At 67.5% G+C, this 57,264-nt stretch carries 52 protein-coding genes (2 of these 52 running past the window's edge); 34 read left to right on the top strand and 18 right to left on the bottom strand.

All coding sequences use genetic code 11. From position 1 onward, the window contains the following. Both ACPYN9_RS06720 and ACPYN9_RS06715 read right to left on the bottom strand, forming a co-directional pair. Positions 1–1,099, bottom strand: the 5' portion of a protein-coding gene (locus tag ACPYN9_RS06720; protein WP_424465059.1) for a DNA recombination protein RmuC. The gene continues 134 nt to the left of window position 1, outside the view; only the first 1,099 of its 1,233 coding nucleotides appear in the window; its start codon is at positions 1,097–1,099; its stop codon lies beyond the left edge, outside the window. Between the two features lie 30 nt (positions 1,100–1,129). Then, entirely contained in the window at positions 1,130–1,759 is a 630-nt protein-coding gene (locus ACPYN9_RS06715) for a 3'-5' exonuclease (RefSeq protein ID WP_424465058.1), read from the bottom strand. 46 nt (positions 1,760–1,805) lie between these two features. On the opposite strand from ACPYN9_RS06715, the gene ychF reads away from it, so the two are divergent. Together ychF and ACPYN9_RS06705 are read left to right on the top strand one after the other, a co-directional pair. After that, entirely contained in the window at positions 1,806–2,879 is a 1,074-nt protein-coding gene (ychF, locus tag ACPYN9_RS06710; protein ID WP_424465056.1) for a redox-regulated ATPase YchF, read from the top strand. Positions 2,880–3,023: 144 nt separating this feature from the next. Beyond that, positions 3,024–3,611, top strand: a complete 588-nt coding sequence (locus ACPYN9_RS06705) for a mismatch-specific DNA-glycosylase (protein WP_424465054.1) — start codon at positions 3,024–3,026, stop codon at positions 3,609–3,611. Between the two features lie 10 nt (positions 3,612–3,621). Here ACPYN9_RS06705 and ACPYN9_RS06700 read toward each other — a convergent pair whose 3' ends face one another. After that, positions 3,622–4,185, bottom strand: a complete 564-nt coding sequence (locus tag ACPYN9_RS06700) for a hypothetical protein (RefSeq protein WP_424465052.1) — start codon at positions 4,183–4,185, stop codon at positions 3,622–3,624. Positions 4,186–4,515: 330 nt separating this feature from the next. On the opposite strand from ACPYN9_RS06700, the gene ACPYN9_RS06695 reads away from it, so the two are divergent. The 6 genes from ACPYN9_RS06695 to ACPYN9_RS06670 are packed head-to-tail and all read left to right on the top strand — an operon-like array spanning position 4,516 to position 11,410. Beyond that, on the top strand, positions 4,516–6,741 hold the full coding sequence (locus ACPYN9_RS06695) for a hypothetical protein (protein ID WP_424465050.1): 2,226 nt from the start codon (positions 4,516–4,518) through the stop codon (positions 6,739–6,741). Further along, positions 6,738–8,513 (top strand): HSP90 family protein, encoded by a 1,776-nt coding sequence (locus ACPYN9_RS06690; protein ID WP_424465048.1) that lies wholly within the window; start codon positions 6,738–6,740, stop codon positions 8,511–8,513. Before ACPYN9_RS06695 ends, ACPYN9_RS06690 begins: the two co-directional genes overlap by 4 nt. A gap of 51 nt (positions 8,514–8,564) precedes the next feature. Then, the gene (locus tag ACPYN9_RS06685) at positions 8,565–9,488 is read left to right on the top strand and encodes a PrsW family intramembrane metalloprotease (protein WP_424465047.1); all 924 of its coding nucleotides are present in this window, start codon (positions 8,565–8,567) and stop codon (positions 9,486–9,488) included. Beyond that, positions 9,485–10,108, top strand: coding sequence for a hypothetical protein (locus tag ACPYN9_RS06680; RefSeq protein ID WP_424465045.1), 624 nt, complete (start codon positions 9,485–9,487; stop codon positions 10,106–10,108). The genes ACPYN9_RS06685 and ACPYN9_RS06680 overlap by 4 nt, the downstream gene beginning before the upstream one ends. A 19-nt stretch (positions 10,109–10,127) precedes the next feature. After that, positions 10,128–10,757: a TetR/AcrR family transcriptional regulator gene (locus ACPYN9_RS06675; protein ID WP_424465043.1), complete on the top strand. Its 630-nt coding sequence runs from the start codon at positions 10,128–10,130 to the stop codon at positions 10,755–10,757. 41 nt (positions 10,758–10,798) lie between these two features. Next, the gene (locus ACPYN9_RS06670; protein ID WP_424465041.1) at positions 10,799–11,410 is read left to right on the top strand and encodes a dihydrofolate reductase family protein; all 612 of its coding nucleotides are present in this window, start codon (positions 10,799–10,801) and stop codon (positions 11,408–11,410) included. A gap of 58 nt (positions 11,411–11,468) precedes the next feature. Here the strand turns inward: ACPYN9_RS06670 and ACPYN9_RS06665 are convergent, their stop codons facing one another. Beyond that, positions 11,469–11,903: a hypothetical protein gene (locus tag ACPYN9_RS06665; protein WP_424465040.1), complete on the bottom strand. Its 435-nt coding sequence runs from the start codon at positions 11,901–11,903 to the stop codon at positions 11,469–11,471. Positions 11,904–12,095: 192 nt separating this feature from the next. Here ACPYN9_RS06665 and ACPYN9_RS06660 point away from each other — a divergent pair, with 192 nt between their 5' ends. Then, positions 12,096–12,455, top strand: coding sequence for a DUF2695 domain-containing protein (locus ACPYN9_RS06660; RefSeq protein ID WP_424465038.1), 360 nt, complete (start codon positions 12,096–12,098; stop codon positions 12,453–12,455). Here ACPYN9_RS06660 and ACPYN9_RS06655 read toward each other — a convergent pair. Beyond that, positions 12,449–12,907: a TraR/DksA family transcriptional regulator gene (locus ACPYN9_RS06655; protein ID WP_424465036.1), complete on the bottom strand. Its 459-nt coding sequence runs from the start codon at positions 12,905–12,907 to the stop codon at positions 12,449–12,451. The genes ACPYN9_RS06660 and ACPYN9_RS06655 overlap by 7 nt on opposite strands. A gap of 144 nt (positions 12,908–13,051) precedes the next feature. On the opposite strand from ACPYN9_RS06655, the gene ACPYN9_RS06650 reads away from it, so the two are divergent. From ACPYN9_RS06650 to ACPYN9_RS06620, 7 genes are all read left to right on the top strand, one after another. Beyond that, entirely contained in the window at positions 13,052–14,302 is a 1,251-nt protein-coding gene (locus ACPYN9_RS06650; protein ID WP_424465035.1) for an FAD-dependent oxidoreductase, read from the top strand. Beyond that, entirely contained in the window at positions 14,295–15,893 is a 1,599-nt protein-coding gene (locus ACPYN9_RS06645; protein WP_424465034.1) for a cryptochrome/photolyase family protein, read from the top strand. Before ACPYN9_RS06650 ends, ACPYN9_RS06645 begins: the two co-directional genes overlap by 8 nt. Before the next feature lie 106 nt (positions 15,894–15,999). Then, positions 16,000–16,410, top strand: coding sequence for a VOC family protein (locus tag ACPYN9_RS06640; protein WP_424465032.1), 411 nt, complete (start codon positions 16,000–16,002; stop codon positions 16,408–16,410). 169 nt (positions 16,411–16,579) lie between these two features. After that, on the top strand, positions 16,580–17,977 hold the full coding sequence (locus ACPYN9_RS06635) for an MFS transporter (protein ID WP_424465030.1): 1,398 nt from the start codon (positions 16,580–16,582) through the stop codon (positions 17,975–17,977). A 53-nt stretch (positions 17,978–18,030) separates the two neighbouring features. After that, complete coding sequence (locus ACPYN9_RS06630; RefSeq protein WP_424465029.1) at positions 18,031–18,456, top strand: Rieske (2Fe-2S) protein; 426 nt, start codon at positions 18,031–18,033, stop codon at positions 18,454–18,456. Further along, the gene (gene malQ / locus ACPYN9_RS06625; RefSeq protein ID WP_424465027.1) at positions 18,453–20,588 is read left to right on the top strand and encodes a 4-alpha-glucanotransferase; all 2,136 of its coding nucleotides are present in this window, start codon (positions 18,453–18,455) and stop codon (positions 20,586–20,588) included. The genes ACPYN9_RS06630 and malQ overlap by 4 nt, the downstream gene beginning before the upstream one ends. Before the next feature lie 34 nt (positions 20,589–20,622). Continuing rightward, positions 20,623–21,282, top strand: a complete 660-nt coding sequence (locus ACPYN9_RS06620) for a hypothetical protein (protein ID WP_424465025.1) — start codon at positions 20,623–20,625, stop codon at positions 21,280–21,282. Between the two features lie 59 nt (positions 21,283–21,341). Here ACPYN9_RS06620 and ACPYN9_RS06615 read toward each other — a convergent pair whose 3' ends face one another. Continuing rightward, a complete protein-coding gene (locus ACPYN9_RS06615) occupies positions 21,342–22,148 on the bottom strand; it encodes a CPBP family intramembrane glutamic endopeptidase (RefSeq protein ID WP_424465023.1) in 807 nt (268 codons plus the stop codon). A 186-nt stretch (positions 22,149–22,334) separates the two neighbouring features. Between ACPYN9_RS06615 and ACPYN9_RS06610 the strand changes: the two genes are divergently transcribed. From ACPYN9_RS06610 to ACPYN9_RS06600, 3 genes are all read left to right on the top strand, one after another. Further along, complete coding sequence (locus tag ACPYN9_RS06610; protein WP_424465021.1) at positions 22,335–24,203, top strand: ABC transporter family substrate-binding protein; 1,869 nt, start codon at positions 22,335–22,337, stop codon at positions 24,201–24,203. Between the two features lie 154 nt (positions 24,204–24,357). Next, positions 24,358–25,932 carry an ABC transporter permease gene (locus ACPYN9_RS06605; RefSeq protein ID WP_424465020.1) on the top strand — a complete coding sequence of 525 codons (1,575 nt, stop codon included), beginning with the start codon at positions 24,358–24,360 and terminating at the stop codon, positions 25,930–25,932. 14 nt (positions 25,933–25,946) lie between these two features. After that, positions 25,947–27,083 (top strand): ABC transporter permease, encoded by a 1,137-nt coding sequence (locus ACPYN9_RS06600; protein WP_424465018.1) that lies wholly within the window; start codon positions 25,947–25,949, stop codon positions 27,081–27,083. Positions 27,084–27,127: 44 nt separating this feature from the next. Here the strand turns inward: ACPYN9_RS06600 and ACPYN9_RS06595 are convergent, their stop codons facing one another. Beyond that, positions 27,128–27,733: a hypothetical protein gene (locus ACPYN9_RS06595; protein WP_424465016.1), complete on the bottom strand. Its 606-nt coding sequence runs from the start codon at positions 27,731–27,733 to the stop codon at positions 27,128–27,130. 113 nt (positions 27,734–27,846) lie between these two features. On the opposite strand from ACPYN9_RS06595, the gene ACPYN9_RS06590 reads away from it, so the two are divergent. From ACPYN9_RS06590 to ACPYN9_RS06565, 6 genes are all read left to right on the top strand, one after another. Beyond that, positions 27,847–29,640: an ABC transporter ATP-binding protein gene (locus tag ACPYN9_RS06590; protein ID WP_424465014.1), complete on the top strand. Its 1,794-nt coding sequence runs from the start codon at positions 27,847–27,849 to the stop codon at positions 29,638–29,640. A 106-nt stretch (positions 29,641–29,746) separates the two neighbouring features. Further along, a complete protein-coding gene (typA, locus tag ACPYN9_RS06585) occupies positions 29,747–31,663 on the top strand; it encodes a translational GTPase TypA (RefSeq protein WP_424465012.1) in 1,917 nt (638 codons plus the stop codon). Positions 31,664–31,720: 57 nt separating this feature from the next. Next, a complete protein-coding gene (locus ACPYN9_RS06580; protein WP_424465011.1) occupies positions 31,721–32,191 on the top strand; it encodes a hypothetical protein in 471 nt (156 codons plus the stop codon). Next, on the top strand, positions 32,188–32,514 hold the full coding sequence (gene fdxA, locus ACPYN9_RS06575; RefSeq protein WP_424465010.1) for a ferredoxin: 327 nt from the start codon (positions 32,188–32,190) through the stop codon (positions 32,512–32,514). Before ACPYN9_RS06580 ends, fdxA begins: the two co-directional genes overlap by 4 nt. After that, complete coding sequence (gene dapC, locus ACPYN9_RS06570) at positions 32,511–33,641, top strand: succinyldiaminopimelate transaminase (RefSeq protein ID WP_424465008.1); 1,131 nt, start codon at positions 32,511–32,513, stop codon at positions 33,639–33,641. Before fdxA ends, dapC begins: the two co-directional genes overlap by 4 nt. Before the next feature lie 130 nt (positions 33,642–33,771). Continuing rightward, a complete protein-coding gene (locus tag ACPYN9_RS06565) occupies positions 33,772–35,106 on the top strand; it encodes a citrate synthase (protein ID WP_424465006.1) in 1,335 nt (444 codons plus the stop codon). Positions 35,107–35,343: 237 nt separating this feature from the next. On the opposite strand, the gene dapD is transcribed toward ACPYN9_RS06565, so the two are convergent. Then, positions 35,344–36,327, bottom strand: a complete 984-nt coding sequence (gene dapD, locus ACPYN9_RS06560; RefSeq protein WP_424465004.1) for a 2,3,4,5-tetrahydropyridine-2,6-dicarboxylate N-succinyltransferase — start codon at positions 36,325–36,327, stop codon at positions 35,344–35,346. A 75-nt stretch (positions 36,328–36,402) separates the two neighbouring features. On the opposite strand from dapD, the gene dapE reads away from it, so the two are divergent. Both dapE and ACPYN9_RS06550 read left to right on the top strand, forming a co-directional pair. Then, positions 36,403–37,533 (top strand): succinyl-diaminopimelate desuccinylase, encoded by a 1,131-nt coding sequence (gene dapE / locus ACPYN9_RS06555; protein ID WP_424465002.1) that lies wholly within the window; start codon positions 36,403–36,405, stop codon positions 37,531–37,533. Then, positions 37,515–38,774: a hypothetical protein gene (locus ACPYN9_RS06550; RefSeq protein ID WP_424465000.1), complete on the top strand. Its 1,260-nt coding sequence runs from the start codon at positions 37,515–37,517 to the stop codon at positions 38,772–38,774. The genes dapE and ACPYN9_RS06550 overlap by 19 nt, the downstream gene beginning before the upstream one ends. A gap of 123 nt (positions 38,775–38,897) precedes the next feature. Here the strand turns inward: ACPYN9_RS06550 and ACPYN9_RS06545 are convergent, their stop codons facing one another. Next, on the bottom strand, positions 38,898–39,494 hold the full coding sequence (locus ACPYN9_RS06545; protein ID WP_424464998.1) for a superoxide dismutase: 597 nt from the start codon (positions 39,492–39,494) through the stop codon (positions 38,898–38,900). A gap of 217 nt (positions 39,495–39,711) precedes the next feature. On the opposite strand from ACPYN9_RS06545, the gene ACPYN9_RS06540 reads away from it, so the two are divergent. Beyond that, positions 39,712–39,882 (top strand): DUF3117 domain-containing protein, encoded by a 171-nt coding sequence (locus ACPYN9_RS06540; protein WP_082775374.1) that lies wholly within the window; start codon positions 39,712–39,714, stop codon positions 39,880–39,882. A 233-nt stretch (positions 39,883–40,115) separates the two neighbouring features. Here ACPYN9_RS06540 and ACPYN9_RS06535 read toward each other — a convergent pair whose 3' ends face one another. Continuing rightward, positions 40,116–40,745: an O-methyltransferase gene (locus tag ACPYN9_RS06535; protein WP_424464995.1), complete on the bottom strand. Its 630-nt coding sequence runs from the start codon at positions 40,743–40,745 to the stop codon at positions 40,116–40,118. A gap of 134 nt (positions 40,746–40,879) precedes the next feature. On the opposite strand from ACPYN9_RS06535, the gene ACPYN9_RS06530 reads away from it, so the two are divergent. Beyond that, a complete protein-coding gene (locus tag ACPYN9_RS06530; protein ID WP_424464993.1) occupies positions 40,880–41,281 on the top strand; it encodes a Sec-independent protein translocase TatB in 402 nt (133 codons plus the stop codon). 109 nt (positions 41,282–41,390) lie between these two features. On the opposite strand, the gene ACPYN9_RS06525 is transcribed toward ACPYN9_RS06530, so the two are convergent. The 3 genes from ACPYN9_RS06525 to ACPYN9_RS06515 are packed head-to-tail and all read right to left on the bottom strand — an operon-like array spanning position 41,391 to position 44,510. Further along, entirely contained in the window at positions 41,391–42,527 is a 1,137-nt protein-coding gene (locus tag ACPYN9_RS06525; protein ID WP_424464991.1) for a P-loop NTPase, read from the bottom strand. After that, positions 42,524–43,183 (bottom strand): DUF1003 domain-containing protein, encoded by a 660-nt coding sequence (locus ACPYN9_RS06520; protein ID WP_424464989.1) that lies wholly within the window; start codon positions 43,181–43,183, stop codon positions 42,524–42,526. Before ACPYN9_RS06520 ends, ACPYN9_RS06525 begins: the two co-directional genes overlap by 4 nt. Then, positions 43,170–44,510: a magnesium transporter MgtE N-terminal domain-containing protein gene (locus tag ACPYN9_RS06515; RefSeq protein ID WP_424464988.1), complete on the bottom strand. Its 1,341-nt coding sequence runs from the start codon at positions 44,508–44,510 to the stop codon at positions 43,170–43,172. Before ACPYN9_RS06515 ends, ACPYN9_RS06520 begins: the two co-directional genes overlap by 14 nt. A gap of 95 nt (positions 44,511–44,605) precedes the next feature. On the opposite strand from ACPYN9_RS06515, the gene ACPYN9_RS06510 reads away from it, so the two are divergent. Then, complete coding sequence (locus ACPYN9_RS06510) at positions 44,606–45,346, top strand: general stress protein (protein WP_424464986.1); 741 nt, start codon at positions 44,606–44,608, stop codon at positions 45,344–45,346. Between the two features lie 26 nt (positions 45,347–45,372). On the opposite strand, the gene ACPYN9_RS06505 is transcribed toward ACPYN9_RS06510, so the two are convergent. Both ACPYN9_RS06505 and ACPYN9_RS06500 read right to left on the bottom strand, forming a co-directional pair. Then, complete coding sequence (locus tag ACPYN9_RS06505; protein ID WP_424465196.1) at positions 45,373–46,893, bottom strand: aminopeptidase P family protein; 1,521 nt, start codon at positions 46,891–46,893, stop codon at positions 45,373–45,375. Between the two features lie 95 nt (positions 46,894–46,988). Further along, positions 46,989–48,044, bottom strand: a complete 1,056-nt coding sequence (locus ACPYN9_RS06500; RefSeq protein WP_424464984.1) for an endonuclease/exonuclease/phosphatase family protein — start codon at positions 48,042–48,044, stop codon at positions 46,989–46,991. A gap of 86 nt (positions 48,045–48,130) precedes the next feature. On the opposite strand from ACPYN9_RS06500, the gene ACPYN9_RS06495 reads away from it, so the two are divergent. After that, complete coding sequence (locus ACPYN9_RS06495; protein ID WP_424464982.1) at positions 48,131–49,006, top strand: PHP domain-containing protein; 876 nt, start codon at positions 48,131–48,133, stop codon at positions 49,004–49,006. An 82-nt stretch (positions 49,007–49,088) separates the two neighbouring features. Here ACPYN9_RS06495 and ACPYN9_RS06490 read toward each other — a convergent pair whose 3' ends face one another. Further along, complete coding sequence (locus ACPYN9_RS06490; protein WP_424464981.1) at positions 49,089–50,567, bottom strand: DEAD/DEAH box helicase; 1,479 nt, start codon at positions 50,565–50,567, stop codon at positions 49,089–49,091. A gap of 198 nt (positions 50,568–50,765) precedes the next feature. On the opposite strand from ACPYN9_RS06490, the gene ACPYN9_RS06485 reads away from it, so the two are divergent. Next, a complete protein-coding gene (locus tag ACPYN9_RS06485) occupies positions 50,766–51,497 on the top strand; it encodes a ferritin-like fold-containing protein (protein ID WP_424464980.1) in 732 nt (243 codons plus the stop codon). 148 nt (positions 51,498–51,645) lie between these two features. On the opposite strand, the gene ACPYN9_RS06480 is transcribed toward ACPYN9_RS06485, so the two are convergent. Further along, positions 51,646–51,969 (bottom strand): hypothetical protein, encoded by a 324-nt coding sequence (locus ACPYN9_RS06480; RefSeq protein ID WP_424464978.1) that lies wholly within the window; start codon positions 51,967–51,969, stop codon positions 51,646–51,648. A 9-nt stretch (positions 51,970–51,978) separates the two neighbouring features. Then, a complete protein-coding gene (locus ACPYN9_RS06475; protein ID WP_424464976.1) occupies positions 51,979–52,203 on the bottom strand; it encodes a DUF3107 domain-containing protein in 225 nt (74 codons plus the stop codon). 161 nt (positions 52,204–52,364) lie between these two features. Between ACPYN9_RS06475 and ACPYN9_RS06470 the strand changes: the two genes are divergently transcribed. Together ACPYN9_RS06470 and ACPYN9_RS06465 are read left to right on the top strand one after the other, a co-directional pair. After that, positions 52,365–55,709 carry a PD-(D/E)XK nuclease family protein gene (locus ACPYN9_RS06470; RefSeq protein WP_424464974.1) on the top strand — a complete coding sequence of 1,115 codons (3,345 nt, stop codon included), beginning with the start codon at positions 52,365–52,367 and terminating at the stop codon, positions 55,707–55,709. After that, positions 55,706–57,264 carry the beginning of an ATP-dependent helicase gene (locus tag ACPYN9_RS06465; protein WP_424464972.1) on the top strand. The gene runs 1,732 nt beyond the window's last position, so the window shows 1,559 of its 3,291 coding nt (coding positions 1–1,559); the start codon lies at positions 55,706–55,708; its stop codon lies beyond the right edge, outside the window. Before ACPYN9_RS06470 ends, ACPYN9_RS06465 begins: the two co-directional genes overlap by 4 nt.

The following is a 57,264-nucleotide window of genomic DNA, read 5'->3' as shown; positions in this document are numbered from 1 at the left end:
GCTTGCGCGCCGTGGGCAGGACTCGGGTCTCGAGTGAGCCGAGGAAGGCGTTGTAGCTCGTTGTGGCGCCCGCGAGCGATCGACCGAGCCTGTCGATGTGCGAGGCGAGCGTGCCGAGGCGAGTGTGGAGTTGCGTGCTGAGCTCGAAGATCTCGTGAGCCTGGTCTTCGAGGACGTCTTGCTGCCAGGCGTAGGCGATCGCGCGGAGGGTGGCCCACAGGGAGACCGGCGAGGTCACGGCGACCCCGCGATGTATCGCGTCCTCGAGGAGTGCTGGGTCTGCGGCAACCGCGGCTGAGAGCGCCGACTCGCTGGGGACGAAGGCGATGACGAGCTCGGGCGATCCCGGAACCGCGCTCGGGTAGCCGCGGGAGGCGAGGGTCGTGACGTGCGCGCGGAGCGCCTTGGCGTGCTCGCCCAAGAGCGCCCGCCGCCTGGTCGTCTCTTCGTCGTCGCCGAGCTCGCTGAGCTGACTCGCTGCGAGGTACTTGGACATCGGCGCCTTAGCGTCGATAACAAGGTGCTTCTCGCCGGGGAGGTGGACGATCATGTCGGGGCGGCCGGCACCGTGCTCACCGCTTACGCTCACCTGCGTGTCGAAGTCGACGCGCTCGATCATCCCGGACGCCTCGACGATGTTGCGCAGCTGCGCCTCTCCCCACACGCCGCGCGCCTGGTTGGACTGGAGCGCTGAGGCGAGGGAGTCTGTGGTCGCGCGCAGGCGCTCGTCGGCCTCGTGCTGGTTCCGAAGCTGCTCGCTGAGCTCGCCGTGCTGCTGCAGTCGCTGCTCCTCGATCGAGGCGACCGCCCGGCGCATCAACTCGAGCTGTTTGTTGACCGGGGCAAGCGCGGTGAGCACCTGCTGCTCGCCGACCTCCTTCGTTCGGCGGGCCTCGAGCTGCGCGCGCTCGCGAGCGAGGACTTCTTCAAGGTGCTGCTCGGCGGTCGTCCTGGCTTCGGCGGCCGCCGCAGCGCGCGCCGTCGTCCCAGCGAGGTCGGCGGCGAGTTGCTGGCGCTGGCTGGCGCCGCGCAGGACTGCCAGGGCGAAGCCAATGACGAGGCCGAGGAGCAGGCCGATGGCGAGTGCGAAAAGGTCCATGCATCCACCCTCGCAGGTGCCTCCGACATTTCAGGCGAAGGTGGCCGCCGCCGTCAGCGTGGCGGCGAGCTCGCGTTCGCGTGCCAGCTCGATCCGCTCGATGGTGACGTCGGTGAGCGACGCGAGCGCGGTGAGATCCGCCGCTCCGAGGCGGCGAGCCGTGTCGACGACGATCGCCGCGCTGGCCTCCGCATCCGAGACCGGTTCGTGGTGCGTGAGCGTCGTGAACCCGGCTGCTTCCGCTGCGACGGGCAGTCGATACGAGTGCAGCTCGTAGCTGCGTCTGGCAAGGCGCAGCGAGCAGAAGTAGCGCAGCGGCGGCAGCGCGGTGTGGGTGGCGAGCGTGGCAGCCAGCAGGACACCCACGTCGAACTTGGCGTTGTGGGCGACGAGCACATCGTCACCGAGAAACGCGAGCAAGGGCGACAGTTGCGTCTCCCAGGGGTCGGCGCCACGCGTCATCTCGCGACTGATGCCGTGGAGTTGCACGTTGAATGGCAGGAAGACGTCGTGTCCACGCGGTGGCCGGATGAGCCAGGTCGCCCGGTCGACCACTGCGCCGTCTCGGACGCGCACGAGACCGACAGCGCAGGCCGAGGCGGGGGAGCCGTTGGCTGTCTCGAAGTCGATCGCCGTGAAGTCGATGGTCACGCCACTCATGGTGGCACGGCCCGCAATGTGCGGAGGGCAAGTACGATAGACCCTCGTGGCTCTTACTCTTGGCATCGTCGGCCTGCCCAACGTCGGCAAATCGACCCTTTTCAACGCACTCACGAAGAACCAGGTTCTCGCGGCGAACTACCCGTTCGCCACGATCGAGCCGAACGTGGGGGTCGTCGAATTGCCCGATGCTCGGTTGAAGGTGCTTGCCGAGATCTTCGGCTCCGAGCGCATCCTGCCCGCTGCGGTGTCGTTCGTCGACATTGCGGGCATCGTGCGCGGAGCGAGCGAAGGTGAGGGGCTCGGCAACCAGTTCCTCGCGAACATCCGTGAAGCGGATGCGATCGTGCAGGTCGTGCGCGGCTTCGAGGATGGCGACGTGGTGCACGTCGACGGCAAGGTTGAGCCGGCGAGCGACATGGAGACGATCAACACCGAGCTGATCCTTGCCGACCTGCAGACACTCGAGAAGGCGCTTCCGCGCTTCGAGAAGGAGGTCAAGCAGAAGCGGCTCGACTCGTCCGTGCTTGAGGCGGCGAGCGAGGCCAAGGCTGCGCTCGACGAGGGCACGCTGCTCTCTGCGACCAAGGTCGACCTCGAGCCCATCAAGGAGCTTGGGCTGCTGACGGCCAAGCCGATGATCTTCGTCTTCAACATCGACGAGGCAGCGCTGGGCAGCGAGGAGAAGCTCGCAGAGTTGGCTGCGCTCGTGGCACCCGCGAAGGCGATCTTCCTCGACGCCCAGACCGAGTCGGAGCTCATCGACCTCGATCCCGAGGAAGCGGCAGAGCTGCTCGCTTCGCTTGGGCAGGAGGAGTCCGGACTGAGCCAGCTTGCCCGCATCGGCTTCGACACGCTCGGCCTCCAGACGTACCTCACGGCCGGTCCCAAGGAGTCGCGCGCCTGGACGATCCGCAAGGGCTGGAAGGCTCCGGCTGCGGCCGGGGTCATCCACACCGACTTCGAGCGCGGTTTCATCAAGGCCGAGGTCATCTCGTTCGACGACCTCGTCGAGACCGGTTCGACCGCTGAGGCTCGCGCCAAGGGCAAGGCCCGCATGGAGGGCAAGGACTACGTCATGCAGGACGGCGACGTCGTGGAGTTCCGCTTCAACGTCTAGCGAGTCTGGTCTCGGTTATCGAGTCTGGTCTCGGTTAACGAGGGGTTCTGAGGCAGGGAGGAGCTGCGCGTGCACGAGTCAGGCGGGCTACCGAACGTCCCAGCGAGGGCGCGTCGGCCCTCACCGCTCAGAGGTCGGAAGCCGGTGACCTCCGAGCTTGCCGAATTCAGCGGCATCGCCGACGACGCCATGGACGACATTCTGCCGGTTGACCTTCATGACGTGCGACTGCTCATCGTCGGCGTCAACCCCGGCCTCTGGACGGCTGCGGTCAACGCCCCGTTCGCTCGACCGGGCAACCGCTTCTGGCCGTCCCTGCATCGGGCTGGGCTGACCGACGAGCTCGTGGACGCATCACGTGGACTCTCGCCGGCCGATGAGCAGCAGCTGCTTGGCCGTGGCATCGCGCTCACGAACCTCGTCGGGCGAGCAACGGCACGCGCTGACGAGCTCTCCGCGTCGGAGCTTCTGGCAGGTGGTCAGCGCATCATCGAACGAGTGCGCGCCATGCGACCGGACGCGGTCGCCGTCGCCGGGATCACGGCCTTCCGGACTGCGTTCGAGCGGCCAAAGGCGGTGCTCGGGCTGCAAGATACCCACGCCATCGACGGTTGGCCCGCAAGCGTCGCGCTGTGGGTGGTCCCGCAGCCGAGCGGGCTCAACGCGCACGAGACGATCGACACGCTCGCGGCCAAGTGGCGAGAGGTCTGGGTCACGCTCGGAGCCGGGTGACGGTCCGCTGCTAGCGGATTGAGTAGAAGAAGCCGGCACCGTCGTCGGCGAACCGCTGGACCGCTTCCCGGAACGGCCCGAAGAGACTGCTGCAGTACGATCCGTCCGCCTCACCACAGGTTTCCTCAAGTTCGGCGAGGTCAACTCGCGCGTAGTCGTCGGCGGCGAGCCGAACGTACTCCGCGGGCACGATCCCGTAGTACGGCTTCCAAGTCGCGTACCCGTCTGAGTAGAGAACGTCTCCGAGCAGGAGCAACGCCCCGGCGCGCGGCAGGACATTGATCTGCCGGTCGTCGATGCAGTGACAGCGGTCGGCGGCGGTCACTGTGGCGAGCTCGGTCGTATTGGGCGGGCCGTCACCTTCGAGCAAACTTTCGGCGGACGGTTCCGGCATCCAGTCCTGCAGGAAGTAGGCCAGCAGAACCCTGAACCCCTTGTCGAGGCTGACGCAGTTTTCCTCGTTGATAGTCGCTTCGCGTCGGTCGAGCGCGTAGCTCGTTGCACACGGGTCATCGACTGCCCGCTCGAAATCAGCCTGTGTGCGGAGCGGCCAGCCGTAGTAGCGAATTCCCATGCGGAGCAGTATTGCGGCCGTTCTCGTGGTCTGTACGAGTTATCCACAGTGGCCCAACCACGTGCGCCTTGGAGGACTTGCCTTTGAGCTGGACCGACCCAGTTTCGCGATGACCGAGCAACCGCGCACGGTCACGAGGACGCGACCCGTCGCTTCGTAGGGATCCGTGGACGCTCAGACGATGGAAGAGGTCGACCTCTGGCGGCGAGACTTCCTCGGTTTGCCCTAATACTCGTGGCAGGGGAGTTCGCTAGGGTTGCGCGCACCGCCGCCTCATGCCTCCGCAAGGAGAGGCGAGAGACGCGAGCAACCTCACCATGGAGGCCCCACATGATTGCCTACTCTGACCTCGGCACGCTCGACGACGAGCAGCAGGAGCGCATCCAGACTCTCTTCGAACGCAGCGAGACGATCTGGGATCTGCCGGAAGACGAAGGCAAGATCGATGTCTGGGACGAGTTCGTCGAGGACTGTGAGCGGGTCGGGTTCCCGCACCTCATCGCGAGCGCGCGTTTCGGTCAGTACACGACGCTGATGAAAGCTGGTCTCGCCGTCAGGGCACTCGACGCCTATGCGAAGCTCATGCAGGTCATCCACCGTCATGGCGATCTCATCGCGCCAGACAATGTCAATCGGATGCTCGGGTCCGTCGCGACCGCGACCATGACGCTCCTCGACGACCCCACCGTGCCGCTCCAGCAGATCACGCGCGTCGTGGACCTCGTCGAGCAGCAGGTGAAGCAGCGCGGCACGGATGTTGTCGGCGTCTACGTCGCGCGCGCAGCCCTCGCAGCGGCCACGGGCGACTCCGAATCGACCTTCGACTGGATCTCACGATGGCGCGCTGAAGGCAGCGCAGAATGGCGGCCCGACTCCTCAGGTGTGATCCAGATGGAGATGCCCCTCATCGCGCGCTTCGACGTCGCGCGGGCGACCGTCACGCTCGAACAGCGGTTGCGGATGCTCGGTATCGACCCCGAGCACTTCGACGCAACGCGCACCGACGTGCGTCTCCTGACGATGCTCGCGTACTTCTACGTGCGCGAAGGGCGACGCGGCGACGCCGACCGGATCGCTGAGCAGCTCCTCAACGGCATCGGTGTTGACGGTCTGGTGAAAGAAGCCGTCACCGACTACCTCATCCCGGTGCTCGAGACTCGGCCGGAGGATGCGCTGGTCGCTGTCGATCACACGCTGCTGAACCTGCACCTGGACACGAGCGACTGGGAGGCGCTGGCTGCCGTTGCGCGCAGTCGGATGCTCGCCGACCCGGCTGGCGAGGAAGGTCGCCTTCTCCAAGCGCTCGCCGAGGAAGCGGCGACGGCGCAGGACGCCCGCGGCGGCACCGATATCCACCGCCGCGAGCTCGACGACTTCTGGTGGGCCGGACTGCCGGACCACGTTCGCCCGGACCTCGTGGGTCAATCCGAAGTCTGGGACGACGTGGAAGAGCGCGCTGAACGCATCCTCTCGGCAGGCTGGCTCCCGAGGAGACGTGCCGTGAGCCTCGACGACCCGCCGATCTCCATCAAGCACCGCTACGTGGCGCTCCTCGGGGAGACGATGAACCTCCTCTCCACCGAGTCGTCGGAGGAAGCCGCGGCACTCGAGCGTCGCCTGACGGCCCGGGCGAGTGAACTTCGATGCGCGACATCCAGCTACTGCATCCCGCTCATGCACGGTCTCCGCGCGGGCCAGTTGGCCGACACCGCGACGCTGGTGAGTGACTTTCGGTCCTCGCAGCAGCAACTGCTCACGAACGCGGGCCTCATCACGGACTCCATCCAGGCGATCGGGGAGCGATTCTTCGCAGTGACCGTCGGGCAAGCCGTCGCCGACCCGGCTATCACGTGGGAGCAGATCGAAGCGCTCATCGAGCACGAGGTGCGCGTCCGCGCGGTCACCCGCGGTCCTGCCTCGCACGTGCTTCTGGCACGCGCCGAGGTCGCGGCCCACCGTGATGACGCTGAGTCGCTGCGCGAGATCGTGGCACGGCTGCAGCGAGCTGTGGCCGAAGAGGCGGACCTTCTCGACCGGGTGGCCGTCGAGCTCGAGATCGTCCGGCTCAGCGCCATGTATGCACCGAACTTCGCGACGGCTGTTGCGACGCGCGTTGCCGAGACCGGCGACGCCGAGCAGATCAGAGCGGCGAACGCGTGGCTGTGCTGGTTCGGCGCGCAGCAGGGCGATGACCGGGCAGCTCCCGCGCTCGCCCACCTGCTCGCTTCCGTCGATGGCGACGTGACCGAGTTCGGTCCGCTTCCCGGCTGGGTGCTCATCGAAGGACTGGCCGGGCCTGGCACGGACCTCAATCCGGTCATCGACGCGGTGCTCGAAGAGGCGGACTCCGGTGCGCCGAGTGATCTCCTCGACTACGCGGCCGCCGGCAGCGCGCTGCTCCTCCAGAACCCAGACGACCGCCGCGGTCAGGGCCTCCGCGAGAGGGTCATCGAGATTACGGACGGCCTCGCCGCGCGCGACGGCACCACGTTCTGGAGGGACTGGATCCGCGACCGCTGGTTCCCGGGAGACCGAGCGTTCGAGGCGTCCGCGTGAGCGGCGAGGCCTTCCGCGTCGACCTGCGCGGCATCGTCGACATCCTCTCGCACCATCTGTACTCAAGCCCACGCGTGTACCTGCGCGAGCTGATCCAGAACGCGCGCGACGCCGTCGTCGCCAGGGTGGAGCTGGGCGAGGATGCGCCGAGGTCGATCGCCATCGAGGTGGACGAAGCCGCACGTGCGGTGGTCGTGCGCGACCACGGCATCGGCCTCACGGAAGATGAGATGCGGCGGGTGCTCGCAACCATCGGAGCCTCCAGCAAGCGCGGCGACCTCACGCAGTTGCGCAGACAGTACCTCGGGCAGTTCGGGATCGGACTGCTCTCATGTTTCCTCATCGCCGACCGCATCGAGGTCCGGTCGCGCAGCGCGCGGTCGGCCGATGCTCCGACGCTGAGCTGGGTGGGGAGCGCCGACGGGACCTTCACGATCTCCCCGGCGGGGCATCCGCTCGCCGACCCAGGCACGGAGGTGCGGGTCGTCGCTCGCCCGGACGACGCCGAGTGGGTCGAACCCCGGCGGGTGCGACTGCTCGCCGAGCGCTTCGCCTCGCTCCTCGACCTGCCCGTCACGATCTCTGAGGGCAACGAGCCCGGCGAGGTCGTCAGCACGCGCACGCCGCCCTGGCGTGCCACTGACGCCGAGGCTGCGGTGTGGTGCCAGCGAGAACTCGGCTTCTCGCCGCTCGCCAGTCTGCCCATCGAGGTACCGGCCGCGGGAGTCAGCGGTCTTGCCTTCATCGCAGACACCCCTGGCCGGGTCGGCAACCGGAAAGGCGACACGGTGTACTCGCACGGGATGTTTGTCGCCGACAACAACGTGCAGCTCGTGCCGGGCTGGGCGTACTTCGTTCGCCTGGCCTTCGACGCGGGCGAGCTGCAGCTCACCGCCTCGCGGGAGTCGTTGCAAGACTCGCCTGCAGTCTCCGAGGTGCGCACCCAGGTCGGCGTCCAGATCCGAGCCGGTATCGAGCGCTTCGCGGCGGGCGACCCCGTCGGCTTCGAGCGCTTCATGGGCGTGCACGCCAAGGGCCTCCTCGCGATGGCCGCCAGTGACACGGACATGCTCGAGCTGGTCATGAAACACGTGCCGTGGGAGACGAGTGAGGGCACGATGACGTTGGAGCGGCTCCTCCGCGGCTTCGACGAGGTCAGGTACACGACGTCGATGCGAGAGTTCACAACCTTCGCCCCAATTCTGCGCGCTCGCGGGACGCTCCTCGTCAACGGAGCGTACGTCTACGGGGGCGAGATCCTGCGTCACGTCGACGAGCGCAGGGGACGCATCGGCAGCCTCAAGAGTTTCGACGCGCAAACGTTCCTCCACGCGCTGCCGAAGCCAGCCGACGCGTCGATGGATGCGGGTGGGTTCAGAGCGCACGCCAGCTCGGTGCTCGACAGGCTCGGCCTTGACCTCGACCTTCGGGAGTTCGCCCCAGCCACCGTGCCGGCGATGTTCATCGGTGCCGCGAGCAGCGGCGAGGAAGATGCTTCGGACTTCGAAGCAGACCCCTGGGCAGATTTTCTCAGCGAGCCGGAGGGGCCGCCAGCCCGCTCCCGACTTGTGCTGAACGTAACGAGCCCGGCGGTTCGTGCGCTCGCGACGCTGACGGACCAGCGCGTGCGCGCGGAGGCCATCACGGGCCTCTACGTGATTGGGCTGCTCACGGCGGGGGAGCAGCTGGACGAGCGTCACTCGGAGTTGCTGAGCGGGACCCTGCACGCGCTGATCGCTGCTGCGGCACAGGGGACCGGCACGTCGCCCTGAGCGAAGAAGGGTTCCTTGCACTAACTGTCACTATGTGTCTATTGTCACTATGTGACTAATACGCAAGCTCTCTTTTCTCGCGGCTCGTGGCGGCTCGCCGCCGCAGGTGTGGCTGGGGTCTCCTGGATCGCCACCCTCCTCTGGATCGGTCAGCACATCGGCCTCAGGGGCATCGGCGCTGGTCTGCTGCTCTCAATCCCCATCACGCTCGCACTCGTCCTCGCGTTCCGCTGGCTCAATCGCACCAACAACCCTCAACCGGTCGGGATGCTCGTGGCCGCCTTCCTTTGGGGTGCGACCGTGACCGCCATCGCGGGGATCGGTGCGCAGGCCGTGCTGCAGGTCATCGCCGAAGCTTCGTTCGGTGTTGAGGCGGGCGCCTGGATACGGCCCCTCATCATCGCGCCACTCACGGAAGACACGCTCAAGGGCGTCTTCCTCGTGTGGCTCTTCCTCGTTCACCGGCAACGCATCACGGGCGTGCTCGACGGCATCGTGATCGGAGGGCTCGTGGGTGTCGGGTTCACATTCACTGAGAACATCCTCTACTTCGGACAGATGGTGCTCGACCTCATCGCGGGCGGCTTCACCTCGGAGGCGTACCTCGGGTTCGCGGGCATCTTCTTCCTCCGCGGCGGGCTCCTTCCGTTCTTCCACGCGTTGATGGGCATGCTTATCGGCATCGGTGTCGGGCTCGCCGTGCGCAGGCGCAGTCCCGGTGCGCAGGCAGGCACGATCCTCGCCGGCTTCGGCGCCGCCTGGCTCCTGCACGGCATCTGGGACTGGGCCGCTATCGCAAATGCCAACCCCGAGCCATACGTCGCAACCGTCTACCTCTCGCTGTTGGTGCCATCGTTCCTGGCCGTCGCGGTGACAGCCGTTATCCTCCGCCGCCGCGCGGTAAAGGCCATGGTGAGCGCCGGTGCGTCGACCCGGGCCGATCGTGCCATCATCACAGGGGCGATCGATCGATGAAGCGTGTCTTCGGAGACGGGCTCGACCTCATCCGACGGCATCGCCGGGCCTTCCTCGTCCTGAACCTGGCCTATCTGCTCTGCTTCGGCCTCGGCATTCTCGCGACCGCGCTTGTGCCGGAATTGCGTCCGGGCGGGCTCGGGGCGCTGCAGGGGGAGCCTGGGGCCACCGGTCTCGGCACGGTGATCGGCGACGCCTACCGGAGTGGCAACGTGCTGGTCGCGGCCGTCGTGACGTTCGGGGTCAACCTGTTCTCGGCGTCATTCCTGCAGACCACGCTGCCGAGTTTCGTCGTGCCCTTCCTCGGTGTCGCAGTCACTGTGGCGCGCGGCTTGTCCTGGGGCGTGCTCTTCACGCCGCTGGGGGCTGAGGATGCCACATTCCTCATCCACTGGGTGACGCTTGCCATCGAGGGGGCGGCCTACGTCGTGGTCGCGTTCGCGACCTGGGTGCACGGCGTGTGCTGGCTGCGTCCGAGCAGCTGCGGCGCGGAGACGCACCGCGCCGGCTACGCGAAAGGGCTGCGCGCCACCTGGAGCCTGTATCCGCTCGCCGCGGTGCTCCTCCTCGTCGGTGCGCTCTACGAGGCCGTCACCGTCATCACCTTCCTCGCCTCATGAGCTTTGGTAGCGTCACATCGTGACTGTAGCGCGCACGCCGATCGACCTCCGACGCAACCCTGACGCGCGCCTGCAGGTATCGCGCATTGCGGCCGAGTTGTTCTGGCGGGACGGTGTCGCAGGCACGCGCGGTGAGGACATCGCGGCGGAGGCCGGCATCGCGACGCGGACCCTGTGGCGATACTTCCGCTCGAAGGAATCGTGCGTCGAGCCCGTGCTCGTGGAGTCCGGACGCCGGTTCATGACCGTGCTCAATGCCTGGCCGCTCGAGATGTCGATCGACGAGTACTTCGCTGCGGCACGGATCGACGGTGAGGTCGAGTACACCCCGGACGAGGTCGCTGCGATGCGGATGGTCACGCTGGGCTTCCGCGAGCCCGTGCTTCGGAGTGCGTGGCTCATGGTGTGCGACGAATCGGAGCGCCAGGCAGCAGAGCTCTTCGCGCTCCGCCTCGGGCTGAAGGCGCGCTCGCTCGACGTCACGCAGATCGCTGCGTCCGTGTCGGCGGCGATCCGCGCGCTCACGGATGCGCTGAGCGTCGAGTACATCGAGCGCGGGGTGCGTATGACAGCCGACGACGTGCTCGCCTCGCTCTCGGCCGCGGTCATCCAGGCGAGCAACGGTCGCCTCGGACCCGCCGTGAGGTGAATACTGGGACACGTACGCCAGGAGCTCTCGAAGGGACGTCGATGTCCGACACCACCTGCCACATGTCCATCTCGCTTGACGGCTTCGTCGCCGGCCCTGAGCAGAGTCGCGAGCATCCACTCGGCATGCGCGGGCATGAGCTGCACAGCTGGCACATCGGCGACCCGCGCGCGACCGAGGCGGATGAGCTCGCGACGGGCTGGCTCATGAGGCCTCGCGGCGCCTACGTGATGGGGCGGAACATGTTCGGTCCGGTTCGCGGGGACTGGGATGAGGACTGGCGGGGCTGGTGGGGCGCGGAGCCGCCGTACCACGCGCCGGTCTTCGTGCTCACGCATCACGCCCGCCAGGCCATCGAGATGGAAGGCGGCACGACGTTCTTCTTCGTGACCGAGGGGTTCGACGAGGCCTATGCGCGAGCCGTCGGGGCCGCAGGCGGCCGAGGAGTCGACATCGCGGGCGGCGCATCCACCGTTCGCCAGGCCCTGCAGGCCGGGGTTGTCGACGAGCTCACGCTCGACGTCGCCCCCGTGCTGCTCGGTTCGGGCGAGCGGATGTTCGACGGTGTCGACGAGTTCGGCTTCGAGCCAGTCGAGGTGCTGCACTCGCCGCTGTCGACGCACATCCGCTACCGCAGGGTCGCGCAGGAGTGAGGTTGTGGCTCGGCGAAAACTGCTGCCGAGCCACGTGTCCCGCACCGGCGACGGCCGGTCAGCCGGCTGCTCTGCGGACGTAGTCGGCGATGGTCTGCTCGGTCTCCGGCGTCAGGTTGACGAGCGCAAACGACGTGACCCAGAGGTCGCCGTCATCGAGTCTGGCGGCCTCCTCGAAGCCGAGCGTGGCGTAGCGGGTCGTGAACTTCGACGCCGCCTTGAAAAAGACGACGACCTTTCCGTCTGCGTTGGTATAGGCGGGAAAGCCGTACCAGGTCTTCGGCATGAGATGCGGGGCCACCTCTTTGACGATGCGGTCCACGCCCTCAGCGAGAACGCGATCCGCGTCGGTCATCTCGGAGATGGCCTTTTGGATCGCGGCGTCGCCCGCTGCGCGGTTCTTGCCGGCTTTCTCTTCGGCGCGCAGTTCCGCAGCGCGCTGCTTTACCGCCTCGCGCTCTTCCTTCGAGAGCCCGGTCGTCTTCTCAGCCATTGCAGGGTCCTTCGTTCGTTCGTGTTCGGTGAATCAGGACTACCGTACGACCCCCGGGGGCCTCGCGTCGCGACGATCTCGTGCCGGTTTCCGATGGCAAGACGGTCAAGAATCGGCTTCACATCGACCTCGCCGCGCCCGAGGTGCTCGAGGGACCCACGGAATGTCGGTGGCCCGGTCCAAGATGCGGCCATGACAGATCAACGAATCGACCAGGAAGCCGAGACCCTCGTGAGGGCACTCGCTGATGACCTCCTCGAACCGCGCCCCGGCGAATGCCTCATCTGCTACGTCGCTGACCAGCTCGACGAGTTCGGCTGCGATGGCGCGCACCGGTTCTCGCAGTGGTATCAGGAGCGAGCCGCTCCACGGGCGACGGCGCTCCTCGAACGCCTCGATCGCATGGGGGCCTACTGCGACTGCGAGATCTTCCTCAACGCCTACGACGCCTGCGGGGGCGAACCGCCGTCCTTGCCCCCGTGCCTCGGGGTGCGGCGGGGGTCGACGCAGCCGTGCGCGCTGTGGTGGAGGCAGCGGCGTGCCGCCTACTGACGGCCGCCGCGCCGCGGCCGCTCCGAACACGCGACGCAGCGCTCCGCGAAGGGGCGTACTCGCAGCCGCACCTCAGAGATGGGCTCGCCACAGCTCTCGCAGATGCCGAAGGTGCGGTCTCGCACGCGAAGCAGCGCAGCGTCGATGAGCTGCAGCTCCGAGCGTGCGGCCTCGGCCTGGCCCGAGAGGAGTGACCACTCAGCCGAGAGGGGAGCACCGTCCGGGTCGTGCTCGTCGTCATCATTGAGCGAGGAACGGTCGTGCACAAGCACCCTCAGCGCAGCAGTTGTCGCCTCGACGCGATCTCTCGCCTGTGCGCGGAGGCGCTCAAGGTGTTCGGCATGTGTGGCCGCGGACTCACGTTCGGGAAGACAGGGGGCCTCCGATGCGCCGTCGAGACCGTCCACTCGTTTGGTGTCTTCGGTTCCATCGATTCCATTGGTCGCGTCCATGCGGGCCATTCTGCGCGACCGAAGTCTGCCTCGACTGAAGGGGGGAGCCAGGCCGTCGGCTGACCCACGTCGCGCTCAGGCGCGGCCCGGGTTCCTCCCGCAGACTGGCGAACCGCACGCCTTCTTCTCAATGATCGGAGACCCATGGACACGGACGTCGTCGTCATCGGAGCCGGCCTCGCGGGCCTCAGGGCCGCCCGTCGCCTCGAGGATCTCGGACGGAGCGTCGTCGTCGTCGAGGCGGAGGATGAGGTGGGCGGCAGGGTTCGGACCCAGGTCGTCGACGGGTTCCTCTGCGATCGCGGCTTCCAGGTGCTGAACCCCGCCTACCCGGCCCTTCGGACGGCCGTCGACGTCGCCTCGCTGAAGCTGCAGAGCTTCGGCGTCGGCGCCATCGTGCGGTCGGGCGTGCGTACGACCAAGCTCGCGCATCCGCTTCGGCACCCCCAGCACGCGCTGCGGACCGTGTTGAGCGACCACGTCACCGGCTCCGACCTCGACGCGCTCGTCCGCTGGCTCACGCCGACCCTCCTCCATCCCGATGCCGTCGACCCCGACACAGACCAGCCGCTCCGCGACTCGTTCGACGACGCGGGGCTCACGGGGCCGCTGCGGCGCGACCTGCTCGACACATTCCTTGCCGGCGTACTCGCCGACAGCCGCGGCGACAGCTCGGCCAACTTCGTCAGACAGCTCGTCAGGTACTTCGCGCTTGGCGCTCCCGGGCTCCCGGCCGATGGAATGCGCGCCCTGCCCACCCAGATGGCCGCGTCGCTCCACGAGCCGGTGCGCCTCGGGACCCCGGCGCGTGAGCTGAAAGAGACGAGTGGGGGAGTGCGCGTGGCCACCGAGCGAGGCACCGTCCTCGCCCGCGCGGCAGTCGTCGCCGTGAGCCCAAATGACCTGCCCGACGTGACCGGCCAGGAGGCACCGGAGACGCACGGACTCACCACCTGGTGGTTCCGAGCACCCGGGCGGCCGCAGACCGGGCCTTTCCTGCTCCTCGACGCCTCGAGGCCAGGCGGTGGGCCAGCCGGGCCGATCTGGAACACCGCCGTCATCTCCGAGGTGGCGCCCTCATACGCCCCACACGGGCAGAACCTGGTGCAGGCGACGACGCTCCTCGACCGACCTGACGGCCGTGCGAGCGAAGCCGACGTCAGGCGCGACCTCGCCAGACTCTACGGAACGCCGACGTCGAACTGGGAGGTGCTCGCGCACGATGTGATCCCGCACGCCCTCCCGGTGCAGCGTCCGCCGCTGACGGACCTCGGGCCAGACCAGGCCGGGGCGCGAACGTTCGTCACGGGCGACCACCGGCAATCCGCTTCCATCCAGGGTGCGCTCGTCGCGGGAGCGCGCGCGGCCGCGGCCGTCCACTCCTCGCTTGGCTGAGTCGCCTCACCCGGGGCGGGACCTGCGCCTCGTTCTCCCGCACCAGCTCTTCGAGGCACACCTTGACGCTCCTGCGGGGACGCTCTTCGTGCTCATCGAACACGACCTGCTGTTCCGGCAGTACTCGTTCCATGCGCACAAGCTCGTGCTTCACAGGGCCTCCATGACCCGATTCGCGGCGCGGTTGCGCGCGCACGGGCGCCAGGTCATCTTCCTCGCGAGCGACGCTCGCCACTCCTCACGAGCGCAGCTCGAACGCCTCGTCCGCCAGCGCGTCCCACGACGCGTGACCTGGTACGACGTCGTTGATGACTGGCTCGAGCGTGACCTCGTCGAAGCGCTCGCGGCGGGAGGCTACCTGGCCTCCCCGAGCGACGAGCTCGAGACGCCCAACTTCCTGACTGACCGGGCGCAGATCGATCACTGGTTCGCGAGCAACGAGGCCAGGCTGCACGACTTCTACATCTGGCAGCGGCGGCGCCTCGAGGTCCTCGTCGAGGACGGCGCGCCACTCGGAGGGCGCTGGTCGTTCGACGAAGACAACCGCAAGCGTCTCCCTCGGGGATACGTTCCGCCGGCGGTTTCGCGCTTCCGCTCGCATCCGGCAACCGAGACCCCGGGCACGTTCGACCTCGAGGCGCTCATGCCGTACCGCTCGGAGCCGACCGTCACCGCGCCATCAGAGGACGTCGAGCAGGCAATCGAGTGGGTGGCCAGAGCGTTCCCCGACGCGCCAGGCGACCCGTCGACGTTCGCCTGGCCGACCACGCACGACGAAGCGCGGACCCACCTGCGGGAGTTCGTGCGCGAACGGCTTGCAGACTTTGGTCCATACGAAGACGCGATCTCGGCCGCGCATCCCTTCCTCAACCACAGCCTGCTGACCCCAGCCCTGAACATCGGCCTGCTCGACCCGCGCGAGGTGGTGGATGCGGCGCTCGCGGGAGCGGGCACGGGCACGCCGATCGCGTCCCTGGAGGGGTTCGTGCGCCAGGTCATCGGGTGGCGCGAGTACATGCGGGCGACCTACCGCCACCGTGGTCGCGAGCTGCGCACGTCGAACGCGCTGGGGCACACGAGGCGCCTCGGACGTGGATGGTGGTCGGCCGACACCGGGCTCGCGCCGGTCGACCTCGTGCTCAGGCGGGTGCAGGCGACCGGGTACGCCCATCACATCGAGCGGCTCATGGTGCTCGGCAACGCGATGTCCCTGTTGCGCATCCACCCGCACGACGTGCATCGATGGTTTATGGAGCAGTTCGTCGACGCCTACGACTGGGTGATGGTGCCGAACGTGTACGCCATGAGCCAGTTCGCCGCCGGCGACGCGATCACTACCAAGCCCTACGTCTCGGGAAGCAACTACCTGAGGAAGATGTCGGACCTCCCGCCTGGTGTCTGGAGCGCCGACTGGGACGCGCTCTACTGGTCCTTCGTTGCGCAGCACCGCGGTGTCTTCGAACGGAACCCGCGGACCCGGCTGACGGTCTCGGCCCTCGACGGGCTCGATCAGACCGTACTGAAGGGGCACCTCGACCGGGCAGCTGAGCTGCTTGCTCCGAGCCGAGGCGACAGGCTCGTCCGAAGCTGAGACGCGCGGGGGCCGCGGTTGCTTCCCCACGGCCGACAGCACTCCTAGGATCGTGCTGTGACGCGTAATCCGCCGTCACTTCTTTTTGAGTGCAAAGGAGCCCGACGTGGGCGTATCTATGGTCTTCCCGAACTTCCCAGTGGCCGACGTGAAGGCCGCTACCGAGTTCTACGTCGGGCTCGGGTTCACCGTAAACCCGATGTTCAGCGATGAGAACACCAGCTGCATTGTCGTGAACGAGCAGGTCGCGATCATGCTGCTCCAGACCGAGCGCTTCAAGGGCTTCCTTCCGGAGGGCGCCGAGGCCGTGCTCGGCGGCAACCGTCACGAGAGCACGACGGCGCTGCTGCTCGGCAGCACCCAGGAGGTCGACGAAATCACCGCCAAGGCCGAGGCCGGCGGGGGCAAGATCCACCGCCCGGCCGAGGCGAACGAATTCGGCATGTACGGCTCGGCGTTCGACGACCTCGACGGTCACCTGTGGGAGGTCTTCTACATGGACGCACCCGAGGCCTGAATCCAGCACCGCCACCACCAGCTGGGCGACTGCCCGGCTCGAGGGGCGGGCGATGGCGGACGGCTCCACCGGGCTTTGTTGCGGATTGCGGCGACGAGACTGGTGGGGCCGTCTTCGCTCTGGCACGGTGAGACGTCCCCTTCGTCCCGCCCCAGTTTTGGATACGCACATGACCGAGCGCAGTCAGGCCGACGACAGTGCCGCCCCGGCATCAGCCGTGAGGCTGACACGCAACCAGCGTCTTGATCGGCTGCCGTTCAGCGGGCGGCACCGCAGGCTCCTGTTCGGCTCCGGCATCGGGTGGGCGCTCGACGCGATGGACGTCAGCCTCATCTCGTTCGTGATGGCGGCGCTGGCCGTGCAGTGGAACCTCGACTCGACCACACTCTCGTTGATCGCATCGATCGGCTTCGTCGGGATGGCCATCGGGGCGAGTCTCGGCGGACTCCTCGCGGACAAGATCGGCAGGCGGCAGGTTTTCGCCGCCACGCTGCTCATCTACGGCCTTGCGACGGGCGCGTCAGCGCTCGCGGCGTCGGTCGCTGCGCTCATGGTCCTGAGGTTCGTGGTCGGACTTGGCCTCGGGGCCGAGCTGCCGGTGGCGTCCACGCTGGTGAGCGAGTACGCGCCGAGGAAGATCCGCGGGCGCGTGGTCGTGCTGCTCGAGGCGTTCTGGGCCGTCGGCTGGATCGCAGCGGCGCTCATCGGCGCATTCATCATCCCGCTCTCCGACGATGGCTGGCGATGGGCGCTCCTGACCGGAGTCTTGCCGGCGATCTACGCGGTGGTGGTGCGGTTCGGTCTCCCCGAGTCAGTGCGCTTCCTCGAGAGCAGAGGCCGCTCCGCCGAGGCCGAGCGGGCGGTTCGCCAGTTCGAGGAGTCGGCTGGTGTGGATGCGCCGGAGGGTGCGACCGAGGACGCCGCCGAGGAAGCCGGAACGGCCGAGCGTTCGGCTGAGGCGGGGACTCGCGGTGCGCGCTGGCGGGACCTCTGGGCCCCTGGCCTGCGGCGCCGGACGGCCGCGCTCTGGGCGGTCTGGTTTTGCATCAATCTCAGCTACTACGGGGCGTTCATCTGGATCCCGAGCCTGCTCGTGGGCCAGGGCTTTACCCTCGTGAAGTCGTTCGAGTTCACGCTCGTCATCACGCTGGCGCAGCTCCCCGGCTACTTCGTCGCCGCCTTCCTGATCGATCGCATTGGGCGACGGGCGACGCTCGCCATCTTCCTGCTCGGATCGGCCTGCGCCGCGTTCAGGTTCGGCTTCGCCACGAGCGACGCCTCGATCCTCGCCGCGGGCATGTGCCTCTCGTTCTTCAATCTCGGTGCGTGGGGAGCCCTGTACGCGATCGGGCCGGAGCTGTACCCGACGAGGCTCCGAGCCTCTGGAACCGGTGCCGCAGCAGGCTTCGGCAGGATCGCCTCGATCATCGCTCCGCTGCTCGTGCCCGTGATGCTCGCGGCTGGCGGCAACGTGCTGGTCTTCGGGGTCTTCGCGGCTGCCTTCTTGCTCGCCGCCGGCGCGGCGTTCACGCTTCCCGAACTGATGGGGCGCGAACTCGACGAGTGACCCACTCGCGCGCCGCACGTGCGCTTGCGAACTCGGCCACTAGCCTGGTGACCGTGAGTGAACGACGAGATCCTTCACGGCGCGGGGTCATCACGAGGAGTGCAGCGGTCGGCGGCGGGATCGCATCGGCCGTGATGCTTGCTGCCTGCGGGGCGACGGACGACGCCGTCGGCGACGCCCCGGAGTCCGTTCCCTCCGGCTCGGTGCCGGTGGCCGACGTGCCCGTCGGAGGAGGCGTGGTCGTTGATGCCACGGAGACCGTCATCACCCAGCCCAACGCTGGGGAGTTTTTCGCGTTCAGCTCGATCTGCACGCATCAGGGCTGCAGCGTGTCGAGGGTGACCGCCGATCACATCATTTGCCCGTGCCACTCGAGCCAGTACGACACGAGGACCGGCGAGCCGGTCGCGGGCCCCGCCCCTCGTGCACTCACCCCGCGCACTGTCACCGTCACCGAAACTGAGGTCGAATACTCGTGAGCATCACCGACTTGACCGCGATCCGCGAGCTCGCAGAGCGCGCCGGACTCGAAGTCGAATACTGGGGGTGGCGTGGTGCGAAGGAGCGGGTCGCCCCTGAGACCCTGGCCGCCGTGCTCGACGCCCTCGGACTTCCAGCGGCGACGGATCACGAGGTCGCGGCGTCGGCCCTCGCCCTCGACGAGCGGCCATGGCGCCGGGCGGTTCCGGCCTGCACGACGGTGCGGTCCGGCAATGACGCGCAGGTGTTCATCCATGTGCCGCACGGCAGCGAGGTCACCGTCGAGGTGGCGCTCGAAGACGGCAGCGTGCGTCGTCTCGAGCAGCTCGAGAACTGGGTGGACCCGCGGAGCATCGACGGGGAGCTGGTCGGTCGCGCCACCTTCGCGATCCCGACCGATCTGCCGACCGGTTGGCACCGCATCCACGCCCACCTGGCCGATCACGGGGCACCCGCCTCGGCGACGACCGGCACACTCATCGTCGTGCCAGCCGCAACGCCGTGGCCAGCGCAGCGCGCCTGGGGTCTCTTCACGCAGCTGTACCAGCTGCGCTCGACGACGTCATGGGGAATCGGCGACCTCCGGGACCTCTCGACCCTCACCGCTTGGGGTGCCCAGCACGACGGCGACTTTGTGCTTGTCAATCCGCTCAACGCCAACCCGCCGGTTGCACCCATCGAGCCCTCGCCGTACCTGCCGACTTCGCGACAGTTCGGCGACCCGCTCATCCTCAATGTCGACTGGGCGGCCGCGTTCGTCGCGCAGCGCGCCGAGGTGCCGCAAGCCACCGTCGAGTTGCTCTCCCGCAACGCTCGCGAGGCGCTGCTGAGCAACCGCATCGACACCATCGACCGCGACGAGGCGTGGGCGCTCAAGCAGCCGGCGCTCCGGGCGCTGTTCGATGCCTGGCAGGCTTCGGCCGCGTTCGACGACGACTTCGACGACTTCAGGCGTGAGGCCGGCGAGCCTCTCGAGCGCTTCGGGGTCTTCTGCGCTATCTCGATGGTGCACGGTCGCGACGCGCGCGACTGGCCGAGCGAGCTCGCCGCCGCCAGCGGCTCGGACGTGCTCTCGTTCGCTGCAGACCACGCGGAAGACGTCGAGTTCTTCGTGTGGCTGCAGTGCCTGCTCGAGGTGCAGGCGCGGCGTGTCCAGAGCGAGGCGCGTGCCGCTGGCATGTCGATCGGGGTCGTGCACGACCTGCCCGTCGGCGTGCACGCAGGAGGCGCGGATGCGTGGTCGTTCGGCGACGCGCTTGCCAGGGGAGTGACCGTCGGCGTGCCGGCCGACCAGTACAACCAGTTCGGTCAGAACTGGTCCCAGCCGCCGTGGCGACCGGACAGGCTCGCCGAGCTCGGCTACGCCCCATACCGGGACATGTTGCGCGCCGTCTTCCGCAATGCCGGTGCGGTCCGGATCGACCACATCCTCGGCTTTTTCCGCCTGTGGTGGATTCCCGAGGGCAACTCGGCGAAGGACGGCTGCTTCGTGCGCACCGATGCCGAGGCGATGCTCGGCATTCTGGCGCTCGAGGCGGAGCGCGCCGGGGCGGTCGTCATCGGCGAGGATCTCGGCACCGTCCCACCCGAGGCCAGGGACGCGCTCGCAGAGCGCGGCATGCTCGGCGCATCCGTCCTCTGGTTCGAGTGGACGGAAGCGGGCGTCCCGCTGGCACCTGAGGACTATCGGCGGGCGTGCCTCGCGACGGTGACGACCCACGACCTCCCTCCGACGGCCGGGTTCCTCGCGCTTGAGCACCTCGACGTGCGGGAGCGCCTCGGGCTGCTCGAAGGCTCCGTCGAGGAAGCGCGGGCCAGCGAGCTGGAGACCATCTCGAAGGTGGTCAACCGCCTCCGTGCGGCTGGCCTCGTCGGGGCGACACCGAGCGACGAAGAGGTGGTGGTTGCCCTGCACGAGTACCTGGCCGGATCAGCGGCTCAGCTGTTCGGCGTCGGGGTCTCGGACCTCGCGGGCGATCGCCGAGGCGTCAACCAGCCGGGGACCGCAGACGAGTATCCGAACTGGCGCGTGCCGATGACCAATGGGGAAGGTCGCCTGGTGTTGCTCGAAGAACTGCTCGCCTCGCCGCTCGCGGCACAGATCGCGGCGTCTTCCGCCAGAACCGAGTAACACGATGCGGGGGAGGGGGGCAGACAACCGCCGCGTGCGCACCACGCGACGGATGCTGGTTCTTGGCGGGCTGGGGGCAGCGCTGATGCTTTCGGGGTGCGCATCGCCCGAGGTCGTGCTGCCGACGAAGGCGGCGGAAGCGGTCTCGGTCATCACGACACCGGGGGTGACGCACACTCCGACCCCGACCGTCGCACCCGTCAACGTGCAGGTGGTGCCGGCGCCGCGCGTTGCGGAAAACGAGAACCCCGACCCGGTCGACGGGGAACTGCGATTCACGCGCGGGCAGTGGGCGACGGTGCTCGGTGCCAGCGGCGAACCGGTCGGTCGATTCACGGTGACGGGTGTCGTGTTCGACGTTCGCTGCCTCGAGAGTGACGCGCCGGATGCGGACGGCAGCTACGTCGCGATCCAGTTGCAGGTCGAGGGGTACGGTGCGCTCAGCGCGGAGGGCTACGAGGGGGAGTACGCCCCAGTGTTCGGGTTCAACCGCCTGCAGCTCTTCGAGAAGAACTCGAACGCCAGGCTGGGGGAGTCACTCGCCTACGACTGCATCGAGAGCTCGGTGCAGCAGCGCGAGTACGGGGTCGGTAGCGAGTCGGGATACTTCGTCTTTGACGTTCCGCAGCGCAGCTTCGACGTTGTCTGGGAGTACGGCGAGCAGACGTTCCGCTTCGTGAACCTCACCGCCTGACCGCGGGCCTGCCTAACCCCGGGACTGCCGTGCCGACCTGCCAGCCGGACTCGGTTCGATCAGGTGAACAGCTGTGGCAGGAGCGCCGCGGCGAGCGGATAGCCGAGGAACGAGACGGCGTCGAGGATGAAGTGCGCCACGACGAGCCCGCCGACTCTGCCCGTGCGGAGGAACCACCACGAGAACACGCCGCCCATGACGACGTTGCCGAGCGCCATCCCTGGCCCTTGGTACAGGTGATATGAGCCTCGCAACAGCGAGGAGGCTACGATGATCTGCCAGGTCGCCCAGCCGAGCTCGCGCAACCGCGTCACGAGGTAGCCGACGACCACCACCTCCTCCAGCAGCGCCGCACGCAGCGCCGCGAGCAGCAGGAGCAGGACGGTCCACCAGGTGATGTCCTGGGCGCTCGCTTCCACCGAGATCGTGAGGCCGAGTGCCCTCGTCGCGAGGTAGAACAGGATGCCGGGGATCCCGATGCACGCGGCAAGCAGGACCCCCTGCCCCACATCTCGCAGCGGCTGGCGCGCATCCAGGCCGAGCCTCCGGAAGCCCGAGACGGCCGGTGTCCAGAGGATCCAGATCACCAGCGCGACGGGCACGAGGTCGGTCGCGACGCTCAGCACCTGCAGCAGCGCGTCGAAGAGCGGTCGCGCGTCGCGGGAGGCGTTCAGGGTGGTGGTCTGATCGGCGAGAGCCGTGTCTCTGGTTGCGCGTTCCGCCAGTGAGATGACCGCGTAGAAGCTCGAGGGGAGGATGGCGAGCGCCAGTACGAGCCAGATCTCCCACCGCAGACGGATGCGCGCGGAGCGGTCCAGGTTCGTCGAACCGCCCGTTTTCGTAACGTCAATGCGCGAATCTGACATGTCGGCAGTCTACGAAGCGCGACGAACTTGTGTGAGATGAACAAGCGCCGTTTCGTGTGAGTAACGATCGCCTGAATTGGCGAAGAGCACCCTCCGAGGAGGCGTAGGTTCGACGGGTATTTGTCGGGAATCCACAGAGTTAGTGGAGCCTCGATGTTCACAGCCCTGTTTCCCCAAGGAGGTCCTATGAGGACATCACGAGTTATCGCCGTGGGAGCCATTGTCGCCACAAGCGCACTGGTTCTCGCCGGCTGCTCCGCCCCGAACCGCGATCCCGAGATCGTCGGTGGCTCCGCCATCACCGTCGCCTGGAACGACCCGTTCTTCGCGTTCAACGTCAACACCTCGGCCAACAACGCCGCAGCGAACGCCAACATCGTGCACGTTACGTCGGACGGCTTCATCGACTACGACCCGACCCCTGAGCTCGTCGAGAACACCGAGTTCGGTTCGGTCGAAGAGGTCTCCAGCGACCCGCTCACGATCAAGTACACCGTCAACGACGCCGTGACCTGGAGCGACGGCACGCCCTTCGACGGCGCCGACCTGCTCCTCACCTGGGCCGCGAACACGACGCACCGCTCCGCCGGCGAGGTCCCGGAGGCCGAGTACGACGACGAGGGCAACGTCACCAACCAGGACGCGATCGACGCAGCAGCTGACGCCGGCGTGTACTGGGGAACCGACCCGGCCCCTGGCTTGCAGCTCGACCTGGCCTCGGCCGTGCCGACGCTCGCGGACGACAACAAGTCGTTCACCGTCGTCTACGACCAGCCGTACGCCGACTGGAAGACGATGTTCGCGCCCGACACGACCGCGATCTCCGCGCACGGCACCGTCCAGCTCGCCTACCCGGGCGAGTACGACGACGCCCAGGCCGCCAAGGACGCGTTCATCACGGCAGTGAACGACAACGACACCGAGTTCCTCAGCGAAGTGGCCTCGGCCTACCGCACCGGCTACGACTACACGTCGATGCCAGAGGAGCCCCAGAAGACGCTCTCGAACGGCCCGTACACGATCACGGACCTCGTCGAGAACCAGTACGTGACCCTCACGGCTCGCGAGGACTACACGTGGGGTCCGCTCCCGCATTACGAGACCATCACCATCCGCTTCATCCCGGACCCGCAGGCTCAGGTGCAGGCGCTGCAGAACGGTGAAGTCCAGATTGTCTCCGGACAGCCGACGACCGACCTGCTCCAGCAGCTCGAGGCGACCGAGGGCATCGAGTGGGAGTCCTCGCTCGAAGGCACCTACGAGCACGTCGACCTCCAGGTCGCGAACGGCGGCGTCTTCGACCCGGCCACCTACGGTGGCGACGAGGCCAAGGCCCAGCAGATCCGTGAGGCATTCCTGCTCACCATCCCGCGCCAGGAGATCGTCGACAAGCTGATCACGCCCATCGCACCGGATGCGACGACGCGCGACTCGCTCGTGTTCCTCCCCGGAGCCGACGGCTACGAAGACGCAGTGTCCTCGAGCGGCGTCGACCGCTACTCGGGTGACGACGCCGCCATCGAAGAGGCCAAGGGCCTCCTCGCCCAGGCCGGAGAGGCAAACCCCTCCGTCCGCTTCATGACGGCCTCGACCAACCCGCGCCGCCAGCAGGAGCTGCAGCTCATCAAGGCTTCCGCTGAGAAGGCCGGCTTCACCATCGTCGACGCGAGCGCCGAGGACTGGTCGACCGTGCTCACGACGCAGACCGACGCCTACGACGCCGCACTCTTCGGATGGCAGTCCGAGGGACTCGGTGTTGGCGAGCCATCCCCGAACTACATCACGGGCGGCATCAACAACTACTACGGCTGGAGCGACCCGGAGCTCGACCAGATCCTCAAGGACGTCGAGGTCACCCTCGACCCAGCTGAGGCACAGGGCAAGCTCGTCGAGGCCGAGAAGATCATCATGGACAACTCCTGGTCCGTGCCGATCTTCCAGTTCCCCGGCGTGGTCGCCTGGAGCGATCAGGTCGCGAACGTGAAGCCCGGATTCCTCTCCCCGCAGTACTTCTGGAACGCGTGGGAATGGGCACCTGTGGAGGCTGCTGAATAGTCAGACCAGCGTCGAACTCTCGACGCGCTGACCGCCGCGCGGTCAGACCAAGCGACGGCGGGAGTACCGTAGTCTTTTCGACTGCGGAACTCCCGCCTCGTCTGTTCGCGGCCATACCCCCGGCCGAATGCCCCCTCCAGAACAGGACCCATCTGTGCTGAGATTCACCCTCCGACGCCTCTTCGTGTCGATCTTCATCCTGCTGGGCGCGCTCTTCATCGTGTACAACCTCGTCGCGATCTCGAAGGACCCGCTCGCGGACATCTTGGAGTCCACGGCTCCCAACAAGGAACAGCTCATCGCCGCGCGCGTCGAGCTCCTGCAGCTGGACGTTCCAGCCCCGGCCCGCTTCTTCCTCTGGCTCGGCGGCATCCTCGGGTTCTTCATCCCGACCTTCGACGACCCGAACGGCCTGTTCGGCTTCCTCGGCAACAACTTCTCCATGGGCGTGAACATCGCGAACCAGGACGTCGGACCGCTCATCGCCTCCGCGGTGGGCCAGACCCTGCAGCTCGTGACCGCCGCCACCCTCATCGCCGTCGTCATCGGCGTCGCGGTCGGCGTGACGACCGCGCTGCGCCAGTACTCCGGCTACGACTACACGGTCACGTTCCTCTCGTTCCTGACCTACTCGCTGCCGATCTTCTTCGTCGCCGTGCTGCTCAAGCAGTACATGGCCATCGGCTTCAACGACTTCCTGCAAGACCCTGAGATCCCGATACCCGTGCTGCTGCTGATCGGCGTCATCATGGGCTTCATCTTCATGTCGATCATCGGCGGGCCCGCAAAGACGCGTGCCGTCGTGTTCGGCGCCGGCGCCGCAGGCACGATCGCGATCCTCTTCGGCATGGAGCTGCTCGACTGGTTCCGCAACCCTGGGCTCGGCACCATCCTCATCATCGTCCTTGGCCTGGCAGCGGTGCTCCTCACCGCCGCGCTCACGGTCGGGCTTTCGCACCGACGCAACCTCATCGTCACCGGGGCAGTCGCGGTGGTGGGCGGAGCGCTCTGGTACCCGCTGCAGTTCGCGATGACCAACGAGATCGGGGCCTGGTTCCCGCTGGTGCTCATCGTGGCCTTCACCGTGCTCGCCTGGTTCGCCGGCAAATTCTTCGGCGGACTCGACAAGCGCAATGTGGCAAGCAACGCAGCCATCGTCGGCTTCGTCGTCTCGCTGCTCCTGGTCATCGACCGAGTCATGCAGACCTGGTCTGGCTACTACGACCAGACCGGCGGACGTCCGATCGCGACCGTGGGCTCATCCAGTCCTCAGCTCGGCTCCGACCCGTCGATCTGGCTGCAGATGCTCGACGGCTTCACCCACCTGTTGCTGCCGACCATCGCGATCATGGTCATCTCCATCGCGAGCTACAGCCGCTATTCACGCTCGAGCCTGCTCGAGATCATGAACCAGGACTACGTGCGCACGGCTCGCGCGAAGGGGCTCCCTGAGCGCACCGTGGTCATGCGGCACGCGCTGCGAAACTCGCTCATCCCGATCACCACGATCGTCGCGGCCGACGTCGGAGCGATCATCTCGGGTGCGATCGTGACCGAGCAGATCTTCGGCTGGCGCGCGATGGGCTCGATCTTCTCCGAGTCGCTGCGCACGGTCGACCTGAACCCGCTCATGGGCTACATCCTCGTGACGGCCGCGCTGACCGTGATCTTCAACCTGATCGCGGACATCCTGTACTCCGTCCTCGACCCGCGAATCCGCCTGAGCTGAGAGAGGGCTGAGCTATGACGACTCCGAACTTCACCGAGATCACCAACCCTCAGCCCCAGGGCCCGGGCGACGAGCTGACGATTGAGCAGCGAGAGACCATCGGCCTCAGCCAGGGCCAGATCGTGTGGCGGCGCTTCGTTCGCCACACGGGAGCGATGGTCTCGACCGCCGTGCTGCTGGTCATCGTGCTGCTGGTCTTCACCTCCGTCGGCATCGTGATTCCGTGGTGGGACTTCTCCGAGGGCAAGTTCATGCAGATCCAGGTGCCAGGCTGGTGGGCCTACGACTGGAACTCGATCGCGTCGATCGAGAATGGCGGCAACCCGACGTTCGTGAACCTCTTCGACTGGGGCTCGCATCCGTTCGGCCAAGACGAGATCGGCCGCGACATCTTCGCCCGGGTCATGCGCGGCACGCAGCAGTCGCTGACGGTCATGTTCATCTACGGGATCCTCGCGGCCGTCATCGGCATCATCGTCGGCGGCATCGCGGGCTACTACCGCGGGTGGGTCGACAACGTGCTCATGCGCGTCACCGACCTCTTCCTCGTCATCCCGACGCTCGTGTTCGCGGCGGTCCTCGGCCAGCTGGCTGGGCAGAACGAGACGATGCGCGCCTACGGTGCGGTGTCGCTCGCCGTCGTGCTCGGCCTGGTCGGCTGGATGTCGCTCGCCCGTCTCGTGCGCGGCGAGTTCCTCACGCTGCGAGAGCGCGAGTTCGTCGACGCGGCGCGAGTGGCAGGAGCCTCCGGGCGGCGGATCATCTTCCGCCACATCCTCCCGAACGCGCTCGGCGTGGTCATCGTCTCGACGACGCTGCTCATGAGTGCCGCCATCATCCTCGAAGCGAACCTCTCGTTCCTGGGCTTCGGCATCCAGCCGCCGGACGTGTCGCTGGGTCAGATCGTGCAGGAGTACCAGGGAGCATTCGCGACGCGGCCGTGGCTGTTCTGGTTCCCGGGCGCCTTCATCGTCGCCATCGCGCTCTGCATCAACTTCATCGGCGACGGCCTGCGTGACGCCTTCGACCCGCGCCAGCGCAAGATCCCCGGCAACGGCACCTGGTCGCGCATGTGGCGCACGCTCACGTCGCGCGACGGACGTCCCACGAAGGATGACGCTGCCGTCGGTTCGAGCAAGGCGGATGCGTGACGAGCCTCGTCGCGGCGCGCACCGGGTCGACGGCTCGCCTGGGGCTAGATCGCGAAGAGCGCGCCGACCACCAGCAGCGTCGTGATCAGTACGACGGTGTTGGCCACGTTCTGGCGCCGCACGACCGGGCCGATCGGCGCGCCGGCCTCGCGCTGCTGTTGGGCTCGCCGGTGCGTGAGGTTGACCGCCGCGTCGCCAGAGTACGTTCCAGGTGCGGCGCTCGTGCGGATGCTCTGCGACTCGTCGGTCAGCCGGCGCGGGTCCTTCCAGAGCAGTGGGTCCCTCGGATCCATGCGCTCCGCGCTGAGGCGGTCGGGCGGGGGAGCCGCCCAGGCGCTCACCTTGCCCTCCGGCGTGGTGACGGTGAAGCCGCGCGTGGTTTCGACGAGTTCGATCTGGCCGTAGGGGACCACGGTGCGCTTCAGGGGATTGTTGACCTCGAGCGCATCGTCGGTGAAGACGACGCTCGGGCTCACGAGGGTTATCCAGCCGATGCCGAGCGCCAGGATGGGGAGCGGCAGCACCGAAAGCAGATGGCGGCCAGCTCCCGGCGTGAACATCACGGAGAACACGGCGACAAGCGCCATGAGGGCGATGACGCCGTACACGACGAGACCCATGCGGGGGCGGAGGACGGTTCGCTCGGACACCCGCCAAGTCTCGCAGACGAATGGCGCCCCGCCGCGGCGGACGGCCAAACCGCGCTCCCGCGCACCCCCCTGACATCAAGCACTTCGACCGCAGCCCACCGGGAGGCACGCTCATGAGCACCACTTCACGCAAAGACGACACGACCCCGATCCTCGAAGTGCAGGACCTGAGCGTCGAGTTCTGGGTCGGCGGCGACTGGGTGCCGGCCGCCAAGAAGATCAACTACGTCGTGCGTCCCGGCGAGGTCCTCGCCATCGTCGGCGAATCCGGCTCAGGTAAGTCGGTGTCGTCGATGACGCTGCTCGACCTGCTTCCCAAGAACGGGCGCACGTCCGGAAGCGCGAAGCTGAACGGCACCGAGCTCATCGGCGCTCCGCAGACGACCCTCAGACGAGCGCGAGGCAACGACATCGCGGTCATCTTCCAGGAGCCCATGACTGCGCTCAACCCAGTGCTCACGATCGGCTTCCAGATCTCCGAAGCCCTGCGCATCCACAACCCCACGATGACGCCGAACGACGCGAAGGAACGCGCGCTCGAGTTGCTGCGCCTCGTGGAGATGCCGAACCCGGTTAAGGCGTACGACTCTTACCCCCACCAGCTGTCCGGTGGCCAGCGGCAGCGAGCCATGATCGCGCAGTCCCTCAGCTGCGACCCCGACCTCCTCATCGCTGACGAACCCACCACAGCCCTCGATGTGACGATTCAGGCCGAGATTCTCGAGCTCATGCGCTCGCTGCACGAACGCCTCAACTCGGCCATCGTCATCATCACGCACGACATGGGCGTCGTCGCGGACATCGCGGACAACGTCATCGTCATGAAGGGCGGCGAGATCGTTGAGCGCGGCACCGTGCGCGAGATCTTCAAGAACCCGCAGCACGAGTACACGAAGACCCTGCTGGACGCCGTTCCGCACCTCGGGACGGGCGAGGCGAGTGGGCTGGATGCACGCGAATTTACCGGCGAGCCCGCGCTCGTCGTGCAGAACGCCGATATCGAGTACCCCAAGCAGGGCAGGGTCCCAGCTTTCAAGGCGGTCGAGGACGCCACGTTCGAGATCTATCCGGGCGAGATCGTCAGCGTCGTTGGTGAGTCCGGTTCAGGCAAGACGACGGTCGCCCGTGCGGTCGTCGGCCTCCTGCCCGTCGCATCCGGTTCCATGAAGTTGAACGGCATCGAGCTCAATGGCGTCTCGAAGCACGACCTCGCCGAGGTCCGGCGCGACATCGGCATCGTGTTCCAGGACCCGGGATCGTCGCTCAACCCGCGTTGGCCCATCGGTCAGTCCATCGCCGAGCCGCTCATCCTCGAGAAGAAGCTATCGAAGACGGAGATCGACGCGCGAGTCGGCGAGCTCCTCGACCAGGTCGAGCTCCCACGCTCCTTCCGCAACCGCTACCCGAACGAGCTCTCCGGGGGACAACGTCAGCGCATCGGCATCGCCCGCGCGCTCGCCCTCGAGCCCAAGCTCCTCGTGGCCGATGAACCGACTTCTGCGCTCGACGTCTCGGTGCAGAAGCGGGTGCTGGAGCTGCTGATGGAGATCCAGCAGCGACTGCAATTCGCCGTACTGTTCGTGACGCACGACCTCGCCGTCGTCGACCAGCTCGCGAACCGCGTGATCGTCATGAACCACGGAAAGATCGTCGAGCAGGGGCCGACTGACCAGATCCTGCGCGCACCGCAGGACCCGTACACCCAGCGACTCGTCGCCGCGGTACCAGTGCCCGACCCGGACGAGCAGGCGATCCGTCGCGCCGAACGTGCTGCACTCAAGCAGGCCACGGCCGCCGCAGTCACGAACGAGGTGCTCGGCGACGACATCGTCGTGTCCGAAGCAACGTCAGAGCAGCAGGCCGGGATTCTTCGCGCCGAGGCGGAGGAACGCGAATCCGGCCAGTGACTCGGTTGGAACGTCGACCAGCGCGGGGTCATCTCGCGCTGGTCGGGAGGCCTGCCCTCCGTGACGTAGGATGAACTGCCCTTTTCTCAAATGAAAGCACCCCTGAATGACTGCTGTGCCTGTCGCCCACCGTTCTGAACTCCGAAACGTCGCCATCGTGGCGCACGTCGACCACGGCAAGACCACCCTCGTCGACGCCATGCTGAAGCAGACCGGCTCGTTCGGTGACCACGACAGCCACTCGACCGAGGCCCGAGTCATGGACTCGAACGACCTCGAGCGTGAAAAGGGCATCACGATCCTCGCCAAGAACACGGCGATCTCGTACAAGGGGAAGCACGCCACCGACGGCCCCATCACGATCAACGTGATCGACACCCCGGGCCACGCTGACTTCGGCGGTGAGGTCGAGCGCGGCCTTTCCATGGTCGACGGCGTCGTCCTGCTCGTCGACGCGTCCGAGGGCCCCCTCCCGCAGACGCGCTTCGTGCTCCGCAAGGCGCTCGCCGCGAAGCTCCCCGTCATCCTGTGCGTCAACAAGACCGACCGTCCCGACGCTCGCATCGACGAGGTCGTCGCCGAGAGCCACGACCTCCTCCTGGGCCTCGCTTCTGACATGGCTGACGAGGTCCCCGACCTCGACCTCGACGGCATCCTCGACCTGCCCGTGCTCTACGCATCCGGCCGTGCAGGCGCTGCCTCGCACAACCAGCCCGCCGACGGCGAGCTGCCGGACAACGACGACCTCGAGCCGCTCTTCGAGACCATCCTCAAGCACATCCAGCCGCCTGCCTTCGACCCGGAGGCACCGCTGCAGGCGCACGTCACCAACCTCGACGCCTCGCCGTTCCTCGGCCGTCTTGCGCTCCTCCGCGTCTTCAACGGAACGCTGAAGAAGGGCCAGAACGTGGCCTGGGTCAAGAACGACGGCTCCGTGCACAACGTGCGCATCACCGAGCTCCTCGAGACGAAGGCCCTTGACCGCGTCCCGACCGACTCCGCGGGCCCCGGCGACATCGTCGCCGTCGCTGGTATTCCCGAGATCATGATCGGCGAAACGATCGCCGACCCCGAAGACGTCCGTCCGCTTCCGGCCATCACGGTCGACGAGCCCGCCATCTCGATGACGATCGGCACCAACACCTCGCCCATCATGGGCAAGGTCAAGGGCCACAAGCTCACTGCCCGCATGGTGAAGGACCGCCTCGACCGCGAGCTCATCGGTAACGTCTCGATCCGCGTGCTCGACATCGGGCGTCCCGACGCCTGGGAAGTCCAGGGTCGCGGCGAGCTCGCGCTCTCCGTGCTCATCGAGAACATGCGCCGCGAGGGCTTCGAGCTCACGGCGGGCAAGCCGCAGGTGGTCACGAAGATCGTCGACGGCAAGACGCACGAGCCGTACGAGCACCTCACCATCGACTCGCCGGAGGAGCACCTCGGTGCCATCACCCAGCTCCTCGCCGCTCGCAAGGGCCGCATGGAGTCGATGTCGAACCACGGCACCGGTTGGGTGCGCATGGAGTTCATCATCCCGTCGCGCGGCCTCATCGGCTTCCGCAGCGAGTTCATGACGAGCACCCGCGGAACGGGCATCGCGAACGCCATCGCGCACGGCTACGAGCCGTGGGCCGGCGCCATCACGACCCGCACGTCCGGCTCGATCGTGGCCGACCGCGCCGGTGTCGCGACGCCGTTCGCGATGATCGCCCTGCAGGAGCGCATGTCCTTCTTCGTTCAGCCGACCGAAGAGGTCTACGAGGGTATGGTCATCGGCGAGAACTCGCGCGCCGACGACATGGACGTCAACGTGACGAAGGAGAAGAAGCTCACGAACATGCGTTCCGCGAACGCAGACACGTTCGAGTCGATGACCCCGTCACGCGTGCTCACGCTCGAAGAGTCGCTCGAATTCGCTCGCGAGGACGAGTGCGTCGAGGTGACGCCCGAGAAGATCCGCATCCGCAAGCTCATCCTCGACGGCAACGCACGCGCACGCGCGACCTCGCGCGCCAAGAAGCAGTAGTCGCAGGCGCATCCGCGCCAGCGTTCCCGCGAGGGAGAGATCGAAGGTAAGGGGCGCATGACCGACGTCATCGACCAGCCCGTCGTGGAGCAGCGAACTGGGGAGCGAATCCTCGGGGCGCTGCTCTACGCGCTCTTCGGCCTCATCGTCGGAACGGTCACGACCTTCCTGCACCGCGGCAGAATCGAGCTCTTCGACCTCACGCTCTGGGTCGGCATCGTCCTCGGTCTGGCCTGCATCCTGTGCCTCGGCATCGGCCTGCGCCTGTACCTCGTCGACCGCTGGATGACCACCGGGTACGCGGCGGGGGTCGTCGTCGCAGTTGGCGTGCTCGGGCTCTGGAACCCCGGTTCCAGCGTCGTGGTCGTCGGCGACGGCTTCGGCCTCGCCTGGCTTGCGCTCGCGTCGCTGATCGCCGCCGCGTGCGCCTTTTGGCCCGAGCTCCCGAGTCGTCATGCACGACGGGCGACCGGCGCGGGCGGGTACGATGAGAGATCGCAAACGAACCTGGAGGAGTCGCCCCAGTGACCTACGTCATCGCCCTTCCCTGTGTCGACGTGAAAGACCGGGCCTGCATCGACGAGTGCCCCGTCGACTGCATCTACGAGGGCGATCGGATGCTGTACATCCACCCTGACGAATGCGTCGACTGCGGTGCCTGCGAGCCGGTCTGCCCAGTCGAGGCGATCTATTACGAAGACGACCTCCCCGACGAGTGGAGCGAGTACTACACGGCGAACGTCGACTTCTTCAGCGAGGTCGGATCGCCCGGGGGCGCGGCGAAGGTCGGCGTCATCCACCACGACCACCCGCTCATCGCGGCGCTTGAGCCCCAGGGAGACGGGGCGTGACGCTCGGCGAGCTGCCCGACTACCCGTGGGACCAGCTCACCCCGTTCATCGAACGAGCGAGATCGCATCGCGACGGTGCCGTCGACCTGTCGATCGGGTCGCCCGTCGACCCGACGCCGGAGGTCGTTCGCCACGCGCTCCGGGAGCACGCCGACGCCCACGCGTACCCGACCACCATCGGTACACCCCAGGCAAGAGACGCCGTCGTCGACTGGTTCGCCAGAAGCAGGGGAGTACCGGGTCTGGCGCGGGGCAACACGATGCTCACCGTCGGCTCCAAGGAGTTCGTCGCCACGACGGCCTTCTTCCTGCGCCTCGGTGAGGGCGACACGGTTGTGTACCCAGCCAGGGCCTACCCGACCTACGAAATTGGCGCGGTCTTCGCCGGCGCGACCGGATTCGCGGGCGACGACCCAGCCGAGTGGCCGGAACCCACCAGGCTCATCTGGCTGAACAGTCCAGGTAACCCAGACGGACGTGTCCTCGGTATCGACGAGCTCAGGGCCGCGGTCGACCGTGCCCGTGAGCTCGGTGCCGTGATCGTCAACGACGAGTGCTACGCCGAACTCGGCTGGGGCGAGTGGGCGAAGGAGAGCATTCCGAGCATCCTCGACGAGCGTGTCACGGGCGGCGATTGGACGAACATCCTCGCGTGCTCCTCGCTGTCGAAGCGCTCGAACCTCGCCGGGTACCGTGCCGCCTACGTCGCCGGCGACGAGGCGCTCATCGCGCGCCTCCTCGTGGCACGCAAGCACGCCGGTCTCATGGTGCCGGCCCCTGTCCAGGCCGCTGTCGCGACGGCCCTCTCGGACGACAAGCACGCGCACGAGCAGTACGAACGCTACCGTCGGCGCAGGGAGGTCCTCCTGCCAGCGCTTCGCGCCTGGGGGCTCCGCATCGACCACAGCGAGGCCGGGCTGTACCTCTGGGGAACCAGGGGTGACGATTCGTGGACAACCATCGCCGAGCTGGCCGAGCTCGGGATCATCGGTGGCCCAGGTGTGTTCTACGGCGATGCTGGCGCGCGGCACGTCCGCATCTCGCTGACGGCGACGGATGCGCAGATCGATGAGGCTGTGCGGCGACTCACCGAGGCTGCAGGCGACCGGTACGCGCAAGCCCAGTAGAGAACACACAGCACATCACGCGTTTCATTGTGGATTCGCATAGTCACCTTGTCGACCGATTAGGCTAGAGGAACACTGCGCGTTCTGCGTGCTCGCCGGGGAGCATCCCCCACCCGCTCGAGGAGGATCTGTGACTGAACAGCACAAGCAGGCTGAGGCCCACCGGAACGAGGCGGACTCGGCCACCTTCAGGATCGGCGACAAGACGGCTGAATTTCCCGTCCTGCGCGCCACGGAAGGCGCTGACGCGGTCGATATCTCGACCTTCATGAAGCAGACCGGGTACACGACCCTCGACCAGGGCTTCGTCAACACGTCGTCGACCAAGTCCGCCATCACGTACATCGACGGAGCCAACGGCATCCTCCGCTATCGCGGGTATCCGATCGAGGAGCTGGCCTCGAAGTCCAGCTTCCTCGAGGTCGCCTACCTGCTCATCTACGGTCAGCTCCCGACGGAGTCTGAGTACGAGAACTTCACGGAGCGCATCCGCCACCACACGCTGCTGCACGAGGACCTCAAGCGCTTCTTCACCGCACTGCCGTCGCACGCGCACCCGATGTCGGTCCTCTCGAGCGCAGTGAACGCGCTCTCCACGTACTACGAGGACTCGCTCGATGTCCACAACCCCGAGATGGTCGAGCAGTCGACCATCCGGCTACTCGCGAAGATCCCGGTCATCGCCGCCTACGCACACAAGAAGAGCATCGGTCAGGCCTTCCTCTACCCAGACAACTCGCTCGGCTTCGTCGACAACTTCCTCAAGCTGAACTTCGGCAACCTCGCCGAGCCCTACGAGGTCAACCCGGTCCTCTCGAAGGCCCTCGAGCGACTGCTCATCCTGCACGCCGACCACGAGCAGAACGCGTCGACGTCGACCGTGCGCCTCGTCGGCTCCACCGAGGCCAACGTGTACTCGTCGATCTCGGCGGGCATCAGCGCGCTCAACGGGCCGCTGCACGGCGGTGCCAACGAGGCCGTGCTGAAGATGCTTGCTCAGATTCAGGAATCAGGTGAGGGCGTCGACCGCTTCGTCGAGCGCGTCAAGAACAAGGAAGACGGGGTCCGCCTGATGGGCTTCGGGCACCGCGTCTACAAGAGCTACGACCCGCGTGCGAAGCTCGTCAAGGAGTCTGCCGACGAGGTGCTCGCGGCCCTCGGCGTCAACGACCCGCTGCTGGACCTCGCGACGCAGCTTGAGCAGGTCGCGCTCAACGACGACTACTTCAAGGAACGCAGCCTCTACCCCAACGTCGACTTCTACACGGGCATCATCTACAAGGCGATGGGCTTCCCGAACCGCATGTTCACCGTGCTCTTCGCGATCGGCCGCCTGCCCGGCTGGGTTGCGCACTGGCGTGAGGCGAACGCTGACGCGAAGACCAAGATCGGTCGCCCGCAGCAGCTGTACACGGGTGAGTCCGAGCGCCACTACCCAGAAGATCGAGGGTTCCAGCTGCTTTAACGCTGGAGAAAGCCGAACCACGAGTGCCGCCGGAGCCTGGAATTCCCTGAGAGGGGTTCCGCTCCGGCGGCACTCGCTTTACGCTGATCGAACAAGACACTCCCCGCTCGAGCCGCACGACAGGTGGCCAGCGGGGAGTGTTGTTCTATGCCTTCGGTGCGCGTGCACGTACGCCTTCGGTATGCGTGCACATGGGTGCGCAGCGTCCAGGGCGCAGGCGTCCTCGACGCCTCGCGCTTAGGCGTGCAGGGCGTCGTTGAGCTGGATGCCCGCGCCGGTGCGAGCGATGGCCTCCACTGCACCGTTGATCGAGTTCCGCCGGAAGAGCAGGTTCGGCACGCCCGAGAGCTCCGAGGCCTTCACCGATCGAGGCTCACCGATCTGGCCGTCCGGGTCGCTCTGCCCGACGAGGGAGACCTTGGTGCCCGCGGTCACGTAGAGGCCAGCCTCGACGATGGAGTCGTCACCGAGCGAGATGCCAATGCCCGAGTTGGCGCCGAGCAGAGCGCGCTCGCCGATGCGGATGCGCTGCGTTCCGCCGCCCGAGAGGGTGCCCATGATGGACGCGCCGCCGCCGATGTCGCTGCCGGCACCGACGATAACGCCCTGCGAGATGCGGCCCTCGACCATGGAGCGTCCGAGCGTACCCGCGTTGAAGTTCACGAATCCCTCGTGCATCACAACCGTGCCTGGCGCGAGATGCGCGCCGAGGCGCACACGCCCGCCGTCCGCGATGCGCACATCCACCGGCGTCACGTAGTCGAGGAGGCGCGGGAACTTATCGATGGCGTAGACCTGGATGCCTTCGCGCTGCAACCCGGCTCGCGACGACGCGGCGAGCTCCGGACGCATCGGACCAACGTTGGTCCAGGCGTTCGTGGGCAGGTGGCCGAAGATGCCATCGAGGTTGATGCTATTCGGCTCGACGACCAGGTGGCTCAGGAGGTGGAGGCGGAGGTAAGCGTCGACGACGCTCGACACCGGCTCGTCCAGCTGCACGGTCACGGTGACGGGGCTGACCTGCACCTGCCTGCGCTCGTCGTCGTGGGCGAGCGCGGCGAAGCTCGCCGGCGAAATGTGCGGGTCGCGACCTTCGGGAAGCGGTCCGAGGGCCGGTGTCGGGAACCAGGCGTCGAGCACCTGCCCGTCGTTGGTGATCGTCGCGAGGCCGTCGCCCCACGCAGTCCGCTGGTCGTTGGATGTGGCTGCATCGTTGGTCATGCGCTCCAGGCTACCGAGCGTTGCCCCTGCGCGGGTGCCGTCAGCGGGTCCTCGGAAGGACTTAGGCTTGAGCCCATGTCTTCATTCGCGAGCGCCGGCGCCATCGATCTGACGCTACCTTCGACCGAACTCACGAGGCTGTTGTGCGACATCCCCTCCGAATCCGGAGATGAGGCGACGATCGCCGACGCGATCGAGGCGGCGCTTGCGCCCTACGGGCATCTCGAGGTCCAGCGACTCGGCAACACGATCATCGCCCGCACGTCCTTGGGGCGGGCGCAGCGCGTCGCAATCGCCGGGCACATCGACACGGTGCCTATCAATAAGAACCTCCCGACCAAGCTGGAGCGTCTGTCGCCTGAGCAGGCAGCAGCGGATGTGCCAGGCACTTCGCCCGGCGAGTACCTCTGGGGCCGAGGCACGGTCGACATGAAGGCGGGTGTGGCCGTCCAGCTGCGCCTTGCCGCGGAGCTGGTTGCACCTGCCGTCGACGTCACCTGGATCTGGTACGACAACGAGGAGGTGGCGTCGGACCTGAACGGTCTCGGGCTGCTGGCGGAGGCACGGCCGGAGCTGCTTGCTGCTGATTTCGCGATCCTCGGCGAGCCGACGAAGGGCGAGGTCGAAGGCGGCTGCAACGGCACCATCCGCGTCGACATCCGCACGAGGGGCCGGCGCGCGCATTCGGCACGCGCCTGGGTCGGCGACAACGCCATCCACAAGGCCGCGCCCATCCTCGCCAGGCTCGCTGCCTTCGAACCGTCGACGGTGCCGGTCGAGGGCCTCGAGTACCGGGAGGGACTCAACGCGGTGCGCATCTACGGCGGTGTCGCCGGCAACGTGATCCCAGACGAGTGCGTCGTGCACGTGAACTACCGCTTCGCGCCAGACAAGACGCTCGACGAGGCCGAAGCCCAGCTCAGGTCCTGGTTCGGCGAGTTCGAGCTCGACTTCGTCGACCGCTCGCCTGCGGCGAGGCCGGGGCTGGATGCGCCGCTCGCTCGTGGCTTCCTGGAGGCGGTCGGTGCGGAGGCAAAGCCGAAGTACGGATGGACTGACGTGGCACGCTTCTCAGCGCTCGGGATTCCGGCGGTCAACTATGGGCCAGGCGATCCGCTGAAGGCGCACGCCGATGACGAGCGCGTGCTTCTCGCGGAGATCACCCGAGTCGAGGAAGGGCTGCGCTCGTGGCTGACCTCACGCTAGCGAGAACTGGGCGCGAGGAGTTCACGGTCGCTGCCGACACACGGCCGACCTACTTCACGTACTACTGGAATCGACTGCCCCCGCTTGCGCAGGTGGCCATCATCTTCTTCGCCTCCCGCGTCGTGACGACCATCTTCCTGCTCGGGTTCGCGTCGCAGCAGCAGGAGACGTGGCAGTCGCCCGCGAAGCCCGACCTGTGGACGTTCTCGAACATCTGGGACGCCGCCTGGTATGAGCGGATCGCGCTGGGGCCTTACGGCTACTCGAGCGAGCTTCCTCGGAACGAGGAGGGCCAGGTCACCGAGAACGCGTGGGCGTTCATGCCCGTGTATCCGATGCTCGTGCGCGCGCTGATGCTCGTGACGACGCTACCGTGGGACGTGGCGTCCGTGCTTGTCGCGACGGCCTTCGGGTTCGCCGCGGCCTGGGTCTTCAACCGCACGCTTGCGCTCGTGGTCGACAAAAGCACCACCGCGTTCGCGACGTTGCTCTTCTGCATCGGGCCGACGAGTCCGCTCTTGCAGCTCGGGTACGCGGAGAGCGCGCAGAACTTCTTCGTTGCCCTGCTGCTTTACCTCCTCATCAAACGGCAGTGGCTCGTCATGCTTCCCGTCATCGTCGTGGCGTCATTCACCCGCCCCACGGGGCTGGCGTGGGCGATGACGCTCGGCCTGTACTTCCTGGCTCGCTGGTGGATGCACGCGAAGGGCCGGGAGAGCTTCCCGCGTCCGGAGGTCATCAGGGTCATGATTGCGGGGCTACTGTCGGCGGTCGCTGGCTTCGGTTGGCTCCTCATCGCCTGGGCCGTGACCGGTGAGCCCTCCGCGTACATCGATACCGAGCTCGCCTGGCGCATCCACTACACGGGGCCGATCGAGCTCGTGCCCTTCACGGGGTGGTTCCACGGCGCCACGTTCTGGTTCGGGCAGCCGATCGGCGCGATCATCGTCGTGCTGTTTGTCGTCTTCGTTCTCGGTGTCATTGCCCTGCCGGTCATGCGCCGGCTCGGCATCGAGATCAGGATCTGGCTCTTCAGCTACTTCACGTACTTGTTCGCCGTGTTCTTCCCGCAATCGAGCACCTTCCGCCTGCTCATGCCGATGTTCCCAGTACTCGGTGCCGTGGCGATTCCGAAGTCGCCGCTGTACCGGGTCAGCGTCGTGATCCTCATGCTCGCGGGGCAGCTCCTCTGGCTGTACATCTGCTGGTACACGGTCGAGGGGGACTGGACTCCCGCGTAGTCTGGCCAGCGGTGTGCGAGAGTCCGCCGCGCAGATTCCCGGCCTTTCGGCCTCGAACGAAGAAGGCGATCGCCGCATCCGCGAACGGATGCGGCGATCGCCGTTGGTAGGGAACGTGCCGCGTCAGGCGCGGGCGGCGTCGAGGCGCTCGCCGACGTTCTTCCAGTTCACGATGTTCCAGAATGCCTTGATGTAGTCGGCGCGGACGTTCTGGTAGTCGAGGTAGTAGGCGTGCTCCCACACGTCCAGCTGGAGCAGGGGGGTCACCCCGAACGGGATGTTCCCTTGCTGGTCGAACAGCTGGAAGGTCGTCAGGTTGCCGCCGGTCTGGTCGTAGCCGAGCACGGCCCAGCCGGAGCCCTGGACACCGAGCGCGACGGCGGTGAACTGCGCCTGGAACTTCTCGAGCCCGCCGAACTGCTCGTCGATGGCGTCCTTGATGCCGCCCTCCGGCTCACCGCCCTCTGGTGACAGGTTGGTCCAGAAGACGCTGTGGTTCACGTGCCCACCGAGGTTGAACGCGAGGTCCTTCTCGAGCTTGTTGATGTTCGCGAGGTTGCCGCTGTCGCGAGCCTCGGCGATCTGCTCGAGGGCCGTGTTCGCCCCCTTCACGTAGGTGGCGTGGTGCTTGTCGTGGTGCAGCTCCATGATCCGCGCCGAGATGTGGGGCTCGAGTGCCGCATAGTCGTAGGGAAGGTCGGGGAGCGTGTATTCAGCCACGTGAGGTCCTTTCGATCATCTGGCTAGAGCAGAAGGCACCTTGGATGCCAACGGAATGTGACGCTACACCTCGCTTCTGGCTGTTTCCCGCGTCGTTTCCTCAGAAGACGGGGTGCATTCGATTCGCGACTTTCCTCATTCCGGAGGGCCGAATGCACACTCGGTCCACGAATTTGGGATACTAGGGGGACACTGCACAAATCTTGGAGGCGCAATTATGGCCGCGATGAAACCGCGTACTGGTGACGGACCTATGGAAGCCATCCGCGAAACACGGCTGATCATCGTCCGTGTACCCCTCGAGGGTGGCGGGCGCCTCGTGGTGTCCGTCAACGACGACGAGGCGCGCGAGCTTCGCGATGCGCTGAGCGCAGTCGTCGGCGAATAGCCGTTTCGCACGAAGAGAAGGGGGGGGGGGGGCCGGGGCGGGGCGGGGGGGGGGGCGGGGGGGCGGCGGGGGGGGGGTGGGGGGGGGGTGTTGGGGTGGGGGGGGGGGGGCGCCGCGGGCGGGGGGGGGTGTGGGAGGATCTGGCGGGGGTTGACGGGCCAGCACCCCTCGGCCCCGGGCCCCCCCCCCCCCCCCCCCCCCCCTTCTGCTGTGCCTGCGCAGGTTCGGTGGTGTTAGCGAAGCTTGGTGAGCTGGAGGATGCCGCCGTCGAGCGGGAGGAGCGCCAAGCGAAGATCTTCCTGGAGGTCGAACTCCGAGAAGAGCGCGCGAAGTCCGCTGGTGAGCGCGTCGCGGCGAGCGGGCGACGCCACCTTCCCGCCGTTGAGGGCGCCGAGCGCGATGATGGTTCCTCCCGGGCGGATGAGGCGCAGCCCATGCTGGAGGTGAACGCCGATGTGCGCGATGTCGCCGCCGATGACGACGAGGTCGTAGCCCCCCTCGGTCATTCGAGGGAGGACGTCCTGTGGGTGTCCGGTAATGAAGCGGAGGCTCGCCCCCCGCGCCCCAGCGGAGATCAGGAGGCGACGTGCGTGGCCGAGGTACTCGGGCTCCGAGTCGATGCAGGTGATGGTCGACCCCGGCGCCCCGCGCCAGACGGCGTGGGTCAGCACGCCGACCCCGGTGCCGATTTCGATGATTGTCCTGGCCCCCGTCGCGGCGGCCAGGAAGGTGATGTGGGCGGCAGTGGCAGCCGAGGGGAGGGGTAGCCCGAGTTCGAGCGTCAACTGACGAGCCTCACGGACGAGGGCATCGTCTGCGATTCGCTCGTTGATGTACCGCGAGCTGAGCTCCAGTTCAGACATTCTTCAAGACTAGCGCCGTGGTGGGCCGCGGGCCCGTACGCATGGCCGCGGCAGTCGTGGTCTCCGATGCGCCACGGGCCCATCCCAGAGCCTATGATGGGACGGTGTTTGGGCTGACGTTTGAGAAGTTGCTGTTGATCGGCGTTATCGCGGCCTTCATCATCGGACCCGACAAACTGCCGAAAGCTGCCGAGCGTCTCGCCGATGCGGTGAAGTGGCTTCGTGGCGCATCCACGAATGCGAAGTCGCGGATGAAAGAGGAAATGGGCGACGACTTCGCCGATGTCGACTGGCGAAAGCTCGACCCGCGTCAGTACGACCCGCGCCGAATCATTCGCGACGCGCTCCTCGCTGAGGACGAACCGGCCGCCCCGACGCCTCCGCCGGTGAATGAAGCTTCTGCAGCGTCGGGCGATAGTGCGGATGCGGCAGCGGCCGCTGCGGTCGGCGGCGCGTCGCGACCGAGCTGGGCGGCGAGGGCCGTCGCGGCGCCGGCGATCGTCGGGCCCGTGCCCGTCGACCTCGAAGCGACCTGAGACCTCGAAGCGACCCGAGACCTCGACGCGACCCGCGACTTCGACACGACCCGCGACCGCAACGCGACCTGGTCTGCTCGCCCGCGCGCATCCCGAGTGCGAGCGGGCTCTAGCGAAGCGACACGGGCAGGCGACGACCGCTGAGGCCGCGTGGCTGCGCGAGCAGCGCGTCAGCGGCGCGCTGCAGGGCGAGACCGGCCGCGTCATCATGCGGCGCGGTTCGCAGCAGCGGGGTGCCCGCGTCGCCGGACTCCCGGAGCAGCTGGCTGACGGGGACCTCCGCCAGCAGCTCCACGGGTGTGTCCTCTTCGCTGAGGCGTGCAGCGACGGCCCTGCCGCCGCCTTCGCCGAACAGTGCGACGCGCTGGCCGTCGCCGGTCTCAAACGGCGACAGAGTCTCAATGACCCCGACGACTCGTTGGCCGGTTTTCCTGGCCAGGGCGCCCGATCGCCAGGCGACGTCCGCCGCAGCCGCCTGAGGGGTCGTCACCACGACGACCTCGGCTCCAGGCAGGAGCTGTCCGAGCGAGATCGCAATATCGCCTGTCCCGGGCGGCAGATCCAGCAAAAGTACATCGAGGTCGCCGAAGTAGACGTCGGTCAGGAACTGCTCGATGGTCCGGTGCAGCATCGGGCCGCGCCAGGCGACGACCTGTGACTGGTCGCCGAGGAACATCCCGATCGAGATGAGCTTTACGCCGTGGGCAACGGGGGGCACGATCATGGCGCCGATGCGCGTCGGCGAGACGTCGTCGGCGAGCCCGAAGAGCCCGGGGATCGAGTAGCCATGGACGTCGGCATCGATGATCCCGACGTTGAGGCCGCGACGAGCGAACGCCGCGGCGAGGTTCGCGGTCACGGTCGACTTCCCGACGCCGCCCTTGCCGCTGGTGACGGCGATGACGCGCGTCAGCGAGTCGCGCCCGAACGGATGCACGCGGCCGGCGCGCGAGCCGCGCAGACGCTCGGTGAGGGCCGTTCGCTGCTCCCTGGTCATGACGCCGACAACGAGCTCATACGGGACGCCGTCGATGACGGATTCGATCGCCGACCGAACGTCCCGTTCGATCTGGCGGGCCGCCGGGCAGCCGACGATGGTCAGTCGGAGTTCGACCTCCACCGATCCGTCACCGCGTTCGTCGACGCGCTCGATCATGCCGAGTTCTGTCAGCGGTCGGCGAAGCTCCGGGTCGATGACGCTGGAGAGTGCACCCCTGATGTCGTCGGCGAGCGGCACGCCGCTCACGCCTGCTCTTCTGCCGACTTCGCGGCGCGTTTCCTGTCACGGATGGCTTCCGCGCGACGTCTGGCAGCATCGCTGCCCCGCTGCTCCTCGCGAGAGATCGTCTCGGCGCCCTCATCGTCCGGGTCGTCGAGATCTTCGATGTCCTCCAGCAGCGCGCGCAGCTCGGCTCGGATGAAGTCCTTGGATGCGAGGTCCTTGGTGAGCACTCGAAGCGCTACGATCTCGCGGGCCAGGTACTCCAGGTCGGCCGAGTTGCGTTCCGCGCGCTGGCGGTCCTGCGCGATCTGCACGCGGTCTCGGTCGTCCTGGCGGTTCTGCGCGAGCAGCAGCATTGGCGCCGCGTAGGACGCCTGCAGGGACAGCATGAGTGTCAGCGCGATGAAGCCCAGGTCCGCCGAGTCGAAGCGGAGGTCGACGGGCGCCATCGAGTTCCAGACCACCCAGAAGATGACGAAGAGCGACAGGCCGACGAGGAACGCGGGCGTTCCCATGGCTCGCGCGAACGCCTCCATGCCGCGGCCGAAGGCATCGCTCCGCTCGCGGTCGCGGTTCTCCCCGTCGTCGCCGCGGGAGTCGCGCCGCGGCTTCGGTCGCGGACGGCGAAGGTGGAGGCCCTTGACCTTGGGGCGCTCGAGTTCGTCCTCACGACGTGCCATGAGTCCTCCGAGCGGATGCAGAGTTCGCGGGGGCGGTGACGACGCGCTTCGTGCCGACGCGCTGCGAGACGCGGCTTGGTACGACCTCGCCCTCCGCGTCGACCTGGCGCCAGTCCTCCGGCAGGAGGTGGTCGAGGACGTCATCGATCGTCACGACGCCGACGAGGCGGTGGGCTTCATCGATGACGGGGAGCGCGACGAGGTCGTAGCTCGCGAGCACGCGGGCCACCTCGGCGTCGCGCATCGTCGTCGGGGCTGGTTCCATCTCTCGGTCGAGAATGGTGTCGAGTCGCTCGTGTGGCGGATACCTGAGGAGCCGCTGGAAGTGCACGAGTCCGAGGTATCGGCCGGTCGGGGGCTCGTAGGGCGAGAGCGTCACGAAGACGCTCGTCGCGAGCGCGGCCGGGAGGTCCTTGCGACGGATCAGCACCAGCGCCTCGGCGACTGTGGCGTCGCCGGGCAGGATCACCGGGTCGGTCGTCATGAGCCCGCCAGCCGTATCCGGCGCGAACTCGAGCAGCATGCGCACTTCCTCGGCCTCCTCCGGGTCCATGCGCTGGAGCAGGGCCTCGCTCTTGACGGCGTCGAGCTTCGCGACGAGGTCGGCGGCGTCGTCCGGCTGCATCTTGTCGAGCACATCGGCCGCGTGCTCTTCGTCGAGCCACTCGATGATGTTGACCTGGTCGGACTCTCGCATCTCCTCGAGCACGTCCGCGAGCCGCTCGTCGGGCAGCATGCTCACGACCTCCTTCAGCCGCGCATCCGGCAAGTCGAGGAGCGCTGTGGCGAAGTCGCTGGGCTTCATGTCCGAATGGGCGGTGAGGAACTGCGTGGCGGCCTGCTGCTCACCGATCGTGAGCTCAGGCGTGACCTCGTCCCACGTCGCGAAGCGCGTCGGGCCGGTGCCGAAGAGCTGCTTGCTCTTGCGGGGCAGGCGCACGAAGAGCTGGCCGACATGCCAGTGTCCTTGCGCGTCTTCCTCGATCTGCACGTCCTCGATGGTGCCCGTGGCGGTGCCGTCGTTGAACGTGACGGAGCGGTCGGCGAGGTCGGCGAGGACGCGCACCTCCTGGCCGTGCTGGACGAACGGGCGGGAGTCGATCTCGCCGCTCACGACGATCTGGCCGGAGCCTATCGACTCGACCTGGCGGATCGGAATGAAGATCAGTCGCTTGCTCTTCGTCTCGACGACGAGCCCGTTGACTCTGGGGGAGTGGGCAGCGCGGTACTCGACGATGACATCGCGGACCTTGCCGATCCGGTCACCGTCTTCGTCGAAGACAGGGCACGCGGAAAGGCGCGCAGTAAAGACCTTGGAGACACTCACGGGCCAATGGTAGTCGCCGCCGACTCCGCGCCAGCCATCAGCGAACATGTGACTCGTCGGCCGCGTTTCCCCGGCCGTCCTGAGACAATGGCGGTATGACAACCCCAGGCACGACGACACGTGGCGCCCGCAGTCGATTCCCGAAGGTCCCAGAGGGCGACGTGATCGCGAGTCTCGACACCTACGAAGCCGCGCGAGCAGTCGTCGATGGCCTCGCGAAGCAGGACTTCCCCGTCTCGACCGTGTCTATCCTCGGGAGCCACCTGCGCACCGTCGAACGCGTCACCGGGCGCATGTCGTTCGGCAAGGCGGCCCTCGGCGCAGTCGGCACGGGAGTCATGCTCGGCCTCTTCGTCGGGCTGCTGGTGCTCATCGTCACGCCCGGCGTCGCCATCGAGACCCTCGTCGCCATCCTCCCGGTCGCGATCGGGTTCTCGGTGCTCTGGAGCGTGATCGGCTACGCGCTCAACCCGCAGCGGCGACAGTTCACCTCGGTGATGCAGGTGGTCGCCACCCACTTCGACGTCGTCGTGCCGCGCGAGCATGCAGCGAAGGCGCGGAACCTCCTCGGCTCCAAGGCCTCGCCAGAGGCCGCGCCCCACGCGCCCCAGAGCGCGACCAACATCGAGCCGCCAGCTACCGCACCGGCGCCTCACCCCGCATCCGCCACCGACGCGGCGCAGCCGGACGTCTCGCAGGCTCCGGAGGGGCAGCAGGAGCCCGCGGCTCCTCGCCGAACCTACGCGGAGGCGCAGGCCGAACTTCGCAAGCTCGAGCGCGAGAAGCGCGCCGCGGAGGCGGCGCAGAGCAGGCAGGGGTCAAGCTCCGAGTCCTGACCCCGACCCGCCACTGCCGAGTCCACCTAGCTGGCGTTCAATCGGGCGAACCACGACTCGACGTCGGCAACCGTCCGGGGAATGCCGGACGACAGGTTCTCGGCGCCGTCTGCGGTGACGAGGATGTCGTCCTCGATGCGAACGCCGATTCCCCTCAGGTGCTCCGGCACCGTGAGGTCGTCGGGTTGGAGGTACAGGCCGGGCTCGATGGTGAAGACCATCCCCGCCTCGAGCACGCCGTCAAGGTAGAGCTCACGTCGGGCCTTCGCGCAGTCGTGCACGTCGATGCCGAGGTGGTGGCTCGTGCCGTGCACCATGTACCTGCGGTAGAGCTGCTCGGCGGGGTCTGGGTCGCCGAGCCCCACTGGCATGCCAAGCTCCCGAGTTCGCTGTGCGATGACCTCCATCGCCGTGTCGTGGATGGTCCGGAACGTGATGCCCGGACGCACGATCGCGAACGCGGCGTCGGCCGCTTCGAGCACGATCTCGTAGACGAGCTTCTGCGCGTCGGTGAACCGCCCGGAGACGGGGATCGTTCGCGTGATATCCGCAGTGAAGAGTGAGTCCAATTCTACGCCGGCGTCGACGAGGATGAGCTCGCCAGCGCGCACTGCGCCTGAGTTCTTGGTCCAGTGCAGGATGCACGCGTGGCTACCGGAGGCGGCGATCGTGTCGTAGCCCACGTCGTTGCCCTCGAGGCGGGCCCTCGCCTGGAACACGCCCTCTACGATGCGCTCGCCCCTGGCATGGGCGGCAGCCTTGCCGAGTGACGCGACGATGTCGTCGAACCCGGCCGCCGTCGCGGCAACCGCGTCGCGCATCTGGACGACCTCGTAGGAGTCCTTCACGAGCCTCAGCTCGCTGAGGTCCTGCGCGAGCAGTGCGTCGTCGGAGAGGAGCGCGTCGAATTCGGCGTTCGGCAGGGACAGGGTGCGTCGTGCATCGTCGATGCGCTCGGTGAGCGCCGCATCCGCCTCACGCAGCACCAGCGTGCGTGCGTCGGTCACGAGACCGAGCTCCGAGAACTCGCTGAGGTCCCGTGCCTCGATGTCGAGGTCGGCGGCGGTCTGCGCGAGCGATGGACGTGGCCCGATCCAGAATTCCCCGATCTCGGAGTTGGCGTAAAACTCGTCGCTGTCGCGCCCCGCTCGTTCTCGGAAGTACACGGTCGCCTCGTGGCCGTCGTCGACCGGGTCGAGCACGAGCACGGCACCCGGCTCCGCGTCAGAGCCCCATCCGGTGAGCTGCGAGAAGGCGGAGTGGGCCCTGAAGCGGTAGTCCGTGTCGTTCGATCGCTGCTTCAGGCTTCCCGCGGGGACCACGAGGCGCGCACCGCGATGGCGGGACGAGATCGCCTCTCGGTGCGCCGCCGCGGTCGGAGTGGAAGCCCGCGCCGATGGGAGGCTCTCGTCACGGTCCGCCCACCCGCGCATGATCTGCGTGCGGAAGACATCGCTCTTGGGCGTCGTGCTGCGGTTTTCGTTCGCGGGAGCTTCGAGCGCCCGGTCGACATCGGCAGCCTCGGTGGAGACAGGGGCGGCGGACATAGTGCTGGCGTGGTCGGAGGTAGTCACCGTCTCATTCTCGCCCGGGAAACTGGACGGCGTGCCCAGCCGTCGCCACGTCACGCGTCGACCGGGCCTCAGCCGGCAGACGAAGGCGTGAGCTGCGCGAAGACCGGACGGTGGTCGCTGCCGGCGTCGTCCCGCGACGTGAGCACCTCGAAGCCGGTGATGTTCCACTCAGGGGTCGCCATCACCCGGTCGATGTTCGCGCCGAGCAACGGCGGCACTCCTGCAGTCCAGGTGCCGACCGCTCCGTTGCCGGTCGCGAGCGCAGCGTCGGCGCAGGAACCCAGCTGGCTCGCGTCGTCCGCACCGAGCCCGGCGAGGTGATCGAGCGTCGAGTTGAAGTCGCCGGCGACGATCGTGTTGCTCGAGCATTGCGCGGCGAGCCACTCGAGGTCGGCATTCCACGCGGTCATGTTGCCAGGGGTGGGGGACACCGGATGCGCCGCAATGATCGTGGGCCCGTCGCCGTCCACCGGGACGGCGATGACGGTCGGGAGCGTGCTCGTGTCACCCCGGTCGGTGACGACCTCGTAGTCACCCAGGTCGGGGGAGATCAGGAGCGTGGTCGAGGTCGCCTTGTAGTCCTCGTCGATGGTCTGGGTGTGAACCCACATGGGCGAGCCGGCCTCGGACATCTGGGCGGCGATTTCCACGCCGAGCTCCTCCGTCGTCTCCGGAAGGACCACAACATCGGCTCCCACCTCCACGGCGAGTTGCGCGATCGAAGGTGAGCCTGGCGCATCCCCGCGCGTGTTCCAGCTGAGGATGTTGATGCTCTCGGGGGAGTCGCGGGTCGTGAGGGCGCTGCCGAGGCCCCGGCTCACGAGCACCGCTGCCGTGGATGCGATGAAGATGGCAAGCACCAGCGTGGTCATCCCGAGGACAGCGCGGGCCTTGCGAGACGCGAGCACGGGAATGAGCAGGAGCAGCATGATCGCCGTCGCACCGATCGCGACCGGCAGCCGGAACGAGATCGCCTGTGCGACCAACGGCGCTCTCTGGAGATCGAGGAGCTGCGGCCAGCCGAGCACGACGGCTGCGGCGAGGGCGATGAGCCCGAGCAGCAGCCCCGCCGCTCGATGACCGGCGAGGGAACGTCGTCTGGGTGATGGAGAGGTACTCGGCATGACCGCATCAGCGTAGCCGGAGCGGCGGGGTGAGCCTGGGAGCGACGTTGCGATCGCCGTCCCGTGCCCTGTGCTTTGATCGAGGCATGACCTCCTTCGACACGCCGGGCATCGACCTCCACACCCACTCCGTGGTGTCAGACGGAACGGAGGCGCCGGGTGAGGTCGTGCGGCAGGCGGCGAAGGCGGGCCTCGATGTAGTGGCCCTCACCGATCACGACACCACGGCCGGGTGGGCTGACGCCGCGGACGCTGCGCAGGAGACCGGAGTCACGCTCATCCCTGGCATCGAGTTTTCCTCGCAGCTCAACCACGCGAGCGTCCACGTGCTCGGTTACCTGATCGACCCCGCCGACGAGGTGATGCTCGCAGAGATGCAGCAGGTGCGCGAGTCTCGGCGATCGCGTGCCGAGCGCATGGTCGGCATGATCGCGGCTGATCACGACCTTGACTGGGACGATGTGCTCGCCGTCACGGAGCCCGGCGCGACCGTGGGCCGTCCGCACATCGCCGACGCCCTGGTCTCAAAGGGCATCGTCAGCAGTCGAGTGGAAGCGTTCGAGACGGTGCTCCACTGGCGAGGCGGCTACTACGTCGCGCACTACGCACCGAGCCCGTTCGCCGTCGTGAAGTTCATCCGGCGAGCCGGGGGTGTGCCCGTCCTGGCGCACCCGGGGTCGAGAGGCAAGCGCGCAATGGCACCCGACGTCCTCGAGGAGCTCGTGCAGTCGGGCCTCGGCGGATTCGAGGTTGGGCATCGGGAGAACGACGCGGCGAGCCGCCAGATCCTCCTCGAGATGGCCGCGCGGCATGACCTCATCGTGACCGGATCGAGCGACTATCACGGCGCGGGCAAGCCGAACCGGCTCGGCGAGCACACGACCGCACCGGAGCACCTGGAACGCATTCTCGAGCAGGGGACAGGCAGCGCGCCGGTCTTCCGCGGATCCGGCCCGCTCTGACGCGAGCACCGGCCGACACTGGGCGGGACCGCGAACGGCGCCGAGCACATGCTCGACGCCGTTCGTACTGCCGCGTGCGCGGTTACTCGCTGCTCTGCGACTCCTGGGGTGCAACGTTCGAGTCGCTTGCGGAACCACCGCCGCGACGACGGCGGCGACGGCGAGCCGGACGCTCGGCGCCTGCTTCGCCCGCGCCCTGCGCGTCCGCAGCACGCTCACCTGCGGGAGCTGCAGCGGTCTGCGACGCTGGCGCATCGCCGGTGCGGCGCCGGGACCGCGAGCGAGCGGGTCGGTCTCCCGCATCGCGGGAGCTGCCGCCTCTGCCGCCGCGTTCGCTCGAGGTGTGGCGGCTGCCGGGTGACTGCACCTCGCGCTTTGGCGCGGCGATGCGCCCCTTCGTGCCCTCGGGGATGCGCATGTCCTTGTAGAAATGGGGAGACGACGAGTACGTCTCGACCGGTTCCTCGGCGCCGAGCTCCAGCGCCTTCGAGATCAGCGCCCACTTGTGCAGGTCGTCCCAGTCGATGAAGGTCACCGCGATGCCCGTGTTGCCGGCGCGTCCCGTGCGACCCACGCGGTGCAGGTACGCCTTCTCGTCTTCAGGAATGGTGTGGTTGATGACGTGGGACACGTCGTCGACATCGATGCCTCGCGCGGCGACGTCGGTGGCGATGAGCACGTCCTTCTTGCCGGCCTTGAACGCGGCCATAGCTCGCTCGCGCTGCTCCTGGTTCAGGTCGCCGTGCACTGCCGCCGCCTTGAAGCCACGATCGGTGAGCTCCTCCATCAGCTTCGCGGCGGCACGCTTCGTGCGCGTGAAGATGACGGTTTTGCCCCGGCCCTCGGCCTGCAGGATGCGGGCGATCATCTCGTCCTTGTCCAGCGGATGCGCGCGGTAGATCACGTGCTCGATGTTCGCCTGCGTGACGCCCTCGTCTGGGTCGGTGGCGCGGATGTGAATGGGCTTCGTCATGAAGCGGCGAGCGAGCGCCACGATCGGGCCGGGCATCGTTGCCGAGAAAAGCATCGTGTGGCGCGTCGCCGGGGTCTGCGCGAACAGGCGCTCGATGTCGGAGAGGAAGCCGAGGTCGAGCATCTTGTCGGCCTCATCGAGCACCATTTCCCGCACGTTCGAGAGGCTCAGCATGCGCTGCTGGGCGAGGTCGAGGAGGCGACCCGGTGTGCCGACCACGATCTGCGCACCTGCCTTGAGCTGCTCGATCTGCCCCTCGTACGCCTTGCCCCCGTAGATGGGGACAACCGAGGTGCTGCGCCCGGAGACGGCGATCTGGAGGTCCTCATAGACCTGGACGGCGAGCTCGCGAGTGGGAACGACGACGAGTGCCTGCACGCCGTGGGCCGGGTCGGTGCCAAGGCGCTGGATGAGGGGGAGGCCGAAGCCGAAGGTCTTGCCGGTGCCGGTCTTGGCCTGGCCGATGATGTCCTGCCCGCTCAGGGCAAGGGGGATCGTCTGCTCTTGGATGGGGAACGGCTCGGTGATGCCGTGTCCCTCGAGCGCCGAGACGATGTCGGCATCGATGGAAAGGTCGGAGAACTTCACGAGTGAAACGCCCTGTCTGCAGTTGTGGGATGCGCCCGGGAAGTCGAAGGGCGCCGAACGGCCGCGGTCGCGGCATCGTCACAGTCTAGCGAATCGGTGCATTTCGCTCTGCTCGGACTCCGATCGCGTCTTGCAGCACGGTTTCGCACCGCTCTGGGACGCGACGAGCGCGCGCGGTCAGGCACGTAGGATGAGCGTGTGAAGCCAGTATTCGGAAGGCGCGGCGGAGACCGATCTCAGGACGACGCAGCCCCAGCATCCGCCCCGAAGCCAGCGACGTCGCTCGGTGACCTGCTGATTCCCGTCGATGTGCTGGTGGCGCGCGCCGCGTACCTGGAGCTGCTCCTGTTCCAGGAACTGTCCGCGATCGTGAACGAGGCGCCTGCCCTCGCCAACAAGCAGCACATCGGAGCCGCCGCGAACGCAGCGCTCGAGCGTCACCGAGCTCTGCTCGGCGGAGCTGAGGCCGCCTCCGAAGCGGCCTCGATCGCGCGCATCGGAGACGCCGCGAAGCACTTCGCTGGCTACCCGGAGCGCGTGCTTGGGCATGACTGGGCCCAGCGGCTCCTCAGCTGCCACCTCTCCTCTGGCTTCTTCCGCGACTTCTTCGAAGAGGTCGCCGAGCACGGTGGTGTCGACTATCGCGACGCGCTTGCGCCCGTCCTCCTCACCGACGAGCAGCGTGATCAGCTGCTCCCTGTCATCGAGGCGGCCATCCACTACGAGGACGGCCTCGGCGACCGTCTCGCGATGTGGGGGCGACGCATCGTGGGAGACACGGTGCTGGCGATCCGTCTCGCGCTCGACGTCCCGCTCGGAACGAGCGGTGACGATCTCGTTCCCAGCGGAGAAGAGCAGCTTGAGAAGCTCGCCTCGGTGCTCTACGCCGGCCATTCCCGGCGCATGAACGCTCTGGGGCTCGCCGCCTAGACTCGCGTGACGCACCGGCACCGCCGGCGGTCGCGCGCCTCGCATCCAGAAAGCCCCCGGTCCGAGGACACTTCACGCGAAGTGTCGTCGGGCCGGGGGCCTGTTCGTTCTGCGAGGTCCGCGTCTCGGTTGCCCTACGGGCTCGCCTCTACGGCGTCTGGGCCCGCCCGAGATGGCTGAGGCGGTGGAGGAGGTCGTCGTCGTCGTGCTGACGACGGCTGCTCAGCGACCATCCCACGACGACGGTCGCGACGGCAGCGACGCCGAGCGTGATCACCCAGATCCAGCCGTTGTTGTAGGCAAGCCACGGGGCCGATCCCTGGAGCCACGTGAGTGCCTGCCAGACGACGAGAGCGACGATGCCGCCCAGCGCGGGCAGCAGCACCGGCCCGCGCGTTGCGCGGTGCGGAGCGACGAACTGCACGGCCAGGCCGAGGAGCACGCCTGCGAGGCCCGCGAACATGAGTTCCATGGCGAACGCTTAGGCGATGAAGCCGACGCGACGAGCCTGGTCGCCGGAAAGCTCCACGTACAGGATGCTCTCGGTCGCGACGAGGTACGAACGGTTTTTCGCGTCGTGGAGCTTGACGATCGCTGCGTCCTTCGCGACCGCTTCTTCGATGATGCGCTCGAAGTCGTCCTTGGTGAGGTCTGTCTCGAACGAGAGCTCTCGTGGGGCGTGCTTGATGCCGATGCGAACTTCCACTTGGCGCCTTTCGGATGCGAACGGGTGTCTGGCAAGGCTACCGGCAGGCCGACAGACTCGCTCGCATTGGCGCTTGCTTTCGCCGTGGGCGCAACGGGCGTCGGCGTCCCCGCGGAGCCTGCCGCGCGTCGAATGTCGGTGCACCGAGATAGCGTGACTGCATGACCTCAGGACCCGCCACCGATGCCGTGCACCTCGACGCCACGCAGCGGGCGGTCGTCGACGCCGATCCCGCGTCGAACCTGAGCGTCGTGGGCGCTGCGGGCTCTGGGAAGACGACGACGCTGGTCGAGCTCCTCGCCGCACGGGTTCTCGGAGGTGGGCTCACGACATCCGAAGTGCTCGCGCTCACGCCCGATCGACGAAGCGCCGCGAGGCTCCGCGAGATCATCGGACGACGCCTCGCCGTCAGCACACCGGGCGCGATGGCTCGAACACCAGAGTCGATCGCCTTCGAGATCGTGCGTGCTGATCGAGCACGGCGCGGTCTCCAAGCGCCGCAGCTCCTGACCGGGGCCGACGAAGACACGATCCTCGCGGAGCTCATCCAGAGCGATCTCGAGGCCAGGTCAACCGACGACCTGCAGCAGATGCAAACGGCGCCGATCGAGTGGGCGCCTCCGGTCACGCCTGCCACGATTGGTCTGCGAGGTTTCCGTGCCGAAGTGCGAGATCTGCTTGCAGCCATGTCCGAGTACGACGTCACCCCCGAGCGTCTTGACGAGCTCGCGCACGTGCGGCCCGTGTGGGCGGGTGCCGCGGCCCTCGCTCGGCAGTACCAAGAGAGCATCGCCCAGGCGAAGCCCAATGCTTTCGACACTCCGGGCCTTGTGCTGGAGGCGGTGAGTACCGTGCAGGCTTCGCCGCACCTCGACGCCTTTGCCGACCTCAAGCTGCTCCTGGTCGACGACGTTCAGGAATTCACCGAGTCGGGCAGGCGGCTGCTCGTCGCGTTCGCCCTCAGGGGAGTTCGCATCGTCGCGTTCGGCGACCCCGACGTCACGACCGGAGGGTTTCGCGGGTCGAGGCCCGAGCTCGCTGCCGACTGGCGAGGCGAGACTCGCGGCGCTCTCGAGCAGCCGAGGCGGCTCGTGCTCGGCCACGTGCACCGCGGCGGCGCCGAGCTCAGAGCGTTCGTGCGCGAAGTCACCGAAGGCATCGGCGTGCAGCGAGAGTCGAGGCACCGGGCAGCGCAGGCCGTGCACAGTGGTTCGCGGCAGGAGACCGCGCCGCCGCCCGTCGCGCGATTCTCCGCGGCCTCGTCGGCTGCGGAGTGCCGCGGCATCGCCGACTACCTCCGTGAGCTTCACTTGCTCCACGACGTCCCCTGGGACGAGATGGCGGTCATCACACGACGAGGCGGCAGCATCGAGTCGATCAGACGCCAGCTCGCCGTGCTCGAGGTGCCGACCAGCTCATCCCAGGCACTGCCCGCCGCGCGTGACAAGGCGGTGCAGGCCGTCGTCCGGCTGGCGGCGATCGCGAGCGGGGCTGAAGAGCTCAGCGCGGAGGCCATCGCCGAGCTCGCGGCCTCGCCGGTGTTCGCGGTTGACCCCGTGCAGCTACGACGGGTTCGGCGGGCGCTCCGCCTCGACGAACTCGCGGCTGGGGGCAACCGCGCCGCAGACGAGCTGCTCGTCGAGGCCGTCGCCCGGGTTGCTGGCCTCCGGCTCCTGACCGACCCTGACGCGCCAGCCTCCGCGACCTTCGAACGCCTGCTGGCCACCGGCGGGTCGGCAAGCGGGCGCAGCGCGACGCGAGCCCTGCAGCAACTTGGATCCCTGCTCCGCGCAGTCTCCGCCGAGATCGAAGCCGCGAGCAGCCAGCAGCTCAGCATCGCCGCCGACGAGGTGCTCTTCGCCGTCTGGGAGCGGCTCGGTCTCGCTCGCTCCTGGCGCGAGACGGCTCTCGGCTCTGGGCCACGCGCTGAACAGATCGGCGCTCACCTCGACGCCCTCGTCACCCTCTTCGACGTCGGCAAGCGCTTCGTCGAGCGGCAACCCGACGCCAACATCCACGACTTCCTGCTGCAATGGTCGGGGAGTGAGGTGACCGCCGACTCGCTGGCGAGCCGCACGCACGGGGGGACCGTCACCGTGACGACGCCCGCCGCCGTGCTCGGCCGCCAGTTCCGGGTCGTCGTCGTCGCCGGGCTCTCCGATGGCGTCTGGCCGAACCTCCGTCTCCGAGACTCGCTGCTCGGCGCCGGGCAGCTGGCCGAGCTCGAGCGCGGAATCGACACGACGCGGGACCTCGTCGACCGACGGCTCGAGGTGTTGCACGACGAGCGAAGGATGTTCGCCCAGGCGGTCTCGCGGTCGTCGGAATGGCTGCTCCTGACCGCCGAGGAGAGCGAAGACAGCGCCCCCTCGCCGTTCTTCCTGCTCTCACCGAGAACCTGGGGCGATCCTGGTCCCGATGCCCGAGAAACCGGAGGGCATGCCCTGACGCTTCGTGCGCTCGTCGGTGAGCTGCGGCGGGCCGCGATCGCGGACGGCGTCGAGCCATCAGTCGCAGCAGGGCTGGCGAGGCTCGCCGACGAGGGAGTCCCCGGGGCCGACCCTTCAGCGTGGTACGGCCTCTCGGGGCCCACCACCGGCAGGCCGCTCCGCGACCCGAACGATCCCGACACGACCATCTCCGTCTCTCCGTCCAACATCGAGAGCTTCGAGGACTGCGGCGTCAACTGGTTTGTCTCCGCGCACGGGGGAGGCACGACGAGCGAGAGCATGAACGTGGGAAACATCGTGCACGCGGCCGCCGAATTTGACTTCGCCGATCTCGAAGCACGAACAGCCTTCGCACAGGCGCGCCTCCGGGCGAGCGACTTCGACGCTCCCTGGCAGGAGGCAGCAGCCCGCGCGAAGGTCGACGAGCTCGTTCGCAACCTCTCGGCATACCTGCACCGTGTGAGCCTCGACGGCGCAACACTGCTCGGCGCGGAGCGAGCATTCACCGTGCAGCTTCGCGTCGACGGCGACGACAGCGCGAGCATCACCCTGCGCGGCAAGATCGATCGAATCGAGCGCACCTCCGCCGGGTCCGTAGATGTCGTCGACTTCAAGACCGGCCGATCCATGCCATCCAACGACGCCATGGTCACCAACGCGCAACTCGCTGCCTACCAGGTGGCGCTCGCCGCCGGGGCCGTGAGCGATCCCGTCGAACACCCAAGCACCTCCGTCGAGCAGCCGACCAGGAGCGATCCGGGTGAGCAGATCCCCAAAGCCCAAGTGCATGAGGCGAAGCTCGTCTTCCTCGCCAAGCCGACCTCCAAGCTGGAGTGGAGCGAGCGAACGCAGCAGCCTTTCGACGAGGCCGCGACCGCGGAGTTCTTTGAGCGCGTCCGGGCCGTTGCGCTCGGCATGATCGGTCTTCCCGAGCCAGCCGGCGAGCGCGCAGAAGCTGAAGCCCACTACGAAGCCCACCTCGAGTCACATTGCCTCGGCTCCTTCGGTGGAGCACGAGCCTGTGCGCTGCACGCCGCACCGGAGGTTACCGAATGACACACGACTGGCCAGCAGGAGCCGTCACCCACGGCGAGATCGCGCTGGCGCTCGCCGACAACGACCCGTCTCGCATGCTTGAGCCGACTCCAGAGCAACGACTCGTCATCGAAGCGCCGGCGGTCCCGAGCCTCGTCATGGCCGGAGCCGGAAGCGGCAAGACACAGACCATGGTGCAGCGCATCGTCTGGCTCGTCGCGGCCCAGGGCGTGCATCCGACCGAGATCCTCGGCCTCACCTTCACCCGCAAAGCAGCCGGGGAACTGAGGGAACGCGTGCAGCTGGCGCTCGCACGTCTCCGCAGCGAGGGGCTCGTGGTCGGAGACGAGTTCGCGATTCCGGAGGTGTCGACCTACAACTCTTTTGCCAACCGCGTCTTCTCGGAGAACGCGCTCCTTATCGGGCAGGAACCCGACGCGCGCATCGTCGACGAGATGACGGCCTTCGCTCTGATGCGCACTGTCGTCCTCGCCAGCGACGACAGCCGACTGAGCTCGCTCGACCTGCAGCTCAGCGCCATCACAAACCTCGCACTGAACGTCGCCAGAGCAATGCGTGACAACCAGCTGACCGCAGACGCCTGCGAGGCCTTCGTCGCAGAGTTCCGTAAAGTCCGCGAGCTGCCCGGACGGGGCAAGGCCAACACACCCGCGAAGCCGGTCCAGGACGCGGCGACGATCCTGGACGAACTGCCGATCTTTGTTCGGCTCGCTGAGCGCTATCAGCTCGAGAAGCGTCGGCGAGGGCTTATCGAGTTCTCAGACCAGGTCACGTTCGCCGCAGAGACCTGCTCGAGCACCCCCGCTGTCGTGAGCGAGCTCCGGGCACGGCACCGCTTCGTCATCCTCGACGAATACCAGGACACGAGCGTCGGGCAAACGCGTCTGCTCGGCGCGATCTTCGGCGACCATCCCGTGCTGGCGGTCGGCGACCCAAAACAGTCCATCTACGGGTGGCGCGGTGCAAGCCCCGGCAACATGCGCCGGTTCCACAGTGACTTCCGCTCGAGCATCGTTCCGCCAAGTCAGGAACCCACCTTCCAGCTCTCGATCTCTTGGCGAAACGACGCGCGCATCCTGGACGCGGCAAACCAAGTGGCCTCGAAGCTGCCGGAGGCCGGCGATGCCGGCGTGACGCAGCTCGGCGCGCGCCCCGGTGCAGGAGACGGCAGCGTCACACTCGCGTTCCCGGAGACGCTGGACGAAGAGGCGGACGCGGTCGCGACCTGGATGCGCGACCGCATCCTCGTCGACGGTGAGTCCCGTCCGCCCTCCGGCGCGGTGCTCCTGCGCGCGCGGAAGCTCCTCCCGCTCTTCTCCGCAGCTCTGACACGTGCCGGAGTGCCCAACCGCGTCATCGGGCTCGGCGGCCTCCTCTCCGCACCGGAGGTCGTCGATCTCAGGTGCGCGATGCGCGTCGCACAGGACTCCATGGCGGGCAATGAGCTGATCCGCCTCCTCGTCGGCGCCAGGTTCCAGTTCGGTCTCGCAGACGTGGCTGCAATCCACGACGTCTCGAGGCGACTCGCGAACCGGGACGTCACAATGGCGGCACT

Origin of the sequence: Pseudoclavibacter helvolus, assembly GCF_049707175.1 — a bacterium.
Taxonomy (GTDB): domain Bacteria; phylum Actinomycetota; class Actinomycetes; order Actinomycetales; family Microbacteriaceae; genus Pseudoclavibacter; species Pseudoclavibacter helvolus_A.
The sequence above is the reverse complement of the archived record's forward strand: the minus strand, read 5'-3'. Positions and strand labels throughout refer to the sequence as shown.

Excerpts from the sequence above, each read along its gene's own strand:
- ACPYN9_RS06700 (WP_424465052.1), bottom strand. The coding sequence starts at position 4,185 with ATGGGAATTCGCTACTACGGCTGGCCGCTCCGCACACAGGCTGATTTC.
- ACPYN9_RS06660 (WP_424465038.1), top strand. The coding sequence starts at position 12,096 with ATGACAGATCAACGAATCGACCAGGAAGCCGAGACCCTCGTGAGGGCA.
- dapD (WP_424465004.1), bottom strand. The coding sequence starts at position 36,327 with ATGACCAACGATGCAGCCACATCCAACGACCAGCGGACTGCGTGGGGC.
- ACPYN9_RS06655 (WP_424465036.1), bottom strand. The coding sequence starts at position 12,907 with ATGGACGCGACCAATGGAATCGATGGAACCGAAGACACCAAACGAGTG.
- dapE (WP_424465002.1), top strand. The coding sequence starts at position 36,403 with ATGTCTTCATTCGCGAGCGCCGGCGCCATCGATCTGACGCTACCTTCG.
- ACPYN9_RS06540 (WP_082775374.1), top strand. The coding sequence starts at position 39,712 with ATGGCCGCGATGAAACCGCGTACTGGTGACGGACCTATGGAAGCCATC.
- ACPYN9_RS06695 (WP_424465050.1), top strand. The coding sequence starts at position 4,516 with ATGATTGCCTACTCTGACCTCGGCACGCTCGACGACGAGCAGCAGGAG.
- ACPYN9_RS06635 (WP_424465030.1), top strand. The coding sequence starts at position 16,580 with ATGACCGAGCGCAGTCAGGCCGACGACAGTGCCGCCCCGGCATCAGCC.
- ACPYN9_RS06615 (WP_424465023.1), bottom strand. The coding sequence starts at position 22,148 with ATGTCAGATTCGCGCATTGACGTTACGAAAACGGGCGGTTCGACGAAC.
- ACPYN9_RS06500 (WP_424464984.1), bottom strand. The coding sequence starts at position 48,044 with ATGCCGAGTACCTCTCCATCACCCAGACGACGTTCCCTCGCCGGTCAT.
- ACPYN9_RS06600 (WP_424465018.1), top strand. The coding sequence starts at position 25,947 with ATGACGACTCCGAACTTCACCGAGATCACCAACCCTCAGCCCCAGGGC.
- ACPYN9_RS06650 (WP_424465035.1), top strand. The coding sequence starts at position 13,052 with ATGGACACGGACGTCGTCGTCATCGGAGCCGGCCTCGCGGGCCTCAGG.
- ACPYN9_RS06535 (WP_424464995.1), bottom strand. The coding sequence starts at position 40,745 with ATGTCTGAACTGGAGCTCAGCTCGCGGTACATCAACGAGCGAATCGCA.
- ACPYN9_RS06580 (WP_424465011.1), top strand. The coding sequence starts at position 31,721 with ATGACCGACGTCATCGACCAGCCCGTCGTGGAGCAGCGAACTGGGGAG.
- ACPYN9_RS06480 (WP_424464978.1), bottom strand. The coding sequence starts at position 51,969 with ATGGAACTCATGTTCGCGGGCCTCGCAGGCGTGCTCCTCGGCCTGGCC.
- typA (WP_424465012.1), top strand. The coding sequence starts at position 29,747 with ATGACTGCTGTGCCTGTCGCCCACCGTTCTGAACTCCGAAACGTCGCC.
- ACPYN9_RS06510 (WP_424464986.1), top strand. The coding sequence starts at position 44,606 with ATGACAACCCCAGGCACGACGACACGTGGCGCCCGCAGTCGATTCCCG.
- ACPYN9_RS06715 (WP_424465058.1), bottom strand. The coding sequence starts at position 1,759 with ATGAGTGGCGTGACCATCGACTTCACGGCGATCGACTTCGAGACAGCC.
- ACPYN9_RS06610 (WP_424465021.1), top strand. The coding sequence starts at position 22,335 with ATGAGGACATCACGAGTTATCGCCGTGGGAGCCATTGTCGCCACAAGC.
- ACPYN9_RS06495 (WP_424464982.1), top strand. The coding sequence starts at position 48,131 with ATGACCTCCTTCGACACGCCGGGCATCGACCTCCACACCCACTCCGTG.
- ACPYN9_RS06520 (WP_424464989.1), bottom strand. The coding sequence starts at position 43,183 with ATGGCACGTCGTGAGGACGAACTCGAGCGCCCCAAGGTCAAGGGCCTC.
- ACPYN9_RS06680 (WP_424465045.1), top strand. The coding sequence starts at position 9,485 with ATGAAGCGTGTCTTCGGAGACGGGCTCGACCTCATCCGACGGCATCGC.
- ACPYN9_RS06665 (WP_424465040.1), bottom strand. The coding sequence starts at position 11,903 with ATGGCTGAGAAGACGACCGGGCTCTCGAAGGAAGAGCGCGAGGCGGTA.
- ACPYN9_RS06590 (WP_424465014.1), top strand. The coding sequence starts at position 27,847 with ATGAGCACCACTTCACGCAAAGACGACACGACCCCGATCCTCGAAGTG.
- ACPYN9_RS06470 (WP_424464974.1), top strand. The coding sequence starts at position 52,365 with ATGACCTCAGGACCCGCCACCGATGCCGTGCACCTCGACGCCACGCAG.
- ACPYN9_RS06670 (WP_424465041.1), top strand. The coding sequence starts at position 10,799 with ATGTCCGACACCACCTGCCACATGTCCATCTCGCTTGACGGCTTCGTC.
- ACPYN9_RS06505 (WP_424465196.1), bottom strand. The coding sequence starts at position 46,893 with ATGTCCGCCGCCCCTGTCTCCACCGAGGCTGCCGATGTCGACCGGGCG.